General features: G+C 73.1%; 47 protein-coding genes and 3 pseudogenes (2 of these 50 only partly in view). 20 read left to right on the top strand and 30 right to left on the bottom strand.

Annotation, left to right across the window (positions count from 1 at the left end):
- Positions 1-319, top strand: the 3' portion of a protein-coding gene (locus RLT58_RS28870) for an acyl-CoA dehydrogenase family protein (RefSeq protein WP_311313291.1). 896 nt of this gene lie to the left of the window's left edge; only the last 319 of its 1,215 coding nucleotides appear in the window; its start codon lies off the left edge, out of view; the stop codon is at positions 317-319.
- Positions 320-390: 71 nt separating this feature from the next.
- On the opposite strand, the gene RLT58_RS28865 is transcribed toward RLT58_RS28870, so the two are convergent.
- The 4 genes from RLT58_RS28865 to RLT58_RS28850 all read right to left on the bottom strand — a co-directional run bounded on the left by RLT58_RS28865 (position 391) and on the right by RLT58_RS28850 (position 3,839).
- Entirely contained in the window at positions 391-555 is a 165-nt protein-coding gene (locus RLT58_RS28865; RefSeq protein ID WP_311313290.1) for a hypothetical protein, read from the bottom strand.
- 237 nt (positions 556-792) lie between these two features.
- Positions 793-1,386: a TetR/AcrR family transcriptional regulator gene (locus tag RLT58_RS28860; RefSeq protein ID WP_311313289.1), complete on the bottom strand. Its 594-nt coding sequence runs from the start codon at positions 1,384-1,386 to the stop codon at positions 793-795.
- Between the two features lie 33 nt (positions 1,387-1,419).
- Positions 1,420-3,078 carry an AMP-binding protein gene (locus RLT58_RS28855; protein ID WP_311313288.1) on the bottom strand — a complete coding sequence of 553 codons (1,659 nt, stop codon included), beginning with the start codon at positions 3,076-3,078 and terminating at the stop codon, positions 1,420-1,422.
- Positions 3,075-3,839 carry an SDR family oxidoreductase gene (locus RLT58_RS28850; protein ID WP_311313287.1) on the bottom strand — a complete coding sequence of 255 codons (765 nt, stop codon included), beginning with the start codon at positions 3,837-3,839 and terminating at the stop codon, positions 3,075-3,077. The genes RLT58_RS28855 and RLT58_RS28850 overlap by 4 nt, the downstream gene beginning before the upstream one ends.
- Positions 3,840-4,023: 184 nt before the next feature.
- On the opposite strand from RLT58_RS28850, the gene RLT58_RS28845 reads away from it, so the two are divergent.
- Positions 4,024-5,319: an exo-beta-N-acetylmuramidase NamZ family protein gene (locus RLT58_RS28845; protein ID WP_311313286.1), complete on the top strand. Its 1,296-nt coding sequence runs from the start codon at positions 4,024-4,026 to the stop codon at positions 5,317-5,319.
- 51 nt (positions 5,320-5,370) lie between these two features.
- Here RLT58_RS28845 and RLT58_RS28840 read toward each other — a convergent pair whose 3' ends face one another.
- A complete protein-coding gene (locus tag RLT58_RS28840) occupies positions 5,371-8,217 on the bottom strand; it encodes a penicillin acylase family protein (RefSeq protein WP_311313285.1) in 2,847 nt (948 codons plus the stop codon).
- A 244-nt stretch (positions 8,218-8,461) separates the two neighbouring features.
- Here RLT58_RS28840 and RLT58_RS28835 point away from each other — a divergent pair, with 244 nt between their 5' ends.
- Complete coding sequence (locus tag RLT58_RS28835) at positions 8,462-9,073, top strand: hypothetical protein (RefSeq protein WP_311313284.1); 612 nt, start codon at positions 8,462-8,464, stop codon at positions 9,071-9,073.
- Between the two features lie 13 nt (positions 9,074-9,086).
- On the opposite strand, the gene soxR is transcribed toward RLT58_RS28835, so the two are convergent.
- On the bottom strand, positions 9,087-9,572 hold the full coding sequence (gene soxR / locus RLT58_RS28830) for a redox-sensitive transcriptional activator SoxR (protein ID WP_311313283.1): 486 nt from the start codon (positions 9,570-9,572) through the stop codon (positions 9,087-9,089).
- Between the two features lie 132 nt (positions 9,573-9,704).
- Here soxR and RLT58_RS28825 point away from each other — a divergent pair, with 132 nt between their 5' ends.
- Positions 9,705-10,166 (top strand): MaoC family dehydratase, encoded by a 462-nt coding sequence (locus RLT58_RS28825; protein ID WP_311313282.1) that lies wholly within the window; start codon positions 9,705-9,707, stop codon positions 10,164-10,166.
- A gap of 55 nt (positions 10,167-10,221) precedes the next feature.
- Here the strand turns inward: RLT58_RS28825 and RLT58_RS28820 are convergent, their stop codons facing one another.
- The 3 genes from RLT58_RS28820 to RLT58_RS28810 all read right to left on the bottom strand — a co-directional run bounded on the left by RLT58_RS28820 (position 10,222) and on the right by RLT58_RS28810 (position 12,444).
- Positions 10,222-10,845, bottom strand: coding sequence for a TetR/AcrR family transcriptional regulator (locus RLT58_RS28820; protein ID WP_311313281.1), 624 nt, complete (start codon positions 10,843-10,845; stop codon positions 10,222-10,224).
- A 97-nt stretch (positions 10,846-10,942) separates the two neighbouring features.
- Positions 10,943-11,233 carry a YiaA/YiaB family inner membrane protein gene (locus RLT58_RS28815; RefSeq protein ID WP_311313280.1) on the bottom strand — a complete coding sequence of 97 codons (291 nt, stop codon included), beginning with the start codon at positions 11,231-11,233 and terminating at the stop codon, positions 10,943-10,945.
- Positions 11,234-11,292: 59 nt separating this feature from the next.
- Positions 11,293-12,444, bottom strand: coding sequence for an acyl-CoA dehydrogenase family protein (locus RLT58_RS28810; protein ID WP_311313279.1), 1,152 nt, complete (start codon positions 12,442-12,444; stop codon positions 11,293-11,295).
- Between the two features lie 65 nt (positions 12,445-12,509).
- Between RLT58_RS28810 and RLT58_RS28805 the strand changes: the two genes are divergently transcribed.
- The 3 genes from RLT58_RS28805 to ppk2 are packed head-to-tail and all read left to right on the top strand — an operon-like array spanning position 12,510 to position 15,068.
- A complete protein-coding gene (locus RLT58_RS28805; RefSeq protein WP_311313278.1) occupies positions 12,510-13,157 on the top strand; it encodes a TetR/AcrR family transcriptional regulator in 648 nt (215 codons plus the stop codon).
- A gap of 44 nt (positions 13,158-13,201) precedes the next feature.
- A complete protein-coding gene (locus RLT58_RS28800; protein WP_311313277.1) occupies positions 13,202-14,182 on the top strand; it encodes a DMT family transporter in 981 nt (326 codons plus the stop codon).
- Positions 14,148-15,068, top strand: coding sequence for a polyphosphate kinase 2 (gene ppk2, locus RLT58_RS28795; RefSeq protein ID WP_311313276.1), 921 nt, complete (start codon positions 14,148-14,150; stop codon positions 15,066-15,068). Before RLT58_RS28800 ends, ppk2 begins: the two co-directional genes overlap by 35 nt.
- Before the next feature lie 13 nt (positions 15,069-15,081).
- Here ppk2 and RLT58_RS28790 read toward each other — a convergent pair whose 3' ends face one another.
- Together RLT58_RS28790 and RLT58_RS28785 are read right to left on the bottom strand one after the other, a co-directional pair.
- Positions 15,082-16,161: a Zn-dependent alcohol dehydrogenase gene (locus RLT58_RS28790; protein ID WP_311313275.1), complete on the bottom strand. Its 1,080-nt coding sequence runs from the start codon at positions 16,159-16,161 to the stop codon at positions 15,082-15,084.
- A 54-nt stretch (positions 16,162-16,215) separates the two neighbouring features.
- Positions 16,216-17,610, bottom strand: a complete 1,395-nt coding sequence (locus tag RLT58_RS28785) for an aldehyde dehydrogenase family protein (protein ID WP_311313274.1) — start codon at positions 17,608-17,610, stop codon at positions 16,216-16,218.
- 174 nt (positions 17,611-17,784) lie between these two features.
- Between RLT58_RS28785 and RLT58_RS28780 the strand changes: the two genes are divergently transcribed.
- Together RLT58_RS28780 and RLT58_RS28775 are read left to right on the top strand one after the other, a co-directional pair.
- On the top strand, positions 17,785-19,890 hold the full coding sequence (locus tag RLT58_RS28780) for an ATP-binding protein (protein WP_311313273.1): 2,106 nt from the start codon (positions 17,785-17,787) through the stop codon (positions 19,888-19,890).
- Between the two features lie 71 nt (positions 19,891-19,961).
- Positions 19,962-21,143: a hypothetical protein gene (locus RLT58_RS28775; RefSeq protein WP_311313272.1), complete on the top strand. Its 1,182-nt coding sequence runs from the start codon at positions 19,962-19,964 to the stop codon at positions 21,141-21,143.
- 88 nt (positions 21,144-21,231) lie between these two features.
- Here the strand turns inward: RLT58_RS28775 and RLT58_RS28770 are convergent, their stop codons facing one another.
- From RLT58_RS28770 to RLT58_RS28745, 6 genes are all read right to left on the bottom strand, one after another.
- Positions 21,232-22,596, bottom strand: a complete 1,365-nt coding sequence (locus RLT58_RS28770; protein WP_311313271.1) for an ABC transporter ATP-binding protein — start codon at positions 22,594-22,596, stop codon at positions 21,232-21,234.
- 132 nt (positions 22,597-22,728) lie between these two features.
- The gene (locus tag RLT58_RS28765) at positions 22,729-25,008 is read right to left on the bottom strand and encodes a molybdopterin-dependent oxidoreductase (protein WP_311313270.1); all 2,280 of its coding nucleotides are present in this window, start codon (positions 25,006-25,008) and stop codon (positions 22,729-22,731) included.
- A 141-nt stretch (positions 25,009-25,149) separates the two neighbouring features.
- Entirely contained in the window at positions 25,150-25,770 is a 621-nt protein-coding gene (locus RLT58_RS28760) for a TetR/AcrR family transcriptional regulator (RefSeq protein WP_311313269.1), read from the bottom strand.
- A 41-nt stretch (positions 25,771-25,811) separates the two neighbouring features.
- On the bottom strand, positions 25,812-27,095 hold the full coding sequence (locus tag RLT58_RS28755) for a hypothetical protein (protein WP_311313268.1): 1,284 nt from the start codon (positions 27,093-27,095) through the stop codon (positions 25,812-25,814).
- Positions 27,096-27,118: 23 nt separating this feature from the next.
- Positions 27,119-27,883 carry a cupredoxin domain-containing protein gene (locus RLT58_RS28750; protein ID WP_311313267.1) on the bottom strand — a complete coding sequence of 255 codons (765 nt, stop codon included), beginning with the start codon at positions 27,881-27,883 and terminating at the stop codon, positions 27,119-27,121.
- A complete protein-coding gene (locus RLT58_RS28745; RefSeq protein ID WP_311313266.1) occupies positions 27,880-29,958 on the bottom strand; it encodes a right-handed parallel beta-helix repeat-containing protein in 2,079 nt (692 codons plus the stop codon). Before RLT58_RS28745 ends, RLT58_RS28750 begins: the two co-directional genes overlap by 4 nt.
- A 143-nt stretch (positions 29,959-30,101) precedes the next feature.
- On the opposite strand from RLT58_RS28745, the gene hmgA reads away from it, so the two are divergent.
- From hmgA to RLT58_RS28730, 3 genes are all read left to right on the top strand, one after another.
- A complete protein-coding gene (gene hmgA / locus RLT58_RS28740; protein ID WP_311313265.1) occupies positions 30,102-31,430 on the top strand; it encodes a homogentisate 1,2-dioxygenase in 1,329 nt (442 codons plus the stop codon).
- A 28-nt stretch (positions 31,431-31,458) separates the two neighbouring features.
- Entirely contained in the window at positions 31,459-32,259 is an 801-nt protein-coding gene (locus tag RLT58_RS28735; protein WP_399131693.1) for a GntR family transcriptional regulator, read from the top strand.
- A 98-nt stretch (positions 32,260-32,357) separates the two neighbouring features.
- Positions 32,358-33,575: a type ISP restriction/modification enzyme gene (locus tag RLT58_RS28730; protein ID WP_311313263.1), complete on the top strand. Its 1,218-nt coding sequence runs from the start codon at positions 32,358-32,360 to the stop codon at positions 33,573-33,575.
- A gap of 41 nt (positions 33,576-33,616) precedes the next feature.
- Here the strand turns inward: RLT58_RS28730 and RLT58_RS28725 are convergent, their stop codons facing one another.
- The 3 genes from RLT58_RS28725 to RLT58_RS28715 form a co-directional block, all read right to left on the bottom strand.
- Positions 33,617-34,225: a TetR/AcrR family transcriptional regulator gene (locus RLT58_RS28725; RefSeq protein WP_311313262.1), complete on the bottom strand. Its 609-nt coding sequence runs from the start codon at positions 34,223-34,225 to the stop codon at positions 33,617-33,619.
- Between the two features lie 174 nt (positions 34,226-34,399).
- Positions 34,400-34,663 carry a hypothetical protein gene (locus tag RLT58_RS28720; RefSeq protein WP_311313261.1) on the bottom strand — a complete coding sequence of 88 codons (264 nt, stop codon included), beginning with the start codon at positions 34,661-34,663 and terminating at the stop codon, positions 34,400-34,402.
- 277 nt (positions 34,664-34,940) lie between these two features.
- The gene (locus tag RLT58_RS28715; protein ID WP_311313260.1) at positions 34,941-35,750 is read right to left on the bottom strand and encodes an SGNH/GDSL hydrolase family protein; all 810 of its coding nucleotides are present in this window, start codon (positions 35,748-35,750) and stop codon (positions 34,941-34,943) included.
- 181 nt (positions 35,751-35,931) lie between these two features.
- On the opposite strand from RLT58_RS28715, the gene RLT58_RS28710 reads away from it, so the two are divergent.
- Positions 35,932-37,035, top strand: a complete 1,104-nt coding sequence (locus tag RLT58_RS28710; protein ID WP_311313259.1) for a DUF5925 domain-containing protein — start codon at positions 35,932-35,934, stop codon at positions 37,033-37,035.
- An 11-nt stretch (positions 37,036-37,046) separates the two neighbouring features.
- On the opposite strand, the gene RLT58_RS28705 is transcribed toward RLT58_RS28710, so the two are convergent.
- The gene (locus tag RLT58_RS28705) at positions 37,047-37,421 is read right to left on the bottom strand and encodes a GntR family transcriptional regulator (protein WP_311313258.1); all 375 of its coding nucleotides are present in this window, start codon (positions 37,419-37,421) and stop codon (positions 37,047-37,049) included.
- 81 nt (positions 37,422-37,502) lie between these two features.
- Here RLT58_RS28705 and RLT58_RS28700 point away from each other — a divergent pair, with 81 nt between their 5' ends.
- On the top strand, positions 37,503-38,423 hold the full coding sequence (locus RLT58_RS28700) for a GNAT family N-acetyltransferase (RefSeq protein WP_311313257.1): 921 nt from the start codon (positions 37,503-37,505) through the stop codon (positions 38,421-38,423).
- Positions 38,404-38,939: pseudogene (locus RLT58_RS28695) on the top strand (DUF402 domain-containing protein). Before RLT58_RS28700 ends, RLT58_RS28695 begins: the two are co-directional and overlap by 20 nt.
- 4 nt (positions 38,940-38,943) lie before the next feature.
- Here the strand turns inward: RLT58_RS28695 and RLT58_RS28690 are convergent.
- Positions 38,944-40,029 (bottom strand): annotated as a pseudogene (locus tag RLT58_RS28690) (methyltransferase domain-containing protein); the annotation flags it as partial.
- A 240-nt stretch (positions 40,030-40,269) separates the two neighbouring features.
- Between RLT58_RS28690 and RLT58_RS28685 the strand changes: the two are divergent.
- Positions 40,270-41,313 carry a lytic polysaccharide monooxygenase auxiliary activity family 9 protein gene (locus RLT58_RS28685; protein WP_311313256.1) on the top strand — a complete coding sequence of 348 codons (1,044 nt, stop codon included), beginning with the start codon at positions 40,270-40,272 and terminating at the stop codon, positions 41,311-41,313.
- Between the two features lie 31 nt (positions 41,314-41,344).
- Here RLT58_RS28685 and RLT58_RS28680 read toward each other — a convergent pair whose 3' ends face one another.
- On the bottom strand, positions 41,345-42,235 hold the full coding sequence (locus RLT58_RS28680; RefSeq protein ID WP_311313255.1) for an esterase/lipase family protein: 891 nt from the start codon (positions 42,233-42,235) through the stop codon (positions 41,345-41,347).
- Positions 42,236-42,570: 335 nt separating this feature from the next.
- Here RLT58_RS28680 and dnaE point away from each other — a divergent pair, with 335 nt between their 5' ends.
- The 4 genes from dnaE (at position 42,571) to RLT58_RS28660 (ending at position 48,875) form a co-directional block, all read left to right on the top strand.
- Complete coding sequence (dnaE, locus tag RLT58_RS28675; RefSeq protein ID WP_311313254.1) at positions 42,571-46,041, top strand: DNA polymerase III subunit alpha; 3,471 nt, start codon at positions 42,571-42,573, stop codon at positions 46,039-46,041.
- Positions 46,042-46,047: 6 nt separating this feature from the next.
- Entirely contained in the window at positions 46,048-47,022 is a 975-nt protein-coding gene (locus tag RLT58_RS28670) for a DNA polymerase Y family protein (RefSeq protein ID WP_311313253.1), read from the top strand.
- A 106-nt stretch (positions 47,023-47,128) separates the two neighbouring features.
- Positions 47,129-48,193 (top strand): DUF3533 domain-containing protein, encoded by a 1,065-nt coding sequence (locus RLT58_RS28665; RefSeq protein WP_311313252.1) that lies wholly within the window; start codon positions 47,129-47,131, stop codon positions 48,191-48,193.
- Between the two features lie 184 nt (positions 48,194-48,377).
- The gene (locus RLT58_RS28660; RefSeq protein WP_311313251.1) at positions 48,378-48,875 is read left to right on the top strand and encodes a phospholipase; all 498 of its coding nucleotides are present in this window, start codon (positions 48,378-48,380) and stop codon (positions 48,873-48,875) included.
- Positions 48,876-48,959: 84 nt separating this feature from the next.
- Here RLT58_RS28660 and RLT58_RS28655 read toward each other — a convergent pair whose 3' ends face one another.
- The 7 genes and pseudogenes from RLT58_RS28655 to RLT58_RS28625 all read right to left on the bottom strand — a co-directional run.
- Positions 48,960-50,045, bottom strand: coding sequence for a S1 family peptidase (locus RLT58_RS28655; RefSeq protein ID WP_311313250.1), 1,086 nt, complete (start codon positions 50,043-50,045; stop codon positions 48,960-48,962).
- Positions 50,046-50,306: 261 nt separating this feature from the next.
- A pseudogene (locus RLT58_RS28650) lies at positions 50,307-51,308 on the bottom strand (KGGVGR-motif variant AAA ATPase); the annotation flags it as partial.
- Entirely contained in the window at positions 51,292-52,620 is a 1,329-nt protein-coding gene (locus RLT58_RS28645; protein WP_311313249.1) for a TIR-like protein FxsC, read from the bottom strand. The pseudogene RLT58_RS28650 and the gene RLT58_RS28645, both read right to left, overlap by 17 nt.
- Positions 52,621-52,747: 127 nt before the next feature.
- A complete protein-coding gene (locus RLT58_RS28640) occupies positions 52,748-53,647 on the bottom strand; it encodes a S1 family peptidase (protein WP_311313248.1) in 900 nt (299 codons plus the stop codon).
- A gap of 243 nt (positions 53,648-53,890) precedes the next feature.
- Positions 53,891-54,691 carry a DUF1684 domain-containing protein gene (locus RLT58_RS28635; protein WP_311313247.1) on the bottom strand — a complete coding sequence of 267 codons (801 nt, stop codon included), beginning with the start codon at positions 54,689-54,691 and terminating at the stop codon, positions 53,891-53,893.
- Between the two features lie 4 nt (positions 54,692-54,695).
- Complete coding sequence (locus RLT58_RS28630) at positions 54,696-56,045, bottom strand: NtaA/DmoA family FMN-dependent monooxygenase (RefSeq protein WP_311313246.1); 1,350 nt, start codon at positions 56,043-56,045, stop codon at positions 54,696-54,698.
- Positions 56,042-56,418, bottom strand: the 3' end of a protein-coding gene (locus RLT58_RS28625) for an LLM class flavin-dependent oxidoreductase (RefSeq protein WP_311313245.1). 691 nt of this gene lie beyond the right edge of the window; 377 of the gene's 1,068 nt are visible here — the last part of the coding sequence; the start codon falls outside the window, past its right edge; it ends in the stop codon at positions 56,042-56,044. The genes RLT58_RS28630 and RLT58_RS28625 overlap by 4 nt, the downstream gene beginning before the upstream one ends.

Here is a 56,418-nt window from a genome sequence, read left to right as displayed (position 1 = left end):
CGTCGTGCAGAACTGGATCGCGGACGCCCGGGTCACGGTGGAGCAGCTGCGGCTGCTGGTGCTGAAGACGGCCTGGCTGATGGACACCGTGGGCAACCGGGGGGCGCACACCGAGATCCAGTCCATCAAGATCGCCACCCCGCGCGCGGTGGTGGACATCCTGGACCGGGCGGTGCAGCTGCACGGCGCCGGCGGCGTCGGCCAGGACTTCCCGCTGGCCGAGCTGTGGGCCTCGGCCCGCACCCTGCGCCTGGCGGACGGCCCGGACGAGGTCCACCAGCGCTCGCTGGCCCGGCGGGAGATCAAGAAGTACCTGTAGGACCGCTCCGGAGGCCGGGGAGGCCGCGCCGCACGCGCGCCTCCCCGGCCTCCGGGACGCGGTGGGGTCCTTCAGTAGCCACCGAACGGTACGTGGTCGGCGAGGGCCAGGTCGTGGGCGAAGGTTCTCGTCCGCAGCAGCCAGCGGGCCAGGAGCCGTACGGGGGCGGGGCGGCGGGAGGCGTAGGCCGTGCTCCACAGGGCGGGGACTCGCGTGGGCGTCTGGAGGGTCGCCATGTGTCCAGCGTCGGCCCGTCGCGCGGCCGGGGCCAGCGGGCGGGGGCGCCTGGACAGGGGTCCTAGGGCGTGTCGTCAAACTGGTGTCGTTGCCCGAAGGGCGGCCGGGCGGCGTCAGGTGCGTGCTCTCGGCGTGCCGGCCCCAGGCCCCTGTACTGGACGTACCGGGGTCTGGGGCCGGTGCGGCGAGAGTGCGTGCATGGCGTCGCCCGGCAGACGCCAGTTTGACGACACGCCCTAGGGGCGCAGCGCGCGGAGCAGCAGGTCGGCCAGGTGGTCGGCGACCTCCTGCTGGGTGAGCGGGCCGTCCGGCCGGTACCAGGTCGACAGGTGGTGGACCGAGCCGAAGTGGTAGTCGACGATCAGGTCGGCGGGGGTGGCCGTGGAGAAGACCCCGGCGCGCTGCCCCTCCTCGACCAGGGCGCGGAAGCGCTCGTGGTAGCGGCGGCGCTCCACCCGTACCTGCTTGTTCTTCTCCGGGCTCAGATGGTGCATGGAGCGGAAGAAGATCGAGGCGTCGTCGAGGTTCTCGATGGTGGTGACGACCACGTCGGCCGCGGCGTCGCGCAGCCGCTGCTCGATGGGGGCGTCCGCGTCCGCGAAGGCGTCGAGCCGCTCCTGTTGGAGCCGCAGCACCCGGGCGTAGACCTCCTGGAGGAGGTCCTCCTTGGAGCCGAAGTAGTGGTAGAGCGCCCCCTTGGTGACGCCGGCCGCCTCCACGATCTCCTGGACCGAGGTGCGGTCGTACCCCTGCTCGGCGAAGAGCCGGGTGGCGGCGGCCAGCAGCCGCTGGGGGACGGGGGTGCCGCTTCCGTCCGTCGCCTTGGCCATAGCCGCCACCTTCCTTCCGTGCGTATGTGTGTACTAGCGGGAGGAACGCAGTTCCCGCCTGAGGATCTTCCCACTTGCCGTCTTGGGGAGTTCGGTCAGGATCTCGACTTCGCGCGGGTACTTGTACGCGGCGAGCCGTTCCTTGCAGTACGCACCCAGTTCGCCGGGTTCGACCGAGCTGCCGGGGCGCAGGCTGACGTAGGCCCGGACGGTCTCGCCCCGGTAGGGGTCGGGCACGCCCACGACGGCGGCCTCGCGCACGGCCGGGTGCGTGTAGAGGACATCCTCCACCTCGCGGGGCCAGACCTTGAAGCCGGAGGCGTTGATCATGTCCTTCTTGCGGTCGACGACGTAGAGCCAGCCCTCACGGTCCATGAAGCCGATGTCGCCGGTGCGCAGCTCGCCGTCGGGGAAGGCGGCGGCCGTGGCCTCGGGCAGCCGCCAGTAGCCGGAGACGACCTGCGGGCCGCGCACGGCTATCTCGCCCTGCTCGCCGAAGGGCACCTCCGCGCCGTTCTCGTCGATGATCCGTACGACGGTGTCGGGGCCGGGCACGCCGACCGAGAGGGTGCCGGAGACCGGGTCGACCGGCGCCTCGCGCTCCGGCGGTACGGAGGCGCAGGGGGCGGTGCACTCGGTGAGTCCGTAGCCGTTGCGGATGTACGGGCCGAAGCCGGTCCGGAACTTCTCCACGAGCGCGGGCGGCAGCGGGGCGCCGCCGGAGGAGATCACCTGGAAGGAGGCGAAGTGCTCGGGCGTGACCCCGGGGGTGGCGGCGAGCGCCATGAAGGCGGTGGAGGGGCCGACGGTGTACGCGGGGCAGTGCTCGGCGAACGTGTCGAGGACGACCCCGGGGTGGAAGCGGTAGGCCAGGACCAGGGTGCCCGCGTTGGTGAGGCAGGCGGCCAGCTGGCAGACCATGCCGGTGATGTGGAAGAGCGGGGCGAGGGCGAAGTACGCGGCGCCCTCGGCTATGGGGTGGCCGGTGCGCTGGCGCTCGGCGTTGACCATGATGTTGCCGTGGGAGTTCATGGCGCCCTTGGGTGTGCCGCTGGTCCCCGAGGTGTAGCTGATCAGCGCCACGTCGGCGGCGGTGAGCTCCCGGCCGGCGGGGGCTCCGGTGCCCTGCCGGGCGACGGTCACCAGATCGTCCGCGTCGTCCGGGGCGGGCAGCCGCTCGAAGTTCAGCACCCGCTCGTCGTTCTCCGTCTGGAGGTCCAGCTCGCAGGCGGTGATCGCGATGCGGACGGACGGGGCACCGGCGGCGGTGTCCCGCAGATACGACTCCCACGCCCGGTCCGAGCAGACCAGGGCCGTGACCTCGGCATCCTTGAGGACGTGGCCGACCTCGGCGGACTTGTACATCGGGTTGAGCGGGACGACCGTCGCCCCCGCCTTCCAGGCGCCGAGCAGCGCGAGCACGAACTGCGGGGAGTTCTGCAGCATGATCGCGACCCGGTCGCCGCGCTCAAGCCCCCGGGCGGCCAGATGCCCGGCCACGGAGTCGGAGAGCTCGTCCGTCTCGCGGTAGGTGAGGCGCCCGTCGAAGTAGGCCAGCGCCGGGTGGTCCGGGGTGCGGCCCACCGAGTCGCGGAAGGCGTGCACCAGGGTCTCGGCGGGGTGGACGGCCGCCCGCTGGGCCTCGCTGAGCAGCGGGAGCCAGGGCTTCGCCGCGTAGATCGACTCGCTCATGCGCCGGTCTCCTCCCACTTGCGCTGAAGGTGGTTCATATTGCCGAGCCACTGGTCGGTGTCCTTGGACCTGGCCCGGTAGTAGCCGACGACCTCGGGGTGCGGCAGGACCAGGAAGCGGTCCTCGGCCATGGCGTCGAAGAGGGCGTCGGCGACGGCCCCGGGCTCGATGGCGCTGGGGGCGAGCACCAGTTCCCCGGCCGATCCGGCGGCGGTGAGCATGTCCGTGCGCACGCCCTGCGGACAGATCGCGTGGACCTTCACGCCGCGGTGGCGGTAGGTGAGGGAGAGCCATTCGGCGAAGGCGACCACCCCGTGCTTGGTGACGCTGTAGGGCGCCGCGCCGATCATCGTCAGCAGGCCGGCGGCGGACGCGGTGGAGACGAATCTGCCGCTGCCGCGCTCCAGCCAGTCCGGGAGCAGCGCCCTGGCCGCGCGGACGTGGGCCATCACGTTGACGTCCCAGGCAGCGGCCCAGACCTCCTCGTCGGCGAAGACGTCACCGGGCGAGGCCAGGCCAGCGTTGGCGCAGTAGACGTCCACGGTGCCGTCGAGGGCGTCCCGGGCGGCGTCGACGATCCCGGAGGCGTCACCGGCGACCGCGACACCGCCGATCTCCTCGGCCAGGGCCTTGATCCGGCTCTCGTCGAGGTCGTTGACGACGACCCGCGCGCCCTCCGCGGCGAATCTGCGGGCCAGGGCGGCTCCGATGCCGCCTCCGGCCCCCGTGACCACTACGCCCGCACCCTGCACCGTACTCATCGGTCCCGCCTCTCTCAGCCGACTGCCCCAGCAGACTAACCAGTCGGTATGTGGTCAGGGAAGGGCTGGGTCCCACCCGTCTGCCGCTCCCCCGGCGGCGACCGCGTCCGGCGCGTTCCCTGCGGCCCCGCCACGCGCTAGCGTGCGTGGCCATGACAGACGTCGCGATCATGGAGGTAGCCGAATGAGCCTGTCCAGGCGTGGTTTGCTGGCCGCCGGCGGTGCGATGGGGGCCCTCGCGGCGACGGCCGCGTCGGCCGCGCCCGCGGCCGCCGGTACGCCGCACGGCAAGGGACACCCGGGCGGCGGGCACGGCGGGGGCGGGCACGGCCGGCTGCTCACCGGCTTCGACCGGCTGGCGGCGAGCGGCTACGCGCTGCTGAAGGGGCAGCGGGTCGGTGTCGTCACCAACCCGACCGGGATCACCTCCGACGTACGCCACATCGTCGATGTGATGCACCCGGACGAGCGGGTGGACCTCGTCGCGGTCTTCGGGCCCGAGCACGGCTTCCGGGGCACCGCGCAGGCGGGTGGCTCGGAGGGGCGCTACGACGACCCGGCGACCGGACTGCCCGTCTACGACACCTACCTGAAGAGCGGTCAGGCGCTGGCCGATGTGTTCACCGCCTCCGGCGTGGACACGATCGTCTTCGACATCCAGGACGCGGGCGCCCGTTTCTACACGTACATCTGGACGCTGTACGACTGCATGGAGGCGGCGGCCCTCGCGGGCAAGAGGTTCGTCGTGCTGGACCGGCCGAACCCGGTGACCGGACGGGCGGCGCTCGGGCCGGTTCTCGATCCCGCGTTCTCCACTTTCGTGGGCCGCCGGGAGATCTCCCAGGCGCACGGGATGACGGTCACCGAACTGGCGCTGTTGTTCAACGGGGAGTTCCTGGCGGACCGTCCGGCCGACCTGGAGATTGTGAAGATGTCGGGGTGGTCGCGCTCCGACTTCTTCGACGCGACGGGCCTTCCGTGGGTCCCTCCGAGCCCCAACATGCCGACGCCCGACACCGCGCTGGTCTACTCGGGCACCTGCCTCTTCGAGGGCACGAACCTCTCCGAGGGGCGCGGCACGACGCGGCCGTTCGAGCTGCTGGGCGCGGAGGGCATCGACCACACCTGGGCCGCCGCCGCGAACGCGCTCGGCCTGCCCGGGGTGGCCTTCCGCGAGGCGTACTTCGCGCCGACGTTCTCCAAGTTCGAGGGCACGACGGTGGGCGGGGTCCAGCTGCACGTCCAGGACCGCGAGGTCTTCGACCCGGTGCGCACCGGGATCGCGCTGCTGGTGACGGCCAAGCGGACGTGGAGCGGGTTCGCCTGGCGTCCGGACAACTGGATCGACAAGCTCACCGGCAACACCCGGGTCCGCACGATGATCGATGCGGGGGCGGACACGGATGAGGTCGTGGGGGCGTGGGCGGAGGATCTCACGGCGTTCCGGGCGGTGCGGAAGCGGTACCTGCAGTATCGGTGAGCCCGGTTGCCGGGCGGGCCCGCTGGATGCGGGCCCGCCCGGCGCGCCGGTTCAGCGGTGGGCCGGGAATTCCACCACCTGCTGGTAGGTCGGGCGGTTCTGCCAGTGGATCGCCTTCTGGCTGATCCCGCCGAGTGCCCGGTGGATGATCGAGTCCGTGCACCACTGCTCGCCGGCCTTGCAGCTGTCGTCAGCCGGGTAGACCTCGGCCGCCGGCACCGCAGCCGCCTCCTTCAGCGAGGAGAGCAGCGCCGCGCGGCAGGCGCTCAGATCGCCGTTGCCGCAGTAGGACTTGGCCAGCGGGCCCTTGACCTGCCGGCCGAGCACCTGGCGCAGGTCCTTGTCGGCGAAGCCCCACCAGCCGTACTGGAACGCCGAGCCGCTGTGCGCCCCGCTCGGCCCGTGGCTGGCGGCCGGGGACTCGTCGGTGGCGAGGTTCGCGGTCAGCGCCCCGTACAGATCGTCACCGAGCCCCGGCTTGAACTCGGCCTCGATCAGCCTCGGCCACCACGCGTCCATGATCCGCACCGCGTCGGCGTGGGTGTAGGTGTGCGAGCCGGGGCTGCTCTCCTTGCGCTGGGCGCCCGACGCCCGCCAGGAGTCGAGCTGCTGGACCAACGCGTCGAGATCCGGGTCGGTGACCGGCTGGGAGCGGATCACCTTCAGCAGCTCGGGCAGCAGCTGCTCACCGCGCAGGTCGGTGAGCGCGGCGTCGGCCATGGCGCGGGTGAGCGAGGCGCGGGTCACCCCGCCCTCCTCGACCAGCTTCGCCACCCGCTCGTCGAGCAGATCGGCCCGGTGCACCGCGCTGAGCCCGAAGCCGGCGGCGGCGTACCCCTCGGCCTGCTTGTTGTTCCAGGAGACGTAGTAGTCCTGGCCGCTGGAGTGCGGGTGCTCGGCGAAGGGGGTGTAGGAGGCGGTGTTGGCCGCCGGGTCGTAGCCCTGCCACTCGTACGCCTTCTCGGCCTTGACGGGCAGCGCCGGGTCGACGCCCGCCGCGCGCACCGGGTTCATGCCGCTGTTGTAGTAGGCGGCGGTGCGCGAGTCGGCGTAGAACCAGTTGAAGGCGTAGTCGATGTTGCTCGCGGCCTGCTGGAAGGAGGCCGCGTCGGTCACGTACGACGGGTCGTTGAGCATCTGGAAGCCGATGATCGAGTCGGCCTCGTGCCGGTAGGTGGTGCGCAGGGAGGTGTACGCGACGGGCTTGCCGCCCACCGTGGCGCGGTGGGTGACGATGCCGTAGCCGGTGCGCCACACCTGCATCCGGTAGGAGCCCTTGGCCGTGGAGTCGGCGACGGTCGGCTTCCAGGAGTTGGACTTCTCCAGCTTCTCCATGGCGGTGCAGGCGCCCCGGTAGAGGTAGTGCGTGGAGTCCTTGGTGGGGGCGGAGCCGTCGGGCTCGCACAGGTCGACGGCGTAGGTGTCGGTGATGTCCTGGCCGGCCGATGTGGCGCTCCAGGCGTAGTCCTGGCCGCGGCCCATCTGGATGTACATCCCGACCCCGGCGAACGAGACGCCGCGGGCGCTGATGCCGGGGCCCTGGAGCTCCTGGAGCATCATCAGCTGCGGGGCGAAGTAGCCGGTCTGGGGGCCGAACACGGCGATCGGGTGTCCGCTCGCGGTGCTCCTGCCGGAGACCAGCAGGGCGTTGGACATCCCGCGCTTCTGGGCGCCGGAGCCGGAGCCGGGCAGCGAGCCCTCGGGGATGACCCCGTCGTCGTAGATGCCCTGGGCCTTCCTGAGGGCGGACGGGGCCTTCACGGGCGCCTTCGCGTTGGTGCCGGCGGAGCCGGTGCGGTCGTAAATCAGCGGCTCGGCGGTGACGGACCCGGGGTCCGGAAGAGCCGTGCCGACGGCCTGGTCGGGCTTGCCTGCGTACGGGAACGAGGTGCCGTCGTGCACGGTGAGCACGGCCTCGGGGTCGTTGCGCTGGCGGAAGGACTCCCAGACCTTCGTGCCCTCGGCGACGCCGTACTTCTGCTGGGCGGACAGCAGGGAGAGCGCCGCCTGTACCTCGCCGCCGCCACCGCCGCCGAACTGGCCGCCGACGACCGAGGCGATCGAGATCAGGTCGGTCAGTTTGAACGGCTGGATCTCGCCTATGTTGGTGATGGAGTCGATCTTGCCGGTGAGGACGTACTCGCCCGGGAAGTAGCGGCCCTTCTTCGACTTCTCGCGGTAGGAGTTGATGCCGTCCACATAGGCCTGGGCGTCCGCCATGGCCTGTTCGCCGCGGGGGCCCTCATGGGTCCTGATGTACTCGACCTGGGCCTCCAGATCGGCCTCGGTGTACGGGGCCTGCGGCCAGAACTGCTGCTCCAGGCCCTGGTTGGCCAGCGCCCCGCCGGCGAAGGAGGTCAGCTCCCCGCGCCCGATGTGCCGGAAGAGGTCCATCAGCCAGAGCCGGTCCTGCCCGGCGGCGAACCCGGCGCCGAACTCCGTCCCGTAGCGGGTGGTGCCCTTGATGTGCGGGACGCCGGAGGTCTTGTCGCGGGTGATGGTGACGTCGTCGCGCGGCGAGGTGACGGACTCCACCTGGTCCTTGGCGACGCCGAAGGAGGCGTCGTTGAAGAAGTCGGTCAGCTTCTGGTCGGTGAGGCCGGTGTGCCCGGCCACCAGGCCGTTGTAGCGGTCGAGCTGGTCGTCGCTGTGCGCGGGGTGGGTGCCGAACGCCTTGTTGCCGAGGATCTCGACGAGGGTGGCGTTGCCGTTCTCGCCGGGCGGCAGGATGTCGTCGCACTGCCCCTGGCAGTAGTCGGCGACGGTCGGGGGATCCGCCTCGGCGGCGCCCGCGTGGGGGACGGCGGCGAGCAGGGACGTACCGAGTGCGAGGGCGGCCGCGATCACGGCGGCCCTGGCGGTGCCGGTGCGTGCGTTCATACGGGTGCGTGGGGGCATGCATGCTCCTCGGAGAGGCCGATGCGCCGGAGGTTACCGACGGTATGAACGCCCGGTAAGGTGAACATCGGTCACCTTTTCCGAATCACCACATCCCGGCGCCTGACGGCCCGTCATCTCAATTAATGGACAACAGCACCCTTGGATGGAGCCGATCCGGGCAGTTGTACGTCCATTCCCTGACGCCGCATGACGGGCGCCGGGACAAGGGCGACGGAGTACGAGCGACGGAGGAGGCGGCGCGATGGCCGGTTTCCGGAGTCTTGCGAGACAGGTCCGCGATCCGCGGAGCGACCTGGCACTGCGGCGTTACTCGCTGCGCAAGTGCCTGGAGCGCTTCGCCCCGTACGGGCACCGGGCGACATGGGACCATCTGTGCGTCCGGCACGGGATCGGGCCCGAGGACCGGGCCCCCGACCCGGCGCGCCTGATGCGCGCGCTGGAGGAGCTGGAGACGGCCCGGGCGGTCTGGCTGCGCTACGAGGCGGGGTTCGCCGAGCGCCGCAGGCGGGAGAAGCACGAGGGACTGCGCCGGCCGGGGGCTTTCGACGACTGGCACCGGCGCACCTGGGGCGGCAACGGGGTGGCCCGCTGCGACGACCCGGCGGTCCACCCGGCGGCCCCGCTCGCCGAGGTGCTGGCCCGGCTGATCGCCGCCCTGGAGTCCGAGCCCGGCACCCGGTGCCCGGTGTGCACGGGGACCCGCATCGTCTGGCGGCAGGACCTGGACTCCGAGCCGTGGTCCGGGCCGGTCTGCACGGGGTGCGGCATCGTGGTGCCGCAGCCCGTGCTCACCCCGGCGACGCTGGCGCGGTCCCGGCTGCCCCGGGCCGGCGCCCTGGTCTCGGTCGCCTGAGGGCCCCGCCGGCTCAGCTCCTGCCCGGGGGGCGGTTGGCGCTCCTGCGCTCCGGCATCAGCCGCGAGCCGCTGATCCGCTCACCGTTGACGTCGTCCGGGTTGGACAGCACGCAGGTCTCCAGCGAGAGGCAGCCGCAGCCGATGCAGTCGGTGAGGTGGTCGCGCAGCCGGGCCAGCTGCGTGATGCGCTCGTCCAGTTCGGAGCGCCACGCCGCGGAGAGCCGCGCCCAGTCGTCGCGGTTGGGGGTGCGCTCCTCGGGGAGTTCGGCCAGCGCGTCGCGGATGGTGGCGAGCGGAATGCCGACCCGCTGGGCCGCGCGGACGAAGGCGACCCGGCGCAGCGCGTCCCTGCTGTAGCGGCGCTGGTTGCCGCTGGTGCGTCGGCTGCTGATCAGGCCCTTGGCCTCGTAGAAGTGCAGGGCCGAGACGGCGGCGCCGCTGCGTGCGGAGAGCTGACCGACCGTGAGTTCATGGAGTGTCTGTGGGATCTGGGGCACTCATCCCACCCTACGTGGCCCATCCCCGGCCGGTCCGTCGTTGACAGGAACGCACCCGCCAACCATGCTGAGCAAGCGCTTAGACAGCGCGTGACGGATGGACGGCAGAGCGGGAAGGCAGGAACCAGGGACATGGCAGAGCCGAGGATCTTCACGTCCGCGCAGGAGCTGCGTGACGGCGTGGGCGAGCAGCTGGGGCACAGCGACTGGCTGGAGATCGACCAGAAGCGGATCGACCTCTTCGCCGAGGCCACCGGCGACCACCAGTGGATCCATGTGGACCCCGAGCGCGCGGCGGCCGGACCGTTCGGCACGACGATCGCGCACGGCTACCTCACCCTCTCGCTGCTGCCGACGCTGGTCCCGCAGGTCATGGCGGTCGAGGGCGCGAAGATGGGCATCAACTACGGGACCAACAAGGTCCGCTTCCCCTCCACCGTGCCGGTGGGCTCGCGGCTGCGGGCGACGGCCGTCCTGAAGAGCGTCGAGGAGGCGGGCGGCGGCGTGCAGATCACCGCCGTCGTGACGGTGGAGCGCGAGGGCGGCGACAAGCCGGCCTGCGTCGCCGAGTCGGTGTCGCGCTACTACTTCTGAGCCCCGGGTACGCGGACGCCCCCGGCCCGTTCGAAGGGCCGGGGGCGCGGGTGCGTCACCGCTCGGCCGCGACCATCCGCAGCACCAGACCGGCGTAGAGCTCGCCGACCTCGTCGGGCGTCCGGCTGCCCTGGGCGTTGAACCAGCGGGCCACGTCGATGCAGAGCGAGAGCACCGCCAGCGTGGTGCCGGGCACGTCGGGGACGTCGAACTCCCCCGCCGCCACGCCCTCGCCGATGATCCGGCGCACCACCGCGTCGCTCCGGCGGCGCAGCCCGACGATCTCGGTGCGGTGCTCCTCACCGAGGGCGTCGAGCTCGTACTGGACCACCCGGGCGGTGGTGTGCCGCTCGGCGTGCCAGCGGACGAAGCACCGTACGGCGTCGGCGAGCCGCTCGGCGGCCGTGCCCTCACCGTCGGCGGCGGACTCCAGGAGCGCCAGGGCCCGGTCGTGACCGATCCGGCTGATCCGGTGGAGCAGCTCTTCCTTCGTCTTGTAGTGGATGTAGAGCGCGGCGGGGCTCATGCCGGCGCGGCCGGCGATGTCCCGGGTGGTGGTCGCGTGGTACCCGCGCTCGGCGAAGGCGTCGACGGCCGCCACGAGGAGCCGCCGGGCCGCCTCGGGCGTCACTTCGGCCCACGGCGTGTTCTCGCCGTCGGTCTCCTCCGCCGTGCTCATCGTCAGTGGCCCCTCTCGGTCAGCAGGACGAACACCATACCCCGATCCTGAGCAAGCGCTTAGGGCCGGTGCCCGAGGGGTCCGGCAGGTGAGACCGTCAGAGCTTCTGGAAGGGGTCGTGCTCGGCGAGGATCTTCTCCAGCCGGGCCTGGTCGACCCGGCTGACCAGCTGTCCCGCCTCCTGCCTGTCCCTGATGACCTTGGCCAGGGTGAAGCAGGACGTGACGAGGTAGAGGACGCCGATGGCGAGGAATCCGCGCACCCAGGCGTCCGCGTCGAGGGAGTAGATCCCGAGGGCCACCGCACCCATCGCGACCCCGAAGGAGGCGACCGCCTGGCCGTAGAAGGCCGCGGTGTTCTGCTGCTTGACCGATGTCGTGTCACTCATGGGGCCCAGCATCCGGCGGCGTGGCCCACGCCACATCCGTCCGGGTACTCAGGCGGTACTCAGAAGGCGGAGACCCCGGTCAGCGCGCGGCCGATGATCAGCTTCTGGATCTGGCTGGTGCCCTCGTAGAGCGTCATCACACGGGCGTCCCGCAGCAGCTTGCCGACCGGGTACTCGTCGATGTAGCCGTAGCCGCCGTACACCTGGAGCGCGTTGTTGGCGGCGCGGACGGCGGCCTCGGACGCGAACAGCTTCGCCTGGGAGGCGGCGGTGGCGAAGGGCTCGCCCCGGTCGATCAGGTCGGCGACGCGCCAGGTCAGCAGGCGGGCGGCGTCGGTGTCCACGGAGATGTCGCTGATGAGTTCCTGGACGAGCTGGTGGCTCGCGATGGACTTGCCGAACTGCTCGCGCTCGCCCGCGTACCCCACGGCCGCGTCCAGCGCCGCCTGCGCGATGCCGACACAGCCCGCCGCCACCGACATCCGCCCCTTGGCCAGGGCGGACATGGCGATCGAGAAGCCCTTGCCCTCGGGGCCCAGCAGGGCGGAGGCGGGGACGCGGACGTCCTCCAGCGCCAGTTCGGCCGTCGCCTGGCCGCGCAGACCGAGCTTGCCGTGGATGGTGCGGCGGGTGAGGCCGGGGGCGTCGGCGGGGACCAGGAAAGCGGAGATGCCCCTGTGGCCGGGGGTGTCGTTGGTGCGGGCGAACAGGAGCACCACATCGGCCCAGGTGCCGTTGGTGATGAACATCTTGCCGCCGTTGATGACGTAGTCCCCGCCGTCCCGGACCGCCCGCGTCGTCAGGTTGCCGGCGTCCGAGCCGGTGCCGGGTTCGGTCAGCCCGAAGCAGCCGACCGCGTCGCCCGCCGTGAGCCGGGGCAGCCACCGGCGCTTCTGCTCCTCGTCGCCCCACGCGGCAATGGTCTTGGCGACCAGGCCGAGGGAGACCGAGACGATGCCGCGCACCGAGGAGTCGCCGCGCCCCAGCTCCTCGGTCACCAGGCAGTACGCGAGGTGGTCGCCGCCCGAGCCGCCGTACTCCTCCGGGACGGTCAGGCCGAGGAAGCCGAGGGAGCCCAGCTTCTTCACGATCGACCGGTCGACGCTCTCGGCCCGGTCCCACTCCACGACGTGCGGGGCGATGTCGCGGGTGACGAAGTCCCTGGCGAGCTGCCGGACGGCTGCCTGCTCCTCGCTGAGTTCCAGGTTCATCCTCCCGCCCCTTCCTCTAAATTAGCACTGCTAGTTTTATGGCCGCAGGCCCTACTATGTGCCGCATGGCCCGCCCGCGCAAGCCCCTCCTGAGCAGAGACCGCATCGTCGAGACGGCGAGCGCCCTCGTGGACGCCGAGGGGCTCGACGCCGTCTCCACCCGCCGCCTCGCGGCCGAACTCGGGGTCAGCGGGCCCTCGCTCTACAACCACTTCCGCAACAAGGACGAGATCCTGGACGCGGTCGCCGACGCCGTCTCGGCCCAGGTCGATCTGTCGATGTTCGAGGAGTCCGACCCCCGCGACTGGCGCGCCGCCCTGCACGACTGGGCGCTCTCCTACCGCGCGGCACTCACCGAGCACCCGCACATCGTCCCGGTGCTCGCCCAGGGCCCCGGCCGCCGCCCGGCCGGACTGCGGGTCGCCGACGCCGTCTTCGGCGCCATGGTCCGCGCGGGCTGGCCGCCCGCCCAGGCCACGTACATCGGCGCCCTGATGCGCTACTTCATCACCGGCTCCGCGCTCGGCTCCTTCGCCCGGGGCTTCGTGGACGACGAGACGGCGTACGACCCCGCCGACTACCCGCACCTGGGCCAGGCGCACCTGCTGGCCGAGCGCCGCCAGAAGGTCGACGAGGGGGCGTTCGAGACCGGGCTGCGGGCGCTGCTCGACGGGCTCGCGCTTCAGTACGCCCCGCCCGCGCCGGGCCGGTGACTATTCGGTGGGCGCCGAACCTTCCCGGCCGTACGGTCGGGGCCATGACGACGCTCCCCTCCCCTTCCGCCGCCCCGGTCCACCGTGACTGGCGGGCCACCGCCGCCGCCTGCACCACCGTGGTCCTGTGGGCCTCGGCCTTCGTCTCCATCCGCAGCGCGGGCGACGCCTACTCCCCCGGCGCCCTGGCGCTCGGCCGGCTGCTGGCCGGCTCCCTGGCGCTGGGCGCGCTGCTGCTCGTGCGCCGCGAGGGGCTGCCGTCCCGGGCCGCCCGGCCGGGGATCATCTGGTCCGGGCTGCTGTGGTTCGGCCTGTACATGGTGGTGCTGAACTGGGGCGAGCAGCAGGTGGACGCGGGGACGGCCGCGATGGTCGTGAACATCGGGCCCCTGCTGATCGCCCTGCTCGGCGCCCGGCTGCTCGGCGAGGGGCTGCCGCGCCGCCTGGTGCTGGGCATGGCGGTGTCCTTCGCGGGCGCGGCTGTGGTGGGGCTATCCATGTCGGGGCACGGAGGTTCCTCGGTCCTGGGCGTGCTGCTGTGCCTGCTGGCGGCGGTGGCGTACGCGGGCGGGGTGGTCGGCCAGAAGCCGGCGCTGCGGCACGGGTCGGCGCTCCAGATCACCACGTTCGGCTGCCTGGTCGGGACGGTGGCGTGCCTGCCGTTCGCCGGGGCGCTGGTCTCGGACGCCGCCGACGCCCCGCTGTCCGCGACCCTGAACATGGTCTACCTCGGGGTCTTCCCGACCGCGCTGGCCTTCACCACCTGGGCGTACGCCCTCGCCCGCACCACCGCCGGGCGGATGGGCGCCACCACCTACGCGGTCCCGGCGCTCGTGGTGCTGATGTCGTGGCTGCTGCTGGACGAGGTGCCCGCGCTGCTCACCGTCGGCGGCGGGCTGCTTTGCCTGGCCGGGGTGGCGGTCTCCCGGATGCATCCGCAGACTGGTGCGACGCCGAGGAATCCGGCCCCGCCGGTGGAAGGACCCCGTCATGACGCGGAAGACCCGGCAGCGGACCGGAGCTGAGAAGCGCAGGGCCGCGAAGCCCGCCACCCAGGAGCTGGTCAAGCCCGACGGCCGGCCGCGCGACGCCTGGCGCGAGGGCTATCCGTACGACCACAAGCTGAGCCGCAAGGAGTACGACCGGTCCGAGCGGGCGCTCCAGATCGAGCTGCTGAAGCTCCAGCACTGGGTCAAGGAGCACGACGAGCGGCTCGTCATCCTCTTCGAGGGGCGCGACGCCGCCGGCAAGGGCGGCACCATCAAGCGGTTCACCGAGCACCTCAATCCGCGCGGCGCGCGGGTGGTGGCGCTGGAGAAGCCCACCGAGCGCGAACGCACGCAGTGGTACTTCCAGCGGTACGTGGCGCATCTGCCGGCCGCCGGGGAGATCGTGCTCTTCGACCGGTCCTGGTACAACCGGGCCGGGGTGGAGCGGGTCATGGGCTTCTGCTCGACCCGTGAGTACCTGGAGTTCATGCACCAGGCCCCGGGGTTCGAGCGGATGCTCGCCCGGGACGGCATCCATCTGGTGAAGTTCTGGTTCTCCGTCTCGCGCAACGAGCAGCTCAACCGGTTCAGGACCCGGCAGACCGATCCGGTGCGGCAGTGGAAGATCAGCCCCGTCGACCTGGCCTCGCTGGACAAGTGGGACGCGTACACCGAGGCCAAGGAGCTGATGCTCTTCCACACGGACACGGCGGACGCGCCGTGGACCGTGGTGAAGAGCAACGACAAGAAGCGGGCCCGGCTGGAGGCGATCCGGCATGTGCTGCACCGCTTCGACTACCCGGACAAGGACACGTCGGTGGCCGGGGAGCCGGACCCGCTGATCGTGGGCCCGGCCTCCCGGCTCTTCGAGCGGGGCGAGACGGAGGCCCGGCTGCTCACCACCGGCGTCCCCAAGCGCTAGCGGACCACCGGCTCTAGAAGACCACCAGCGCCCGGCCGCCCTTGCCGGCGATCATGTTGTCGAAGGCGGCCGGGATGCCGTCCAGGGCGATCCGTTCGGTGACCATCATGGAGAGGTCGAAGCGGCCCGCCCCGATGTGGCCGGCCAGCACCGGCAGATCGCGGGCCGGGTCGCTGTTGCCGTACACACAGCCCGTCAGGGACCGGCCCCAGTGGAAGAGTTCCAGGGCGTTGAAGGTCACCTGCTGGTCCTTGCCGCCGATGCCGACGACCGTGGTTCGCCCGCCCCGGCGGGTGGACTCCCAGGCGGTACGGATGGTGGCCGCCCGGCCGACGCACTCGACGGCCACGTCCGCGCCCTGGCCGCCGGTGAGCGCCCGGATCTCGCGGGGTGTGGTGGCGGAGGCGACGACGTAGTCGGTGGCCCCGGCCCGGCGGGCCAGCTCCTCCTTCTCCGGGGAGATGTCGACCGCGATGATCTGCGCGGCCCCCGCGATCCGGGCGGCCTGGAGCACGGCGAGGCCGACGCCGCCGATACCGAACACCACGACGGACTCGCCCTCGCGGACCCGGGCGCTGTGGTGGACCGCGCCGTACCCGGTCAGCACCGCGCAGCCGAGCAGGGCCGCGTCGGTGAGCGGGATGCCGTCGGGGGCGGGCAGCACGCAGTTCGCGGCGACCACGGTCTCCTGCGCGAAGGCCGCGACGTTCAGCCCGGGGTGCAGGTCGACGCCGTCGGCGGTGCGGGCGTGGAGGTCGGCCGCGCCGGCCAGGGCGCGGGCGCAGAGCCAGACCTCGCCGATCCCGCAGTGGTGGCAGTTCCCGCAGGACGGCGCCCAGTTGAGCACCACCCCGTCGCCGGGGACGACATGCGTGACGCCCTCGCCGACCGCGACGACGGTACCGGCGCCCTCGTGGCCGAGGACGGCCGGCACGGGCACCCGCATCGTGCCGTTGGACAGCGAGAGGTCGGAGTGGCAGACCCCGGCGGCGGCGAGACGGACGCGCACCCGGCCGGGGCCGGGCTCCGGCAGGGTGATGTCGGTGATCTCCAGCGGAGCTCCGACGGCGGACAGTACGGCGGCGCGGACCACGGACTGGCTCCTTGCTGATCGGGGGTGCGGGCTCGGGAACGGAGGGGAACGGGCTCAGAACTGGAGGGACTTGGTCTGGAGGTACTCGGCCAGGCCGTGCGAGCCGAGTTCGCGCCCGACGCCGGACTGCTTGTAGCCGCCGAACGGGGCGAGCGGGTTGAAGCGGCCGCCGTTGATGTCGACCTGGCCGGTGTCCATCCGGCGGGCGAACGCGACGGCCTGTGCGTCGTCGGCGGCCCAGACGGCGCCCGCGAGTCCGTACACCGTGCCGTTGGCGATGCGCAGCGCGTCCGCCTCGTCCTCGTACTTCAGGACCGAGACGACGGGGCCGAAGATCTCCTCCTGGGCGATGGCCATCTCCGGGGTGACATCGGCGAAGACCGTGGGACTGACGTAGTACCCGGTCGGGAGCGGTGCCTCGGGGCCGCCGGCCACGATCCGGGCGCCCTCCTCGACGCCCTTCTCGATGTAACCGCGCACCCGGTCCCGCTGCTTGGCGTTGACGAGCGGGCCGACCCGCTCGCCGGGTACGTACTTGGCGACGGCGGCGGCCGCGAGGGCGACGGCCTCCTCGTACCGTTCGGCGTCGACCAGCATCCGGGTCCAGGCGCTGCACGTCTGGCCGGAGTTGGACATCACGTTGGCGATGCCGACGTTGACCGCCTTGGCCAGATCGGCGCCCGGCAGGATGACGTTGGCGGACTTGCCGCCGAGTTCCAGGGCCACGCGCTTGACCGCGCCGCCCGCGGCGGCGCCGATCCGCTTGCCGACGGCGGTGGAACCGGTGAAGGAGACCAGGTCGACGTCCTCGTGCTCGGCGAGGGCCTGCCCGGCGACCGGGCCGAGGCCGGTGACCAGGTTGAAGACGCCGGCGGGCAGCCCGGCCTCCTCGGTGGCCTCGGCGAAGAGCTGCGCGGTGAGCGGGGTGTCCTCGGCGGGCTTGAGGACGACCGTGCAGCCGGCGGCGAGCGCGGGGGCGACCTTGGCGACGATCTGGTGCAGCGGGTAGTTCCACGGGGTGATCGCGCCGACCACGCCGACCGGCTCCAGGAACACGGTGGAGTTGCCGTGCCGCTCCTCGAAGGCGTAGGAGGCGGCGAGTTCGGCGTAGGAGCCGGCGACCAGGACCGGGACGCCCGCGTGCACGGCCTGCGACAGCGGCAGCGGTGAGCCCAGCTCGGCGGTGACCGTCTCGGCGATCTCGTCCTTGCGGGCGGCCAGCACGTCGCGCAGCGCGCCGATCAGGGCGGCGCGCCCGGCGGGCGGGGTGGCGGCCCAGCCGGGGAAGGCGGCGCGCGCGGCCCGTACCGCGGCGTCGACGTCCTGCGCCGTACCGGCCGGGACCCTGGCGATGACCTGCTCGTCCGCCGGGTTCACCACCGCGATCGTGTCCGCTGCGGCGGCGGGCCGCCATGCGCCGCCGATGTACATCCCGTCATGGGCCTTCATGGCTGTTCCTCCCGGACGCGGTGACGGACGGTGTCGTCCGCACCCCAAACTAGCGCTGTTAGTTTTCGGACGCCAGAGACGCCGGTCACGCCGGAGACCGCCGTCCCGCCCGGTGCCGTCATCCGTTCGGGAGCCTGCCACTTGTCCGAATCCGCGCGTTAAAGTGACGCCCTGATGGGCACAGGCGCGACGGACCACGGCACGCACACCGGGCCGCCGCTGCTGCGGCTGCACCTTTTCGGCGGGTTCCGGGTGACCCGTGACGGGGGCCCGGCCCTGGCCGAGCGGTGGCCGCGCCCCAGCGCCCGGGCCCTGGTCAAGCTGCTCGCCGTCTCCCCCGGCCACAGCCTCCACCGCGAACAGGCGATGGAGATCTGCTGGCCCGGCGCCGACCCGCAGGCCGCACTCGGCAGCCTCCGGGTCGCCCTGCACGCCGCCCGTCGCGCCATCGAGCCCGAGCTCGCACCCCGCGCCTCCTCGTCCTATCTGACCGGCGAGGGCACCCTGCTGCGGCTCGACCCGGCGACCGTCGTGATCGACGCGGACGAGGCGGAGGAGCTGGCCACGCGTGCGCTGGCCGAGGGCGGCACCGCGCCGCTGGCCGCAGCGCTTGCCGCGTTCACCGGCGAACTGCTGCCCGAGGACCGCTACGCCGCCTGGGCCGAGACCCGGCGCGCCCAGCTGGCCGCCCTGCACGACCGGGTGCGGCTCGCCCTGGCCGAGGCCCATCTCGCGGAGGGCGGGAACGAAAGCGCCACCGAGGTGGCGCTGCACGCGCTGACCAGCGCCCCGGCGGAGGAGCGGGCCCACCGGGTGGTCATCGAGGCCTGTCTGCGCCAGGGGCTGCGGCGGCAGGCCGTGCGCCAGTACCACCTGTGCCGCGAGGCCCTCGACGCCGAACTCGGCGTACGGCCCGGCCCGGAGACCGAGCGGCTGCACCTGCTGGCGCTCGACGCCGCCGCAGCGGTGCTGCCCGCCTCCGCCTCCCCCGTGCTGCCCGCCGCGATCCGCGCACCGGCGGGCTCCCCGCTGCGCGGCCGGGACGAGGCGCTGCGGGCCCTGCTCGCGGAGGGCGGCCCGCCGGTGCGGCTGGTCGGCGGCGAGGCGGGGGTGGGCAAGACCCGGCTGACGACCGAGGCGGCGCGCAGGGCCGCCTCGGCGGGCACCACCGTGCTGTGGGGCGCGGGTCATGACGCGGAGGGGCACACCCCGTACGGCGTGTTCGTGGAGGCGCTGGACGCCTGGCTGGCCGACCGGCCGCCGGCGGAGCGGGCCCGGATCGGCGGCGAGTACCCCGAACTCGCCGCGCTGCTGCCGTCGCTGGGGCAGATCGGGGCCGGCCGGGAGCGCAGCCCGGAGGAGGAGCGCGACCGGTTCTTCCGGGGCACGGCCGGGCTGCTCGGCGATCTCGCGGCCTCCTCCCCGGTCCTGCTGGTCCTGGACGACCTGCACGCGGCGGACACCGGGTCGTACCAGCTGCTCAGCCATCTGGCCCGGCGGGCGGCGGCCGGCGCTACGGGGTGGCGTTTCCTGGTCACCTACCGGGCGGAGGAGTTCGACGCGGGCGACCCGCGCCGCGCCGCGCTGGAGGCCCTGGTGCACGGGAGGCTCGCCGAGCCCGTCGAGCTGGGACGGCTGGACCGGGACCAGTGCCTGGCCGTCGCGCGGGACGCCGGGGCGCTCACCGGGCTCGACCGGGTGTGGGAACTGTCCCTGGGCAACCCGCTGTTCGCCCTGGAGCTGGCGCGTACGGTCCACGAGGGGGCGGACCCCGGGGCCCCGGGCGCGCCGGAGGGGGTGCGTCAGCTGGTGGCGGCGCGGCTGGCCCGGCTGGGTCCGGCGGCCCGGCGGGTGGTCGAGGCGATCTCGGTGACCGGGGGCAGCGCGGCGCTCACGGAGATCCTGGACGTGGCCGGGCAGGGCCTGCATCCGCCGCTCTCACCGGCCGAGGCGGCCGACGCCGTGGACGCGGCGGTGACGGCGTCCCTGGTGACCGAGCGGCCGGTGGTGGCGGGCGGCCGCTCGCTGCCCGGGCTCGCCTTCCGCCATCCGCTGGTGCGGCTGACCTGCTACGACGGCCTGTCCACGGCCCGGCGCCGGCAGCTGCACTCGGCGTACGCGGAGGCGGTGCTGCGCCACCGGCCCGACGCGGTCGACACCCTGGCCACCCAGCTGGCCCGGGCCGACGACCCCGGGCGACCGGCTATCTGCGCCGGGCGGCCGAGCGCGCCGCCGCCCTCTGCGCCAACGACACGGCGGACCGCTACTACGCCGAGCTGACGGCGCGGCTGGACGCGTCCGCCGCCGAGGCGGCCCGGGCCAGGATCGACCGGGGCGCGGTGCTGCGCCGGATGGCCCGCTACGAGGACGCCGCCACCGTGCTGCGCGAGGCGCTGGACGACATGGTGCGGCGGGGCGACGCGGACGGCCAGGTGCTGGCGGCGGCCCGGCTGAGCGACGTGCTGATGAAGTACTGCGGGACCGAGGAGGGCGAGGCGCTGCTGCGGGCCCATCCGCCGGGTCCTGACACCCCGGCACTGGCCGTGGCGACCCACCATCTGGCGGCCGGGAGCCTGCGGTTCGTGACCGGGCGCTACGAGGAGGCGCACGCCTCGGCCCGGATCGCGCAGGAGGCCGCGGACACTGTCCCGGGCGGCGAGCGCAGGGGGCTGCTCGCCCGCTCGCTGGGGATGCGGGCGACCTCGCTGGCCCTGGCCGGCCGGTTCGACCTGGCCCGGCCCGCCGCCGAGCGGGCACTGCCGCACGCGGAGGCGTACGGGGACCAGGAGCTGCTGGTGACCACGCTGTCCGTGCTGCGCGAGCACGCCCGCAGGTCGGGGCGGCTCGCCGAAGCGGTCTCCACCGGGCGGCGGGCGCTCAGGCTCGCCGAGCACACCGGCGATCCGACGGCCGTCGCCTTCGAGCGTGCCAATCTCGCCGAACTGCATCTGCTGCTCCGGGAGTTCGCCGAGGCGCGGGAGCACGCCGAGGCCGCCGCGCGGGAGGGCGGGTCGCAGCGCAGCTGGTGCACCCCCTACGCGCTCGCGGCGCTCGCCCGGGTCCGCGTCCGCACCGGCGAGGCGGGCGCCGGCGAGCTGCTGGACCGGGCCGGACGGGCCGCCGAGGCGCAGGCGGACCGGCAGGCGCTGCACGAGGTACGCACCGCACAGGCCGAACTGCTGGTCCGCGAGGGCAGGCCGGCCGGGGCCCTGGACCTGCTGGGCCGGGACAGCGGCCCGGGCACGGCCCATCTGGTGGCCTGGGCGGAGCTGCACGCGGGCCGTCCGGAGGCCGCCGTGCGCCGCGCGGCCGAGGAGATCCGGCGCGCCGGGCAGGTCGGCGAACGGCTCGCCGAGACCGAGGCGCGCACGGTGCTCGGGGCCGCGCTCGCGGCGTGCGGGCGACGGCAGGCGGCCGACGAGGAGTTCGGCCGGGCGGCGGCACTGGCGGCCGAACTCCCATATCCGGCCGGGTCGTTCCGCGTGGAGCAGGCGCGCGCACAGGCGGGCCCGGTCCTGCCCGGCGCGCCCTAGGCCCCCGGAAGGGCGCGCCCAGGGCGTGTCGTCGAACTGGCGTCGCTGCCCGAAGGGCGGCCGGGCGGCGTCAGTTCGACGACACGCCCTACACGTCCAGACCCGGCACGTCCTTGGGCAGCGGGCAGATCCGGCGGCCCTGGTGGTCGAAGACGTACAGATGCGCCAGGTCGACCAGGAGCGGGACCTGCCCTCCGGTGCGCAGCCGCATGTCGGGGCCGGTGCGGACGACGAGGTCGCTGGAGGTGACGGCGGGGCGGTCGGGGCTGCGCACGCCCGGCGGCAGCGCCTCGGGGCCCGGTTCGTCCAGGACGACGACATGGCCGGATCCCGGGGCATGGCCGATGGCGCGCTCCTTGATGCGCTCCAGCACTCCGACCCCGCCCTGGGCGGCGCGGCGTCTGCGGACGGTGCCGCGTTCGGTGCGGGCCGACTCCAGCTCCGGCACCACGGCGGGCTGCGAGCCGGTGTTGAGGTGGACCAGCGCCTCGTGGCCCTGGTACTCGACGTGCTCGACGATGCCGCTGAGGGCGACCTCGCCGGGGCGTGCCTGGCTGGGCGGGGCGATGCGGACCGCCTCGGAGCGCAGTCCCACGATGATCCGGCGGCCCTGCTGGATGCGGAGCAACTGGTGGTCGGGGCTGAGGGGTTCGGGCAGCGGGAGCCGCTGACGGCCGAGGTCGATGGACATCCGCCCCTCCAGCGGGGCGTGCACGACGGCCTGGAGCAGATTGATCCTGGGGGTGCCGATGAACGCGGCGACGAATACGTTCTCCGGCAGGGCGTAGACCTCGCGCGGCGGGCTGACCTGCTGGAGCACTCCGCCGCGCATCACGGCGACCCGGTGGCCCAGCGACATCGCCTCGGCCTGGTCGTGGGTCACATAGACCGTGGTGACGCCGAGTTCCTTGGTGAGCTGGGATATCTCGGCGCGCAGATGGTTGCGGAGCTTGGCGTCGAGGTTGGAGAGCGGCTCGTCCATCAGGAAGGCGGACGGCCGGCGGGAGATGGCCCGGCCCATCGCGACCCGCTGGCGCTCGCCGCCGGAGAGCTGGCCGGGCAGCCGGTCGAGGACGCTCTCGATGCCGAGCATCCTGGCCGTGCTCTCGATGCGCTCGGTGTGGTCCTGGCGCGGGTTCTCCAGCTTCAGCGGGAAGCCGATGTTGGCCCGGTTGGTCATGGTCGGGTAGAGCGCGAAGTTCTGGAAGACCATGGCCATCCCGCGTTCGCGGGGCGTCAGGTGGTTGGCCGGTTCACCGTCGAGCAGGATCTCGCCGTCGGTGACGTCCTCCAGTCCGGCGATCATGCGCAGCACGGTCGACTTGCCGCAGCCGGAGGGGCCCAGCAGGACGACGAACTCGCCCGGGTCGATGGAGAGCGAGAGACGGTCGACGGCGCGCGAGGACCGCCCGTACGCCTTGCTGACATTGTGCAGAGTGATGGCGCGAGTCATGTGGTTCCGCCCGGAATGATGGTGGTGGAGCGGTGGGGAGCGGCTGCAGTGGCCTGAAATTAACCCACTGCGCGGGGTGTGGGAATGACTCGCGCAAAGGTTGCGCGCCCTGAGGTTGCCGGGCCGGAAGTGTCAGGTGTGGTTCCGGTCCGTTCCGGCGCGTGCGGGGACGGTCACGGTGACGGGGACGCCGTTGAGCACGGCGGTGCCGGAGAGCGGGTCGAGGCGGCTGCCGTCGAGGAGCTGGTTGACGTTGACGCCGGGCCGGGCGGCGGCGACGGCCATCCGGGTCCCGGGGCGGTCGTGCCCCCAGCCGTGCGGGAGGCTCACCACTCCGGTCCGTACCCCGTCGGTGATCTCGACCGGGACGGTCAGCGCGCCGCCGTCTGCCGTGACGGTCGCGTCGGCGCCGTCGGCGAGGCCGATGCGGGCCGCGTCCTCCGGGTGCATCTGGAGGGTGCAGATGTTGGAACCCCCTGCGAGCGAGGCGACGTTGTGCATCCAGCTGTTGTTGGAGCGCAGATGGCGGCGGCCGATGAGCACGAGCGCGTCGGGCTCCCGGCGGGTGTCGAGGGCGCGGCGCAGGCGCGGCAGGTCGGCGGCGATCGGCGCGGGGAACAGCTCGACGCGCCCGCTGCGGGTGGTGAGGACCTCCGGGACGCGCGGGGCAAGGGGGCCGAGGTCGGTGCCGTGCGGGTGGTCCAGCAGCCGGTCCAGGGTGAGGCCTTCGGGGTCGGTGCCGAAGCCTTCGCCGTACGGGCCGAGCCTGAGCATCAGGTCGAGACGGCGTTCCGGTCCGGTGCGGCCGGTGAGGGCCGCGGCGAGGGCGGCGGGGTCGCGGCCGTGCACGGGCGAGAGCGGATCGGCGACGGCCTTGCCGAGGGCCCTTTCGATGATCATGCCGTCCACGGCTTCCGGCTCCGCGCCGTGCATCCCGGAGACGGCGAGGACGAGCCGGGCGAGGATCTCGCTCTCGTCCATCCGGCCGGGCTCCAGCGGGACGGCGGGGCGGGTGTAGCGGACCTGGTTGCGGACGGCGAGGGCGTTGAACGCGAAGTCGAAGTGGGCGCTCTGCGAGGGCGGCGGCGGGGGCAGCACGACATCGGCATGGCGCGAGGTCTCGTTGAGGTACGGGTCGACGCTGACCATGAAGTCGAGCCCGTCGGCCAGGGCCCGGTCGAGCCGGTCGCCGTCGGGCGCGGAGAGCACGGGGTTGGCGGCCAGCACGATCAGGGCGCGGATCCGGTCCTGTCCCGGGGTCGCTATCTCCTCGGCCAGTGCGGAGATGGGCAGTTCGCCCTTGGCCTCGGGGTGCCCGGAGACGCGGCTCGTCCAGCGCCCGAGGGCGAAGCCCCTGCCGGGGGCGGCGGGGCGGGGCGCGCGGGCGGTCGCGGAGAGCGGGAAGAGGGCGCCGCCGGGCCGGTCGAGGTTGCCGGTGAGGATGTTGAGGACGTCGACGAGCCAGCTGGCGAGGGTGCCGTGCTCGACGGTGCAGCTGCCGATGCGGCCGTAGACGGCGGCGGTGGGGGCGGCCGCGAGTTCCCGGGCGAGGGTGCGGATGGTCGCGGCGTCCACGTCACAGGCGGCGGCCACCGCCTCGGGCGTGAAGTCCCGTACGGCTTCGGCGACTTCGTCGGTTCCCTGGAGGTGTTCCGTGAGCGTCCCGGGGTCGGCGAGTTTCTCCTCGAACAGGACGTGCGTCATCGCGGCGAGCAGCAGGGCGTCGGTCCCGGGCCGGATGGCGAGGTGCCGGTCGGCGAGGCGGGCGGTGCGGGTGCGGCGGGGGTCGACGACGGTGAGGGTGCCGCCGCGCCGGCGCAGCGCTCTGAGCCGGCCGGGGAAGTCGGGGGCGGTGCAGAGGCTGCCGTTGGAGTCGAGCGGGTTCGCGCCGAGCAGCAGGAGGTGGTCGGTGCGGTCGAGGTCAGGTACGGGGATGGTGTTGGGGTCGCCGAAGAGCAGCCCGCTGGAGACGTGCTTGGGCATCTGGTCGAGGGTGCTGGCGGTGAACAGGGCCCGGGTCCGCAGGGCCCCGAGCAGGGCGGACGGGTAGAGCGCCCCGGCCATGGTGTGGACGTTGGGGTTGCCGAGCACGACGCCGGCGGCGTGCGGTCCGTGCTCGCTCAGTACGGCCGGCAGGGTGCGGGCGATCGCGTCGAACGCCTCGTCCCAGCTCGCCTCCGTCAGCACGCCGTTCTTGCGGACGAGTGGGGTGCGCAGCCGGTCGGGGTCCTCGTCGAGCCCGCCGAAGGACGCGCCCTTGGGGCAGATGAAGCCCTTGCTGAACACGTCGTCCCGGTCGCCGCGCGCACCGGTGACCCTGGTCCCCTCGATGGTGAGGACGAGCCCGCAGGTGGCCTCGCAGAGGGGGCAGATGCGCGGGGCGGTGCGGGAACTGCTGGAGTCGTGCGGCATGGGCCCTCCCCGGGGCGGCAGCGGCGGCGCGCGTACGCCGGCGAGCGGCGCGCGACAGGCACGGCCGAGCATACCGACCGGTACGCATGGTGGGGAGGTGTCGTGGGCGGTACGTTGCCGGGCCGGTACCCCCCCCCGCAGTCAGTCCAGCACCCTCGCGAGATAGGCCTGGATCAGGATCCGGGTCTCGGCCACGAGCGCGTCGTCGCCGGCCGGGTCGCTGCGGAAGGCGAGTTTGAGCAGGGCGTCGGCGGCCTCCACGCAGACCAGGATGGTGCGGGGGAGATCCGCGTCGGCTGCGTGGCCCAGATGGCCGGAGAGCAGTTCGGTGAGGCGGCCCGCGACCCGCTGGTTGGCGTCGTCGGCCGGGTCCTCGTCGGGGGCGGGGGCCCCGAAGTCGACCAGGGCGAAGCCCGGGACGGTGCGCTTCATCGCCAGGTACTCGTCGAGCACGGCGTCGATCGCCGCACGCCAGTCGGCGGTCTCGATGGCGGCCAGGCGGCCCGTGATGCGTTCGGCGTAGCTGTCCAGGTTGCGGCGGGCGAGGGCGTCGGCCAGGGCCCGCTTGTTGGAGAAGAACCGGTAGACGGAGCCGATGGGGACCTCGGCGCGCAGCGCCACGGCGCGGGTGGAGAGCTGTTCGTAGCCGGTCTCGTCGAGGAGTTCGGCGCAGGCGTCGAGTATCCGGGCGAGGCGTTCGGCGCTGCGCTGCTGCACCGGGGTGCGGCGGAGATTCGTGTTCGCATGGGGCACGGGTTCCATGATGCCGTGGGCCTCCTCTGCGGGGCGCGGGGCGCTCGCGGTCAGGCGATGAGCAGGGACAGCCCGCCGACGGTGTACGCGATCATCAGCGTCAGCAGCGGGAGCTGGCCGGCGACGGCGCGTCCGGGCGGCAGGAGCCGGACGGAGCGGTCGTGCGCGGCGACGACCCCGAGGACGTGTCCGAGGACGATCGCGGTGACCTGGAGGGTGGCGATGCCGCCCGGCCCCAGGGGCGGTCCGGGCGCGGCGGGGCGGTCGGCGCCGAGCGCCAGGGCGAGTGTGCGCGGGCCCTCGGTGGCCAGGAGCGTGAAGTAGTGGGCGACGAGGTAGCCGAGCGCGATCGGGACGAGCGAGTGCGCGAAGGCGGTCAGCGGGTGCGGCAGCCGGCCGGCGAAGAGCCGGGTGGCCGCGGCGCAGAGCGCGTAGAGGCCGGCGACGAGGGCGACGGCGCCGAGGAGTCCGAGGGTGGCGGTGGTGGTGCGGCCCAGGGACGAGGTCTGGACGGTGGTGATCCAGGAGGGGGCGTCGGAGAAGCCGTCGTACGCGGTGGAGCCGAGCATCACGCAGACGGTGGCGACGAGTCCGGGGAGCTGGGGCGTGGCGTCGAGCCCGTTGAACGGGGAGCGCAGGACGAGCCGGCGGTCGGCCGGGCGGCGGCCGAGCGGGGAGAGCCGGGCGAGGAGGCCCGAGTACACCTCGAAGGCGTCGGCGTGGTCGAACCAGCGGGCCCCGTACCGGGCTGCGCCGGTGAGGTGGACGAGGGCGTACGGGCCGAGGAAGAGCAGCAGGGCGGTGGGCGACGCGGGGTCGGGGGCGACGAGTTCGAGCCAGGTGAAGGCGAGCAGCCCGGCCGCCGCCGGCCACATTCCCGGGCGCGGGGGCAGGGGCCGGCCGGCCCGGGGGTCGCGCCGCAGCACCCGGCAGCCGAGCAGGTGCAGGGTGCGCAGGGGGTTGAGCAGCCGCCAGACCGGCCCGAACAGCAGCGAGGCCGGGACGAGGCCGACCCACAGCAGTACGTAGACCGCGCCCGGAGCCGGATTGCGCTCGGGACCGGCCGGGCCCAGCAGCAGGCTCCCCACGACGAGGAGCGCGGCGGCCAGGCCGAGCGCGCGGGCGCAGACGCGGGTGGCCCGGGCGTCGGCCAGGCGCTGGACGGCCGCGGGCAGCGCCCGGCCCGCCCGGTCGCCCCGGAAGCGGGAGGCGGACCAGAGCAGGCCGAGCGCGAGGAAGGAGACGAAGAGCGCGGCGAAGGCCCCCGCGAAGGCGTAGAACGGCGAGAGCGGCAGATCGTGCCGGGCCCCGATGCCGTGCGCGAGGACGCTCATGGGCCCGGGTGCGGCAACGGGCGTCACCGTACGACGAGTTGGGTCAGGAGCAGGTCGGACCCGTGGGTCTCGACCTCGAAGAGCCCGGTGCGGTCGGCGGTGAAGGTGAGGGTGACGGTCCGCCCCGCGGGCAGGTGCGCCTCCTTGTCGTAGCCGTGGACGTGCAGGGTGTCGTCGCGGTCGCTGCGGACGAGGAGACGCACGGTGCTCCCCCTGTCGACCTCGGTGCGTCCCGGCGCCGGGCTCACCTTTCCGTCCCGGACGGCGATCTCCACGGTGGTGCCGCCGGTGAGCGCGGTGGTGGCCTGGACCGGGGCGGAGCCGACGGCCCAGGCGGTGTGGTCGTCGGCGTAGAGGCGGGCGGTGAGGCGGGTGCCGCCCCCGGCGCCGCGGACGAGCGCTTCGGGGAGGTGGAACCAGGCGCCGTAGACACGGGCGAGGGGGTGGCCGTCGAGCAGGAGCCGGGCGTGGCCGCGCCCGAGGAGGGCGGCGCCGCCCACGCTGTCCGGGGTGAACCGGAAGTTGCGTACCGAGAGATGGACGTTCCAGCCGTCCTGCGAGTCGGCCCGGACCTCGAGGGACACCTCGGGGGCGCCCTCGGCGGCGACCCGGCGCAGCCGGTGGCCGTCCCCGTCGTCGGCGGCCAGCAGCCGGCCGTTGTCGCCGGTGGCCTGCTCATGGCCGGTGCCGGGCTTGTGGTGGGTGGTGGCGCGCCCGCCGCAGCCGCCCGCGCCGAGCGCGAGGGCGGCTGCGGTGAGCAGGGCGAGCGCGGTACGGGCGGGGTTCATGAGGTCTCCCCTTCCTGGGCGGCGGCCGGTTCGGGGGCCCGGTCAGGTCCGGGTACGGGCTCCGCTTCCGTATCCCGTTCCGCTTCCGCGTGGCGGGCGGCGGCCACCACGGCCCACACCACCCAGACCAGGCCGAGCAGTCCCCGCGCCCAGGCCGGGCCGAGCGGGATCCACGGGATCATGAACACGCCCTTGTCCAGCGCGTCGAGCAGGGTCAGCGCGCCCAGCGCCACCGTGGTCCAGCCCAGCACCGGCCGCTGCCGCCGCAGCGCCACACCGGTCCCGGTCCACCAGAGCCCGGTCAGCAGCAGGGCGACGGCGGGCACATAGGTGGCGGCCAGCCCCATGGTCGACCCGGCGACGTCCAGGGCGAGACCGGCGGCCCCGAGGACGGCGGCCGCCGCGGCGAGCCTGCTGGTGCGCAGGGTCCGCCACCACAGCACCCCGCCGACGAGCACCAGCACCACCGCGATGCCGAGGGCCAGCTGCACCTCGATGCGCTCGATGCCCCGGACCCCGTACCAGTCGCAGCCGGCCGGCAGCCGGCGCGCCTGCACGTTGTAGTCGGCGCAGACCAGCAGCTGGGCGAGCTTGACGGGTTCGCCGGCCAGCCGGTCGGTGCCGCCGGTGACCTCGCCCCGCTGCGCGCCGCAGACGGGCAGGGAGCGGGGGGTGGACGGGCCGGTGTCCGACTGCCAGCAGTTGCCGTCGCCCTGGCCGTCCCACCACACGTCGGTGCGGTTGGGCCGGGACCGGCCCTCCTTGTCGGTGCCGAGGTGGTTGCCCGCGTACCGGTTGTGGTGGGAGGTGTCGGTCTGCTTGCCGAGGGCGTTCTCGCCCCGGATGAAGGCGGGGACGGCGCTCAGGAAGAAGGCGGCGCGCCGCTGGGCGTAGATCCAGTTGTCCTCGTAGATGTTCCAGTTGCCGCCCGCGGTGATGATGCCGGAGCCCGGCGGCATGGAGATCTGCGGGCAGACCACGCCGTCCTCGTAGCCGCGCTCGACGGGCGGCTTGGCGCAGGTGCCGTCGGCGACGTACGGGTAGTAGTCGGCGTTGTTGTCGTGGATCAGGTTGCGTGCGAAGCGGGCGTGGTTCTGCGGGAGGCCGGGGTGGCCGGGGAAGGCGCTGTCCATCGAGGCGCCGCCCATGTTGTGGTCGAACTCGTTGTCGTGGACGTAGACGCTGTCGCCGGCCGTGCCGGAGTAGCCGACCATGTTGTGGTGGCTGCGGCAGCCGGTGATCTCGATCGAGTAGCGCGGGACGTCGTAGCCGTAGCCGTCGTTGATGTCGGAGGCGCTGCCGGGGTAGATGCCGGAGTCGCCGTTGCCGTACGACTCGCAGTTCTTGTACAGGCCGTGGTCACTGGCGAAGGTCAGGAAGCCGTACTCGTCGTTCCACCGGGTCAGCACGTCGTCGATGACGAAGCCGTCCTGCGCCAGGATGTAGAGCGAGTTGAAAGTGGTGCGCTGGGCGGTGAAGTTCTTGAAGTAGACGCCGTCGGAGCCGTCCGCCCGGATCGCGTTGAGCTTCTGGTACTTGGCGTCGATGACGACGTCCGTGCGCGCGGCTCCGGTGCCCTCGATCTGGAGGTCTTTCTTGCCGAGGATCGCCACCAGGTTCTGGTTGTGCGGGCACTTCGCCTGCTGGGCGTAGCTCAGGATCTGGTAGCCGAGCTGCGAGTCGGGAGCCTTCAGCCGGGCGCACTCCCCCGCCGGCGCCGGCAGCGAGGGCTCCTCCTCGTAGAGGCCGGGCAGGACCGCGATGTTCTTCCCGGGTCCGTCGACCGCGTCGACGGCCTGCTGGAGATGGCGGTAGCCGGACGTCCGGCACCGGTCGAACAGCTTCAGGTTCCTGGTGCGCAGGGCGTCCGGGAAGCCGGATATCCGGCGTTCGAAGTCGGCCCGGTCGGTCTTGCAGACCAGCAGATCGGGCTCGCCCGCGCGGTACTCGGGGACGCTGCCCTTCCCGTCGGGCAGGGTGACGGGCCGTTCCTCGTGCGCCCGGGCGGCCGGGGCCGCGAGCAGGGCGGCCGCGAGCGCCGCCAGGACCACCAGAACTCTTCGTGTCCACGACATGTGGCGGAGAGTAGAGCATTGTTCAGCTTTTTGAACCCCCCGTGCGGCACGAATGCCGTTGACTCTCCCTGCTTCCATTCCTACGGTTGTCCATAGGATTTCTTCTGGATCTCTTCAGGGTTTCTTCGGCACCGGGAGCGCACATGAGCGGCATCGAGCAGGCGAGGAAGACGGCCGAAGGGCTGGAGTACTCCGCCGGTTTCGGCAATCAGCACAGCTCGGAGGCGGTGCCGGGCGCGCTGCCGCACGGCCGCAACTCACCGCAGCGCGCCCCCCTGGGGCTCTACGCGGAACAGCTGAGCGGCTCGGCGTTCACCGAGCCCCGCGCCCGCAACCACCGCTCCTGGCTCTACCGGATCCGCCCCTCGGCGGCTCATCCGCCGTTCGTGCGCGTCGACAACGGCGCCCTGCGCACCGCCCCGTTCACCGAGACCGTCCCCGACCCCAACCGGCTGCGCTGGGACCCGCTCCCGGTACCCGCGCCCGGTACGGACTTCCTCGCCGGTCTGTGGACCCTCGGCGGCAACGGCGACGCCGCGCAGCGCACGGGCATGGCCGTGCACCTCTACCACGCCAACGCCGCCATGACGGACCGGGTGTTCAGCGACAGCGACGGCGAGCTGCTGATCGTTCCTCAGCACGGCGGCCTGCTGCTGCGCACCGAACTGGGCCTGCTGCGCGCCGAACCGGGCCATGTCGCGCTGATCCCGCGCGGCGTCCGCTTCCGGGTCGAGCTGCTCGACGACACCGCGAGCGGATACGTCTGCGAGAACTACGGGCAGCCCTTCACCCTCCCGGACCTGGGCCCGATCGGCGCCAACGGCCTGGCCAACGCCCGGGACTTCCTGGCACCGCTCGCGGCGTACGAGGACGTGGAGCGCCCGGTCGAGGTGGTCAACAAGTACTGCGGCAACCTCTGGTCGGCGACGTACGACCACTCCCCGCTCGATGTGGTCGCCTGGCACGGCAACCACACGCCGTACGTCTACGACCTGCACCGCTTCAATGTCATCGGCTCGATCAGCTACGACCACCCGGACCCGTCGATCTTCACGGTGCTGACCTCCCCGTCCGACACCCCCGGCCTGGCCGGGGTCGACTTCGTGGTGTTCGCGCCGCGCTGGCTGGTCGGCGAGGACACCTTCCGGCCGCCGTACTTCCACCGCAATGTGATGAGCGAGTACATGGGCCTGATCGAGGGCGCGTACGACGCGAAGACGGCCGGCAAGGGCGGTTTCGTGCCCGGCGGCGGCTCGCTGCACAACATGATGTCGGCGCACGGCCCGGACCGGGAGACCTTCGAGCGGGCGAGCGCCGCCGAGCTGAAGCCGCAGAAGATCGACGACGGCCTCGCCTTCATGTTCGAGACCCGCTGGCCGGTCACCGCGACCGGGCAGGCGGCGACGGCCGGCCATCTCCAGCACGGCTACGACGACGTGTGGCAGGGTCTGACCCGCAACTTCCGGCCGTGACGGGCGCCGCGCGAGCCGGCGACGACGAATGCAGGTGACCCCCGTGTCGCAGACCCCTCTGAAGCCCCCCGCGTCCCGGGGGACCGCCTTCGCGCCCGACTCGCTGGTCCTGAACCGCAAGCTGCCGCTGTGGTACCAGGTCTCGCAGTCGCTGCGGGCCTCCATACTGGGCCGGTCGCCGGACGCCACGCTGCGGCTGCCGACCGAGGAGCAGCTCGCCGCCCACTACGGCGTCAGCGTCCTGACCATGCGCCAGGCGCTCAAGGAGCTGGAGACGGAGGGGCTGATCAGCCGGCACCGGCGGCGCGGCACGTTCATCGAGCCGCGCGCCCGCCGGGTCTCGCCGGTGCGGCTGCTCGGTTCGATCGACGCGATCGTCGCCCAGCAGTCGGGCGAGCGCACCACCCTGCTCGACCACGGTCCGGTGCCCGTGCCCGGTGATGTCGCGGAGTACTTCCCCGGCTGCGACCGGGTCACCGGCTACCGCAGGCTCCGGTGCGACGAGGCGGACGGCGAGCCGACCAACTGGGCGCAGAACTGGGTCCGTCCGGAGGTCGCCGCCGATCTCGACGTGGCCGACCTCGACCGCTGGCCGATGACCAAGGTGCTGCGCGACCGCGTCGGCGTCCCGATCGCCCGGATCACCGACACGGTCGAGGCCCGCCTCGCGGACCCGGCCACCGCCGAGCTGCTCCGGGTCCCGCTGCTCAGCCCGATCCTGTACTACACGGGCGTGACGTACGACGAGAGCGGCCGGGTGGTCGACGTGGCGCAGATCCGCTACCGGGGCGACCGGTTCTCCTTCTCGGTCACCGTGGAGGCGCACTGACCGGGGCGGGCTCCCGGCAGGCGCCCTGACGCGGCGCCCGGCGGCGCCGTTACGATGCCGGGGAAGGCGGCGGACGTGGCGACGGGGAGGACGACACGGTGGCAGCACCGGCAGCGGCCGGCTCCGGCGGGAGCCCGCGCAGCCCGCTCCTCGACGACCTCATGCCCTGGTCGGTACGGCCGCTGAGGACCGGCCGCCCCTGGGTGACCGCCCCGGACGCGGCGTCGCTCAGGGCCCGCTGGGAGCGGCTGGTCGGGGCCTCGGGCGAGGAGCGCGAGCAACTGTTCGCCCCGACCCGCGCCCGGACGCAGCAGACCCCGGTGGCCGCCCTGCCGGGGCAGCACGGCGCCACCGGCCGGTTCGCCCGCGAGACGGGGCCCTGCCCGGAGCCGGTTCGGATCCTGCACGGCCCGTTCGACGAGCAGTGGCTGCTCCCCGACCACCGGCTGATCGACGTGGCCCGGCCGGAGCTGTGGCGGGTCGCCGACGGGCACCAGCTCTTCGCCGTCGAGCACGGCCCGGTCCCCCGGGATCCGGGCCCCGCCGTCTCGGTGACCGCGCTGCTCCCCGACGGCCACTCCCCCGCGGGCCGCCCCGGCCGCGTCCGGCCGCTGTACCGGCGGCCCGGCGGCCTCGAACCCAATCTCTCCCCCGGGCTGCTCGCCCTGCTGCGTGCCCGGCACGGCGAATCGGTCGGCGCCGAGTCCGTGCTCGCGTGGATCCTCGCGGCGGGCCGCCCCTCGCCCGCCGGCTGTGAGGTGCCGCTGCCGGCGGACACCGCGCGCTGGTCGGCGGGGGTGGAGCTGGGGCGGGAGCTGCTGCGGCTCCAGCTGCGCGGGGCGCGCGGCGGGGAGCGCCCCCGGCTGCCGGGCGGGCGGCGCCCCTATGTGCGGGCCGCCGTGCCCCCGGCTCCGGCCTCCCTGGCGTACGACCCCGAGGAGCGGGCGCTGACCCTCGGCTCGGGGCGCATCTCGCCCGTGCCGGAGGGGGCGTGGGAGTTCCGGGTGAGCGGGGTGCGGATGCTGGAGCTGTGGTTCGAGCGCCGCACGGCGGTGCCCGGGACGGACGGCCTGGAGTCCGTGCGCCCGCGCGTCTGGCCGCAGGAGTGGACCTCGGAGCTGCTGGAGCTGATCACGCTGCTGGCCCTGCTCGCCGAGCTGCGGCCCGCGCAGGACGCGCTGGCGGACGGCCCGGAGATCGGCGCGGACGAGCTGCGGGCGGCGGGCGTGCTGCCGGTGGCGGACGCGGCGCGGCGGCCCGCGTCCGTGCTCGACCACCAGGAGGAGGGCCCGGACGGGCAGTTCGCCCTGCTGTGACGGGCGCGCCGGGGCGTGCCCGGGAGCGGGTACGGCGGGGCTCAGCCGGGCAGGGCGGCGGGGCGGTCCAGGGCGCCCAGCAGGGAGACGAAGCTCGACTCCAGGAAGGCGCCGAGTTCACCGAGGGCGTCCGGTCCCTCCGTGGGCCAGCTGGTGACGGCCTCCTCGGCGAAGGCCATCCAGGCCCGGGCGGCGACGAGCAGCCGGGGCGAGTCCGGCATCCCGAGCCGCCGCTGCCCCTCCTCCACGCGCCGGGCCAGGGTGTGGCGGGTCGCCTCGACGATGTCCTCGACGACGGGGTGGCTGCCGGCGGCGCCCCGGACGAGGGCGAGGTAGACCTTGCGGTGCTCCGTGACGTACGCCGCGAATCCGGCGATGAAGGCGCGCAGCCAGGCGACGGGCTCCAGGGAGGCGTCCGGCTCGGTCGCGTCGGCGAAGTCGTCGCACTCCTGCTGCACCACGGAGCGGTAGAAGTCGCGCTTGGAGTCGAAGTAGTGGAAGAGCAGGCCCCGGGAGATGCCGGCGCGGCGCGCCACGTCATCGGTGGACAGCTCGTCCAGGGACCGCTCGGCGAGCATGTCCACGCCAATAGCGACCAGCTGCGCCCTCCGCTCGTCGGGGCTCAGGCGCGCGGCTCGCTTCTCGGGCATGCGGACAGTGTAGAAGTACTTCGGAGCCGAATTACCTCGGCACCCATATCGGCGCACATACTCACGAGATCATCACCGCACCCGACGGGCGCGGACATGGCGACGCGCCGCTGCCGGCTCCGGGGATGACGGAAGAGCGGGCAGCAGCGCGGTGCCGGGACCGGGGTCGTCGGGTCAGCGGCGGCTGCCGAAGAGCGAGCGTCGCAGCCGACGCAGCGGCGCGAAGAGCGAGACCCGCGCACTCTTGCTGCGGCGGGTGTGCGCGGCGTCGCGCGAGGTCAGCTCGCGCATCAGCAGCGTCGCTTCCGCGGACTCGCGCTGCGGGACGACAGGGCCGCCCAGCACCGCCAGATGGCGGTCGAGGCGCGTACTGGTCGCACCGCTCCCGCATGTAATGGCAGGCACACGCGGCCTGCTGCGCACCGTTATCTGTTCCATGTCACTCCCCACCCGTACGAGGGCACCCGGCCCGGGCAGGTTAACCCTATCCCCCCGCGAGGACATGCGTGTATCCCGGGAGCGGGATTGAGCACACACATACGGAGGTTGACGACAGGTACCCGAAGATGCCCGATTCCAGGGCGAGTTGGACACAACGCCCGAGGTCGCGCCGGCCCCGCGCGGACAGGGGCCGTCCACCGGAAGGAGGCCCCGGCCTGCGGGACCTCCCCCGTGACGGGCATTGCGACGGAGTGCCGGGCCGGATCGGCGCCGGTCAGTCGAGCGCGTCGAGCACCGGCAGATAGCCACCGGACTGGCCGGCGGCGAAGGGGTGGTACGACTCGCCGATGTTGAGCAGATTGAGGCTGTGCAGCCAAGCGCTTCCCGAGCAGATCTCGTGCCCGGTGAACTTCCCGGCCACATCACCGAACGTGAAGCCGTGGTCGGCCGCCCGCTTGGCGGTGGCCGCGTTGAGGTAGTCGGAGGCGCCGTTGATGGCGGTGCGCACCTTGTCGCTCAGACCGACGACACAGCTGCCGCCGATCTTGTAGAAGCGGGGGTAGCCGAGGACGACGACATGGGCGGACGGGGCCTTGGCGTGGATCGCCGAGTACACCGAGTCGAGCTTGCCGGGCAGGGTGGTGTCGACATAACTGCGGGCGGTGGCGATGCGGTTGAGGCAGGTGGCCTCCGACTGGAGGACACAGGTGGTCATGACGTCGGCGAACCCGGCGTCGTTGCCGCCGATGGAGATCGAGACGAGGTCGGTCGAGGAGTTCAGCGGGCCGAGCTGATTGGCGGTCACATCGCCGGTGCGCGCGCCCGAGCAGGCGGTGAAGGCGAACGAGGCGGGCGAGTGGGCGGCGGCCCAGAGCGAGGGGTAGGCCAGGGTGCTGCGCTTGCAGTCCCCGCTGGAGCTGATGTAACTGCCGGAGCCGACACCCGAGGAGTAGGAGTCCCCGAGGGCGACGTAGTCGACGGCCTGGACGGACGATGCGGCGTTCGCGGTGGCTGCCCCGGTCAGGGCGATGACGGCGCCGAGCAGGAGCGAGGACGAGAACGCCACGAGTCTGGACATTTTCATAGAACCTCCCATGGACCGACCGACAGGATCTCTGCCACGTCCGTGGTAGCAGCAACGACAGCACTTCCGGAAGTGTCCATGCCAAGTCCATCGGATGAGCTTTTACCGCCGTCACCCTGACGGCGGGTCATGTGACGAAACCTGGGTGCGCCGGATGTCCTCGTGCCGGATCATGGGCGCCATGTCTGCCAACCCCGAGTCCGCGCTGCCGATCCGGCTCACCGTCGACGACAGCGATTCGCCGTCGGACGTCGTCGACGCGCTGTTCCTCGGCCGTTTCGCGACGGGCGAGCAGCCGTACTCGCACAGCTCCTCCCTCGACCGGGTCAGGGCGGGGGCCAGCCTGCTGCCGCCGGCCGCGACGGTGCTGCGCGCCGCGCGCGACGACGACCGCAGCGCCACGCTCGCCGAGGGCGAGGGCTGGACCCTGCTCGTCTCCCGCTGGAACCGGGGCGCCGATGTCACGGTCACCGCGACCAGCTCCGAACTGGCCGAAAAGGTCCTCAAGGAGGCCACGGACGGCGCCCAGGACGAACCGGAGCCGCAGCCGGACAACGTGACGATGGGCTTCTGGTACGTCTCACCGCGCCGCGGTCCGTACCGCACGACGCGTCAGATCGCGGCCGGTACGTGGGACGAGGTGCGCGCCAACTACACCGCGCCGGTGGCCGATGCCATGGACCGGCTGATGAAGGTCACCCCGGACGACATCGCCGGCCGGCTGCTCCTGCTGCACGGCCCGCCCGGCACGGGCAAGACCTCGGCGCTGCGCACACTGGCCCGGTCCTGGCGGGACTGGTGCCAGGTGGACTGCGTGCTCGACCCCGAGCGGCTGTTCAACGACGTCGGCTATCTGATGGACATCGCGATCGGCGAGGACGACGGCAGCGCGAAGGGCCGCTGGCGGCTGCTGCTCCTGGAGGACTGCGACGAGCTGATCCGCGGCGAGGCCAGGCACACGGCGGGCCAGGCGCTGTCCCGGCTGCTGAACCTCACGGACGGGCTGCTCGGACAGGGCCGCAATGTGCTGGTCGGGGTGACCACCAACGAGGACCTGGAGCGGCTGCACCCGGCGGTCGTCCGGCCCGGCCGCTGTCTGGCCCGCATCGAGGTGGGCCCGCTGACCCGCAAGGAGTCGGTGTCCTGGCTGGGCACGGACGAGGGCCTGGGCCGGGACACCACCCAGGGCACGACCCTGGCCGAACTCTTCGCCCTCCGCCGGGGCACGACCCCGGCCTCGGTCCCCAAACAGGACACGGGCACGGACGCGGGCCTGTACCTCTGAGCCCGGCGCCCCTACCCCCCGTACACCGCCCGCACCGCGTCCTCGGCCAGCGCCACCGCCCGCCCCCGCGACACCCCGAGCCTCCGCACCTGCTCCGCGTACTCCCGCGCCGCGACCCCCGCGTGCCGCTCCGCCGCGTCCCCGGCCGCCGCGACGAACGTCCCGTTGCGTCCGCGCGTCTCGATCACCCCGTCCGCCTCCAGCGCCCGGTACGCCTTGGCGACCGTGTTCGCGGCGAGCCCCAGCTCCTCGGCGAGGCCGCGTACGGTCGGAAGTCTGTAGCCGACCGGCAGCACGCCGGATCGGGCCTGTTCGGAGATCTGCGTGCGCAGCTGCTCGTACGGGGCGGTGCCGGCATCCGGGTCCACAGCGATCTTCAGAGTCACCGCCCGATTGTCCCCCACCGCCGGCTCCGGCGGAGAAAAACCGGGAGCGGCCCGGCCGGATCCACGGGTACGGTCCGGCGCATGACTGTCATCGTGCGCGAATTCCGGCCCGCCGACGCCGAGGGGTGGGTGCGGGTGCGCCGTGCGGCGCTGCCGTACATGGTCACCACTCCGGAGCGGGTGCTCTTCGACGTGGCCGCCGCCCCCGAGGGCCGGCGCTACCGGCCGCTGGTCGCGGAGGTGGACGGCGAGATCATCGCGACGGCCCAGGTCGGGCTGGCCCATGACAGCCCCGAGCCCGTCCAGGGGTTCTGCAACGTGTACACCCACCCGGAGCGGACCGGCCGGGGCGCGGGGGCCCTGCTGCTGCGCACGGCCGAGGAGTATCTGGGCCTGGCGGGCGCGACCTCGGTCTACACCTGGGTGCTGGACACCCCCGGCAACCGGGCGTTCGCCGCGAAGCACGGCTACGAGGCGAGCCGGCCCGCCCACTTCCTCCACCTCGGCCTGGCGGACGGCACGCTGCCGCCCCGTCAGGAGCCCCCGGCCGGAGTCGAGCTGCGTACGGCCGCCGACTTCGCCGACGACCCCCGGCCGCTGTTCGAGGCGGACGTCGAGACCACCGCCGACGAGCCCAGCGACACCCCGGCCCAGCTGTCGCACTACGAGGAGTGGCTCGCCGAGACCTGGCGCAACCCCGGCCTCGACCACCGGCTCACCTCGGTGGTGGTGGCCGACGGCGAGGTCGCGGCGTTCAGCGCGGCGGAGACGGACGGCGTGAGCTCCTACTGGTCGGGGATGACGGGTACCCGCCGCGCGTACCGCAACCGGGGCCTCGCCAAGCTCGCCAAGAACGACTCGCTGCACCGGGCGCGCGCCGCCGGATACACCGACGCCTACACCGGCAACGACGCCGACAACGGTCCGATGCTGGCGGTCAACCGCTGGTTCGGCTACGAGATCTGTGCCACGGAGGTACGCCATGTCCGCAGGATCGGCTGAGGCCGGCCTGACGGTCGTCCTGGTCAAGGCCGGGAAGACCAAGATCCTTCCCCAAGCTCTCAGCTTCGTTCGAGCAGGGGAGACCCCACTCCGGCCGCGCTGGTCGCCGACAACGGCACCCGGCTGACCGTACGGGCACCGTGGGCCGCGCCCGGGGTGCGCGACTTCGGCTTCGTCCGGTTCGAGCCGGGCGACGTCTTCACCGAGCACTTCTGGCGCGACGTCTGGTTCGCGGTGAAGGAGGTCCGCACCGGCGCGGGCGAACTCAAGGGCTGGTACTGCGATGTGACCCGCCCGGCCGTCCTGCGGGACGGCGAGCTGACCGTCGAGGACCTGGGCCTCCACCTGTGGGTGTCGGCGGACCGCTCGCGGATCCTGCGCCTGGACGAGGACGAGTTCGAGCAGAGCGGTCTGGCCGCGCGCGGCCCGGAGGCGGCGGATGCCGCCCTGCGCGCCCTGGACGAGCTGGAAGCGCTGGCCCGCTCGGACGAGGGCCTCACCGCCCTGCTGTCCTGACCGGCCCGCTGACCGGCAGCGGCACCGCGCGGCTCGGCCCCGCCGGGGCGTACGCGACCGGGTCGGTGTCCTGATGCCAGTGGATCAGGAAGCGCTCGCCCGTGCGGTAGCCGTCGAGGCCGGCGCGGCAGTAGGCGACCAGGTCGTCCGGGAGGCGGTCCAGAGGGAACCACTCCAGCTCGGAGCACTTGTCCGGTTCGCGGTTGTACGGCGGGCGGGCCGGGTCGTACGTCGCCTCGAAGAACCAGCCGGTCCTGGGGTTGCCGGCCGGGCCCCGGTGCTGCATGACGAGGGCCACGCGCAACTCCTCCGGGGCGAGGGCGATTCCGGTCTCCTCGGCCGCCTCGCGGATCATCGCCTCCCGGACGTCCTCGCCGTCCTCGACATGGCCGGACGGGGCGTGCAGCAGGCCGTCCGCGTATCCCGTGCCGGACCGGCGGGCGAGCAGGACGTCGGGGCCCCGGCGCAGAAGCAGGTGCACGTCGACGACCTCGGTGTGGCGGCGCGGCGGTGCGATGCGGGCCACCAGGGCGTACCGCTCGTCGTCGACCTCCTTGCCCCAGAGGTCGCGGTCGCCGGAGAGCCGCTCGTGGTGGACGCGCTCGGTGTGCGGGGCGAGCAGCGCGGTGAGGTGCTCGGCGGACAGGCCCGTCCCGTTCCACACCCCCTCGATCAGCACCAGTCTGCCGCCGGGCCTCAGCAGACCGGCCCAGTGGCGCAGGACCGCCGCCGGGTCGGGCAGCAGCCACACCACATGGCGGGCCAGGACCACATCGAACCGCCGGCCGTCGACGGGCGGCCGGGCCGCGTCCCCCACCAGCACATCGGCCCCCGTCCCGGCCAGCTTGGCGCGGGCCCGCTCCACCATGCGCGGTGCGCTGTCCACGGCGGTGACCCGGTGCCCCTGCCCGGCCGCGACCAGCGACAGGCTGCCGGTGCCGCATCCCAGATCGAGCACATCGGAAGGCGCGGAGGGCAGCCAGTGGGCCAGCCGCCGCTCCCAGGCGCGGCGGACCACGGGGTCGAGCAGGCCGTGGTCGGCCTCCTGGTCGAAGGAGTCGGCGGCGAAGTCCCAGTCGGTCGTCGTCATGATCCGATCGTGCCAGGCGCCACTGACAACGGCCCCGGCGTGCTCCCGAACGGGCTCCGCAGCCCCCGGTCTTAAGCGTCTGTGAGCCGCTCCTTAAGCCCGTCATAACGATCGCCGCCCCTCCTCTTCCGGGCCTGTTCCGGGGCCGGACGGCGGCTAGCTTGCTGTTCCCGGGCCGCCCGCGCAGGGCCCCGCGCAGAGCTCCGTACAGACGTGGACCACCGAAGGAGTACCGCCACCATGGCCGCCAACACCCCTGCCCGCCGCCGGACCGCCACCCTCGCCGCGCTCGGTGCGCTGCCGCTCGCGCTGACCGCTCTGGCCGCGGTCCCCGCCGCCGCGCACGGCTCGCTGACGGATCCGGTCAGCCGGGTGTCGGCCTGCTTCGCCGAGGGGCCGGAGAACCCCCGGTCCGCCGCGTGCGTGGCCGCGGTCGCGGCGGGCGGCACCCAGGCGCTGTACGACTGGAACGGGGTCAACATCGCCAACGCGGCGGGCAACCACCGCCGGCTGATCCCGGACGGCAAGCTCTGCAGCGCGGGCAACGACAAGTTCAAGGGACTCGATCTGCCGCGCGCGGACTGGCCGGCGACGAAGATGGCGCCGGGCCGGCACACCTTCCGCTTCCGGGCGACCGCCCCGCACAAGGGCTCCTTCGCGCTGTACCTCACGACGTCCTCGTACGACCCGGCGAAGCCGCTGAAGTGGTCGGACCTGGAGGAGAAGCCGTTCGCGGAGGCCACCGACCCGCAACTGGTGGACGGGTCGTACGTGTTCGACGGCACCGTGCCCGACCGTGCGGGCCGGCAGCTGATCTACACCGTCTGGCAGCGCTCGGACTCGCCGGAGGCGTTCTACGCCTGCTCCGACGTGGTCTTCGACGGCGCGGGACAGAGCGGCGAGAAGCAGAGCGGTACGAGCGGCAGCGGGTCGGTCGCCGCGGTTCCGCAGCCGTCCGCGTCCGCCCCTACCGAGCAGGAGATCACGAAGGGGGAGGCCAAGTCGTCCGTCGAGCACGGCGGCCACGGTGACGACGACGCCCGCACCGGCGCGAAGGTCACCGAGGCGGCCGGCACGCCCGGCGCCCCCGCGGTCAACGCGCCCGAGCCGGACAGCGCGTCCGCCGCCCCCGCCCCGGCGGGCGAGGAGCTCGCCGAGACGGGGGGCGACGGCAGTACGGCGTTCCTGACGATCGGCGGGGCGGCCGCGCTCGCCGTCGGCGCGGGCGTCCTGTTCCTGTCGGTGCGCCGCCGGGCCGTCTCCACCGCCCGGCACGGACGCTGAGCGGCGGAGGGACCCGGCGGGGACCGTCGTCCTAGCCGATGACCGACGCGCAGGTGGTCGGGGTGGCGTGCGCCGGATCCAGGGCGTTCGCCACCTCGTGGTAGGCGACCCGGTCGATCGTGCCGATCGCCACGTGCTCGGACAGGTCGACCGGGCACAGGTCCTGGAGCAGGACGTTGCGTACGTCCGGCCCGTCCAGGAACTGGGTCCGGTACGGGGTCACGACCTCGTCGTACCGGGTCGCGATGACGGTGTAGTGGACTCCGGGCACGGTGTCGGGCACGGAATTGAGCTTCTTGATGAAGGGTGACCCGGCCACCTGGTCGGCGAGGCCGGGTGTACCGGCATTGAGCAGGTCCCCGACGCCGGGGAAGTACGGCAGGAGTTTGGTCAGGCCGAGCAGGGTGGTGCCGTGGTTGTCGGGCGCGAGCCCGACCAGGGCGTTCACCTTGGCCGCTCCGCCGAGGAACTTCAGGTAGTAGTTGGGCATCATCCCGCCCTGCGAGTGACCGACGAGGTCGGCCTTGGGCGCGCCGGTGGAGGCGAGCACCTTGTCGACGAAGGCGGCCAGCTGGCCGGCCGACTTGTCGATCGGGCCGAGGCCGTTGAAGACCGGCACTCCGGGGAGCTGCCCGTAGTCGAGCGAGTAGACGCAGTAGCCCCGGTTGACCAGGTAGGGGGCGAGGACGAGCCAGTTGTCGACCGAGTTCCCGAAGGTTCCGTGGACCAGGACGACGGGGCGGGGATGGGCGGCGGAGGGCTTGCAGGAGTAGTTGTTCCAGCCGCTCGACGTGGCGGTCGCGGCGGCGGGGGCCGCTGCGGCGGTGGCCGTGGGGGTGGCGACTGCGGCGACGGCGAGTAGCAGTGCGGCGAGTGTCCGGCGCGCGCGTGGGGAACGCGGCGCACGGATCCAGGGCAGCATCGTGTGGTCTCCTTGCGGCTCAAGGGATTTGCGATGTCTGTGCACCCTGCGGCCCGGACCACAAGTTCTGATGACGTTCTACGTGCTCATGCCAAATTACGCACGAGTAAGGTTGCCTGGGAAGTTACGCGTCAGTAAAAAGTGACGCGATCACCCGGAGCCCCCGGCGCACCACGCGGCAGGCCGCCCACATCCCGGATCGAGACAAACGCGACCTTCGCCGATTATAGAATCGAACGAATATGCGAACATTGAGTTAGAGTACTTGTCTCGATCGGGATGAATCGTGATGACACGGACGAAGCAAGGGGGAGCATGAGCAGCAGGAGGTGTGTATGTCGTTTACGCACCTCCATGCAGCAAGCGGCTACTCGCTGCGGTACGGGGCCAGCCACCCGTACGCACTGGCCGAGCGGGCCGCCGAGCGCGGCCTCGATGCTCTGGCGCTGACCGACCGGGACTCCCTGGCGGGCTCGGTGCGCTTCGCCAAGGCGTGCGCGGAGGCCGGGGTCCGGCCGCTGTTCGGCGTCGATCTGGCGGTGCCCGGCGTGCCGGCGTCCGGGCCGGTGCCGGCGAAACGGCAGCGGACCCCTTCCCGGGGCGGCGCCTTCGTCACGGAGGCACCGCAGCGCGCGGTGTTCCTGGCCCGGACCGCACGCGGCTGGGCCGAGCTGTGCCGTCTGGTGTCGGCGGCGTCGGACCAGGGCGTCACCTGGGAGGACCTGTCCTGCCCGGACGGCGAGCTGTTCGTCCTCCTCGGGGCGGACTCCGAGGTGGGGCAGGCACTGGCGTCGGGGCGGCCGGACCGGGCCGCGACCCTGCTGGGCCCTTGGCGCGAACGGTTCGGCCGGTCGTTGCGCATCGAGACGTCCTGGCACGGGCGCTCCGGCACCGGTCCGGGATCGCTGCGGCTGGCCGCGCGCATGGCGGGCTTCGCCGCCGATCAGCAGGTGGTCCCCGTGCTGACCAACGCCGTGCGCTACGCCGACCCGGACCGGGGCGAGGTCGCCGACATCCTGGACTCCGCCCGCCTCCTGGTGCCGATCGACGCCCGTGACGCTTCCCGGCTCGACAGCGGGCAGCGATGGCTGAAGGACACCGGGGAGATGGAGCGGATCGCCGGGCGGATCACGGAGGCCGCGGGCGGCCGGAGCGGGGACGCGCGGCGGCTGCTCGCGGCGACCGAGGAAACGGCCGAGGCGTGCGTGGTCGATCCGGGCGACGCGTTCGGGCTCGGCCGGCTGAACCTTCCGGAGCCCGAACTGGTGGGCGCGAGCACCGAGTCGGCGGACCGGGTGCTCGCGGACCGCTGCGCGGCGGGCATGCTCAGCCGCGCCTACCACCGGAAGGCGGAGCGCTGGGACCGGCTGGAGAACGAGTTGCGGATCATCGCCGGGCACGGTTTCGCCGGGTACTTCCTGACCGTCGCCGAGGTCGCGGCGCAGGCCCAGCGGCTCGGCGTCCGCGTGGCCGCGCGCGGCTCGGGCGTGGGCTCGCTGGTCACGCATCTGCTGGGAATCAGCCCGGTCGACCCGGTGGCACACGGCCTGGTGATGGAGCGCTTCCTGTCCGAGCACCGCTCGGCCCTGCCCGACATCGACCTGGACGTCGAGTCGGCCCGCCGCCTGGAGGTCTACCAGGCGGTACGGGAGCGGTTCGGGGCCGACCGGGTGGCGACGCTCGCCGTCTACAAGACCTACCGGGCACGCGGGGCGATCGAGGTCGTGGCCCGCGCCCGCGGCATGGCCCCGGACCAGGCGGCCCGGCTGGGCAAGGCGTTCCCGCACATCCGGGCCAAGGACGTGCGGGCCGCGCTCGACGAGCTGCCGGAGCTGCGCGAGGTCGCCGCCGAGGACCACGGCCGGCTCTGGGAGCTGGTGGAGGCGCTCGACGAGCTGCCGTTCGAGGCTGCGATGCACCCGTGCGGGCTGCTCGTCTCCGACGCGGCCCTGGTACGGCGCACCCCGACGGCACCGACCACCGTCGAGAACATCGCCATGTCCCAGTTCGACAAGGAGGACATCGAGGACACCGGTCACCCGAAGATCGACGTCATCGGCGTACGGATGCAGTCGGCGCTCGCGCACGCGGCCGCCGAGATCGAACGCGTCACCGGTGAACCCCTCGACCTGAACGACCCCGCACAGGTGCCGCCGGACGACCCCGCCACGTACGACCTGATCTGCTCAGGGGACACCCTGGGCACCTTCCAGCTGGAGAGTCCGGGCCAGCGGGAACTGGTACGGAACCTGCGGCCGCGGTCCTTCGGCGACCTGGCGCTCGACATCAGCCTGTTCCGGCCCGGACCGGTCGCGGCGAACATGGTGGATCCACTGATCAAGGCCCGGGACAGCCGGAACGGGACCCGTTACGCGCACCGCGACCTGAAGCCGATCCTGGCGGAGACCGAGGGGCAGGTGGTCTACCACGAGCAGGTGATCGAGATCATGAGGGTGATGACCGGCTGCGACCGGGGTACGGCGGACGAGGCCCGCCGCGCCCTGTCCGTCCCCGAGCGGCAGGGCCGGGTCCGGGCCTGGTTCGCCGATCAGGCCCGTCGGCGCGACTACCCGGTACAGGTCGTACGGGATGTGTGGAAGACCCTGGAGAACTTCGGCAGCTTCGGCTTCGCCAAGGCGCACGCCGCGGCCTTCGCGCAGCCCGCCTACCAGTCGAGCTGGCTCAAGGCCCACCGGATGGCGGCCCTGCTCGCGGGGCTGCTCACGCACGACCCGGGGATGTACCACAAACGCGTCCTGGCCGCCGACGCCCGGCGTCACGGGGTGCCGCTGCTGCTGCCCGACGTCAACCGCTCCCAGGCCGCACACATAATCGAACTAGTGTCCGGTAAGTGGGGGGTGCGGATCGGCCTCTCGCAGGTCCGCGGCATCAGCGAGGCCGAGAGCAAACGCATCACGGACGGGCAGCCGTACGCCTCGGTCGAAGACTTCTGGGAGCGCGCCCGGCCCAGCCGCCCGCTGGCCGAACGCCTCGCCCAGGTAGGCGCGTTGAGCCCGTTCGGGTCCCGCCGCGAGCTGCTGCTGAAGGTCTCCGAGCTGCACCGCTCGGGGCGCGGCACGGGTGGCTCCGCCACCGGTCAGCTCCCCATCGAACACTCGGAGAGCGTCGGCGCCGAGCCGGACGACGACACCGCGGCCACCCTCACGGGCCTGCCGGTCATGAACGCCTCCGAACAGCTCGCCGCCGAACTCGACGTGCTCGGCATGGATGTCTCCCACCACCTCCTCGACGAGCACCGCTCCCTGCTCGCCGACATCGGTGCGACCCCCGCCGCCGATCTGGCGGGCCTCCGGCACGGCTCCACCGTGCTCGTCGCCGGCGTCAAGGTCGCCACCCAGACCCCGCCGATCCGCTCGGGCAAGCGCGTCATCTTCGCCACCCTGGACGACCCCACCGGCCTGTCCGACCTGGCGTTCTTCGAGGACAGCCACGCACGCTGCGCCCACACGGTGTTCCACAGCAGCCTGCTGCTCGTGCGCGGCACCCTGGCCCGCCGTCCGCCGCGCGCCTTCAGCATCACCGGCACCGCGGCCTGGAACCTGGCCGAGCTGATCGACCTGTACCGCGAGGGCGGTCCCGCCGCCGTCGCCGACCGCCTCACCCGCACCGGGCCCACCCCGCGCCGGGCCGCGCCGCACCGCACCCTCACCCAGCCGAACGGATACGCCCTGCACCCCTGGGCCGACCTCCAGCCGCCCGGCACACCCGCCTCCGCCGGCCTGCCCGCGCTCGACGCGCTCGACGCGCGGTCCTTTCACCACGCGAGCCCCGGAAGCGCGGGGTGACCGGCGATGATCCTCTACCTCCACTTCGGCGCCCCGCAGCCGGACCCCGTATACCGCCGACTCCTCGACATGGTCGGCGAGTTCACCCCCGTCGCCCAGGCCCTCCCCCCGGACGCGGCACTCGCCGACGTATCCGGAAGCACCCGCTACTTCGACCGCGACGCCGCCGGGCTCGCGGCCCTGATCCGGATGCGCGCGGCCGCGCTCCACGGCCTCGACATGACGGTCGGCATCGGCCCCAACCCGCTCCTCGCCCGGCTCGCCGCCCACCGCGGGGAGCCCGGCGCCATCCGCACCGTCCCGGACGACCCCGAGGCCGTCACCCGGTTCCTCACCGGGCTCCCCGCCACCGCGCTGCCCGGCGTCGGCCCGGCCACCGCCCGCACCCTGGCCTCGTACGGCCTGCGCACCGCCGACCGGATCGCGGCCACCCCGCTGCTCACCCTCCAGCGCATCCTGGGCACAGCGACCGGGCGTGAGCTGCGCGAACGCGCGGCCGGCATCGACCCCACCCGCGTCACCACCGGCGCCCCGCCCCGCACGATCGACGCCGAGCACCGCTTCGACCACGACGAGTCCGACGCCGCCCGCCAGCGGGCGGCCCTGACCCACCTGACCGAACAGCTCGGCGCCCGCCTCCGCGACGAGCGGCAGACCTGCCGGGCACTGACCCTGACCGTCCTGTACGCCGACCGGTCGACGACCACCCGCAACCGCACTCTGCCCGAGGCCACCGCACACACCCCCCGGCTCCGCATCGCGGCCCACGCACTGCTCGGTGCTCTGGGGCTCCAGCGGGCCCGGGTCCGCTCCCTCGCCCTGCGCGCGGGCGAACTCGGCGACGCGGACTCCGCCTCCCGGCAGCTGGCCTTCGGCCCGGACGACGACCGGGCCCGCCGCATCGAGGCCGCGGCCGACCGCGCCCGCGCCCGCTTCGGACCGGGCGCGGTACGCCCCGCCAGCACCGCAGGGATGCGATGAGCGCCCGACGGCCGGGGGCAGAGATACGGGCCGCCTCCGGCCGCCCGCTCAGCCATTCGGCCCGGCCCCGACTGCGTGGAGGACGGGCACCCCGGAGCGTGGGGGCATGACTTTCGCTGACGAGGTGAAGAACGCCGTCACACCACGGGCCGCACTGCTCGTCATCGGCGTACTGGCGCTGCAACTGCTGTTCATCGCGTCCTACGTCGGAGCGCTCCACAAGCCGAAGCCGACGGACGTCCCCTTCGCCGTCGTCGCGCCCCAGCAGGTGTCCGCCCGCCTCGTCACGCAGCTGGACCACCTGCCCGGCGGCCCCCTGGACCCCCGCGCCGTCGCCGACGCGGCGACCGCCCGCCGGCAGATCCTCAACCGTGACATCGACGGTGCCCTGATCGTCGACCCCCGGGGCAGCACCGACACCGTGCTGGTCGCCTCCGGCGGCGGCACCGTGCTGGCCACATCGCTGACGCAGATCATCAAGAAGGTGGAGTTCACCCAGAAGCGCACGGTGCGCGCCGTGGACGTCGCCCCGGCCTCCGGCCAGGACTTCGACGGGCTCTCCTCGTTCTACCTGGTCGTCGGCTGGTGCGTCGGCGGCTACCTCTGCGCCTCGATCCTGGCCATCAGCGCGGGCACCCGCCCGGCCAACCGTCAGCGCGCGGTGATCCGGACCGGGGTCATGGCGCTGTACTCGATCGCGGGCGGCATCGGCGGCGCGATCATCATCGGCCCGATCCTCGGCGCCCTGCCCGGCAGCTTCTGGGGCCTCGCGGGCCTGGGCGCACTGACCGTCTTCGCGGTCGGCATGGTCACCCTCGCCCTGGAGGCGCTCACCGGCATCGTCGGCATCGGCCTGGCCGTCCTGCTCGTGGTGATCGCGGGCAACCCGAGCGCGGGCGGCGCCTTCCCGCTGCCGATGCTGCCGGACTTCTGGCGGGCGATCGGCCCCGCCCTGCCGCCGGGGGCCGGAACCTGGGTGGCGCGCTCGATCGCGTACTTCAGGGGCAACGCGGTGACCGGTCCCCTGCTGGTGCTGTCCGCCTGGGCGGTGGCGGGCACGGTGGTCACCCTGCTGCTGGCGATGCGCCGGAAGCCGGATGCGGCGGAGGCCGCGGAGACGGCCGGGGCGCCGCACGCGCCGGCCGCGGGCGGCGGTTCGACCGCGGCATAAGGGCGGCTCCGCGTCCGCGTCGGGCCGCCGACGCGGACGCGGCCCGACGCGGACGCCAACCTTGGGCGTCCAGTTGACGAAACACCTAGGCATGACAGGTGCATGACGGCATTCTGGTGCGACCTCGTGCGACCCACGAGGCGCACAGACGCCACAACCCCCTTACATCTTCCGGAGGTTGCTCATGCATCGCCGCATCGCCACCCTGCTCGTCACGGCCACCCTGTCGCTCCCGCTCGCCCTGCTGCCTGCCGCATCCGCCTCGGCCGCCCCCGCGGACAAGCCCCAGGTCCTCAGCTCCTGGACCCAGACGAGCGCCTCCAGCTACAACGCCTGGAACGCCGCCCGCAACAACCAGGGCGCCTGGGGCACGTACGGCTTCGACTGGTCGACGGACTACTGCAGCACCTCCCCCGACAACCCGTTCGGGTTCCCCTTCCAGACCGCCTGCGCCCGCCACGACTTCGGCTACCGCAACTACAAGGCGGCCGGCACCTTCCCGGCCAACAAGGCCCGCCTCGACTCCGCGCTCTACGCGGACCTCAAGCGCGTGTGCTCCGCCTACTCGGGCGCCAAGCTGACGTCCTGCAACGCCACCGCCTGGACGTACTACCACGCGGTGGACATCTTCGGCGTCGCCCCCGCCCGCCAGGACACCGCCAGACTCGCCCCGGCCGCCTGACGGGAGCGCCCTTCCCGAGGCCGGCCCGGACACGGGAGTGGCCCCCGGCGGTGCCGGGGGCCACTCACCTTCGTACGCGGACCGTCAGCCGATCTCGGCCCCGAACGCCGACAGCGCCTCCGGCACCGGCTGGAAGAACGTCTCGCCGCCCGATGAGCAGTCGCCGCTGCCGCCCGAGGTCAGGCCGATCGCCGTGTCACCGGCGAAGAGCGAGCCGCCGCTGTCGCCGGGCTCGGCGCAGACCGTCGTCTGGATGAGCCCGTTGACGATGTCGCCGTTGCCGTAGTTGACCGTGGCGTCGAGCCCCGTCACCTCGCCGTCGTGCACCTGGGTGGTGGAGCCGCTGCGCGTCACCGTCATCCCGACGGTGGCCTCGCCCGCCTTGGTGATCGGCTGGGTGGAGCCGTTGTAGAGGTCGACCTCGCTCGGGTGCGCCGTGTCCGAGGTGTACTTCACCAGGCCGAAGTCGTTGTCCGGGAACTCCGAGCCGGCGTTCGTGCCGATCTCCGCGCCGCTCTGGGAGTCCGACCAGCTGGAGATCGCCTCGGTGCAGTGCCCGGCGGTCAGGAAGTACGGCTCGCCGTCCTTGACCACGTTGAAGCCGAGCGAGCAGCGCCCGCCGTTGCCCCAGATCGCGTCGCCGCCGGCGATGAACGGCTTGAACTCCCCGGCGGACTTCTTGAGCTCGGCCTTGGAGCCCAGCCCCTCGACCACCGAGCTGAGCTTCTGCCAGGCCGCGCCCTTGACCGTACGGTCGGCCGTGACGACCACCTTGTTGCTGACCGGGTCGACGGCCCACGAGGTGCCCGGGATCGTGGCCTTGCCGGCCAGGGTCTGCCGGGCGGACTTCAGGTCGGCGAGCGAGTTCTGGACGATTCTGGCCTTGCCGCCCGCCTGGCGGACCTGCTCGGCCGCGGCCTCGTCGACCACGTTCATCACCAGGTGCTTCGACGTGGCGTCGTAGTACGCGCCGGCCGCGTCGGAGCCCAGGTCCTTGCCCAGCCCGGTGGCGAGCTTTCCGGCCACGTCGGCGCTCAGCGTCCGCGCGGTGAACTGCGGTACGTCGTCACTGGCGTTCGCACTCTGGAACGTCGCTCCCGCTGCGACCAGGGCCACGACCGCCGAACCGGCGAGCACTGCGCGCTTCCTGGATATGCGTCGATGCTTCAACTTCGACCTCCTGTGGGGGCCGCGCACGGATGATGTGGGGTCGTCCGTACACGGAGGATGGGGCGCCCACTATTCCGACCGGGCAGATAGCACACAAGGCCGACTTCAGGACGCACACACGACAACACCCGTTCGACCCCGGCATGTTCACTTACCGGAGGTCACCCCTCGTCGATCCCTTCTGCGAACACCCGGTGCGATCACCGCGTCGGCAGCGGGTGAGGACTAGTCCTGTCCGGTATTCGCCCCGGCCTGCGGCACCGGCCTGCGCCGGGTGAACGCATCCCGGATGCGCAGCCGCACCTCGTCGCCGACCGGCGGCATCGCGGTGACCCGCCGGCCGGTGATGACGGAGGTGAGCCGTTCGAAGGCCGAGAGCAGCGAGCCGCTCAGCCCCGCCTCGTCCCCGAAGGTGGCCAGCGTCTCCTCGTACGCGTAGTAGGGGCGGTACGGGATCTCCACCGCACCCCAGTAGGCGGCGAGCTCGTCGTCGGACAGACCGGGCGGCAGCCGGTCGAACTTCAGCCGGGCCAGCGCGCGGCCGGCGTCCGCCTTCTCCTTCTCGCCGTCGTCGATCCGCATCGGCACGGGAAAGATGGCGATGGAGCGGCCGGAGTACCGCTCGGAGATCTGCCGGGCGACCGAGGCGGCGCCGTCGATGGACTGGTCGCTGAGGGTGAAGCAGTCGACGAGGACATCGGGCAGATGGACGGTGCAGATGTCGGCGATGTCGCTGAGGCCGGTACGGCTGTCGACGAGAACGTAGTCGTAGTTGGCCTTCATGTCGTCGCGCAGGGCGTCGAAGAAGTGGCCGCCGCCCAGCCGGTCGTAGAAGTTGTCCCAGTCGAAGGTGGAGACGGTCGCGGAGTACTCGCGGTTCTGCCGCCCGGCGGAGACGAAGTCGAGTGTGCCGCCCAGGGGGAACTCCCAGCCGAGTGTCTCGGGGGTGAGCGAGACCGCGTGCGGCTGGATGCGGGCGTAGTCCCGGTGCCAGTCGTCGGCCCGCTCCGCCGGGCTGGTCGCGGCCCAGGCGAACTCGGTGATCAGGTCGATGACACCGGTGGTCGCGCCGAGGGTGGAGGGATCGAGGAACGGGTGGAAGAACCGGTGGAGCCCCGGCGCCTCCAGGTCCCAGTCGACCGCCAGGACCCGGTGGCCGTTGGCCGCGAGGATCCAGGCGGTGTTGGCCAGCGCCATGGTGCGCCCCGTACCGCCCTTGTACGAGTAGAAGGTGACGATGCGTCCGTCACGACTGGCCGTCATCCGTGTCCTCCGCGTGGCTCGCGACGTCATAGGTGCCGGGAATGTGCGGCGCGGGCGCCATCGGGCCCACCAGCCGGGGCCGCTCGACGTGCCCGCCGCCGTACGGGGCGGGCGGATAGGCGACCGCGTGCCTCAGATACCGCTGGGCGGCCACCTCGACCACCTCCGGCAGGATCTGGCCGAAGGCCTCCATGCTCGGCACCCCCCCGGCGGCAGCCCGGGACAGGGCCCTCCCCTGGCCCGTCTTGGCCGGCATGGTCTCTTCGAGCCGCGCGGCGAGCCCGGCCTCGGCGGCCCCGCTCTCCCGGTCCGCGCGGTTCCACGGAACGATCATCGTCACCCAGGGGCGGCCCGAGGCGTCCAGGGCGGCGAGCCGGCCGCGCCGCTCCTCGTCCAGGAGCGCCCAGCGGTCCAGGAGCAGGATCTCCGGTGTCTCCGGGGACCCGCCGGATTTCGGGTGGGCGGACTCCTCGTCGAAGGAGACGACGGTCGTCCGGTAGTTGAGCGCGCGCACCAGGTCCTCGGCGACCGAGGCCAACGGCCGTGCGGAGTCCGGGTGGTAGGGGTTCCAGTCCTGCGGGCTGTCGCCGTAGTAGCCGGCGCTGCGCCCCTCGGGCAGGTCGTGGCGGGTGCCGGCGGCGACGGTGATCCGCAGCGCGCGGGAGGCGCCGGCCGCGCCGCCCCAGGAACCGAAGGCGCTGGGCGCCCGCCGGTGGTCCACGGGCCCGCCGGGGGCGAGCCCGGCGGTGTCGGCGACCTGGACGATGCGCTTGGCGAGCTCGTGCACCGCCCGCTCGTACTCCTCGGCGAAGAGCCTGAGCTTGATCAGCCCGTACAGTCCGTCGGTGACGTAACGCTCACCGAAGTCGCGGTGGTTGAACTGCAGGCTCTCGGCCGGGCCGGGCAGCTGGCTCGGCGGGACCGGCACCCACAGGGCCGGGACGATCGCCTCGGAGCGGTGCCCGGAGCGGGCGCTGTGGTGGATGGCGCGCCGGGAGAAGGCGTACCACTCCTTGCCGCACATCTCGCTGGCGAAGTAGCGCGGCGAGAACAGGGGGACGAACACCCGGCAGGTCGCGAGGTTCTCGCCCAGCCGCTCCGGCCCGTCCTCGCCGGACGGTGTCGCCCGGTCCATGAAGCCGGCCGGGGTGCCCGCCGGAAGGCCGGTCAGGGCCGTCACATGACCGCACAGGTCCCGGAACAGCCGCTCGACCCACATGTCGGGGTGCGCGCCTTGGCCGTGTCCCGGTGTACGGGCGTAGCTCAGGTAGAAGTACGGCCGCTGGTCCGCCGACCGCGTCGTCGCGCGCACACGACCCCCTCCCTGTGTGGGCACCCGCACCGAGGGCTCAAGGGTATGCGACGGACGGCGCCGGCCCCCGGGCGGATTCGCCGCCCGGGGGCCGGTTCGCACCGATCGGCCGGTACAGGCCTCGGCCTCAGTACAGGCTGACGCCGTACGCGCTGAGCGCCTCGGTGACCGGCTGGAAGAACGTCGTGCCGCCCGAGCTGCAGTTGCCACTGCCGCCCGAGGTCAGGCCGATCGCCTTGGAACCGGAGTAGAGCGGGCCGCCCGAGTCGCCGGGCTCCGCGCACACGTTGGTCTTGATCATGCCGTAGACGACGTCGCCGCCGCCGTAGTTGACCGTGGCGTTGAGCGCGGAGACGGTGCCGCTGTGGATGCCGGTGGTGGAGCCCCGGCGGGTGACGGACATCCCGACCGTGGCGTTGGCCGCGCCGGTGATGTCGACGCTGCCCACGGTGCCCTCGTGGGAGACGGCGGCGTTGTCGTAGCGCACCAGCCCGTAGTCGTTGGTCGGGAAGCTGGAGCCGACCGTCGGACCGATGTAGGTGGTGTTCGAGGAGTTGGTGTACCAGGGGGGGTTGCCGTCGGTGCAGTGTCCGGCGGTCAGGAAGTAGTACGTGCTGCCGCTGCGGACGTTGAATCCGAGGGAGCAGCGCCATCCGGGTGCGTAGATGGCGTCGCCGCCGGAGAGCAGCTTGCTGAACTTCCCGGGGGTGTGCTCGATGCGCAGGGCGCCCGCGTTGGCGCCCGCGGAGTCCTTGATCTGCTGGATCTCCGACGCGGAGACCGTGCTGTCCACCGTGACCACGACCTTCTTGGTCGCGGGGTCCACGGTCCAGGCGGTGCCGGCGATGTCGGCGCCGAGGACGGCGTCACTGGCGGCGGAGAGCTGGTTGGCGCTGTACGTTCCGGTGGAGCTGGCCTGCGCCGTGGGGACGGCGAGCGCGGCGACGGCCACGAGACCTGCGGCGATGGCGACGGCCCTGCTGCGTCTCGCAGTGCCGCTGAGGGGGGTGGTGCGCTTGATCCTCACTTGTCATTCCTCCCGAGGGGAGTCGGGGGTCCGCCTGTGGGGTGGTCGGACCCGTGAGGCGCAGTCAGGCGCGCGGACGGCTGTCCGCAATGCGAACATGCCGTGCCCCTGACAAGCGCTGCTCGGGAGTATTCAAGGCGTCAACTTCCGGCGCAAGGGCGCCTTTTGGCCTGAGGCCGGGCGGGCGCACCGAGCCCGGCCCCGGCGGGTGACTCCCCGCCGGGGCCGGTCGTATACGGCGCCTCAGCCGTCGGTGCGGCTGCGCTCCCCCGCCTCGACGGCGACCGGCAGGGTGTTGCCGGGCGGCGGGAAGGGGCAGATGAAGTGGTCCGCGAAGGCGCACGGCGGCAGCGTCGCGCGGTTGAGGTCGACCGTCACCGTGCCGTCGGCCGCCGGGGCGGCGGGCCGCAGGAACCGGAAGCGGTAGCTCGTGTTACCGCTGGTGGCATCGGCGAAGACCGCCCACAGCGAGCCGTCCGCCTCCACCGCGACCTGAAGCGTGCGCTCGGCGCCGTCCAGCTCGAAGGCGATCTCCCCCGCGAGCCCGAGCCCGCGCTCCACACCGTCGGCGTTCTCGACCCGCACGGTGCGGGAGGTCTCGTACGGACGGAAGGTGCCCGGCAGCGCCCAGCGCGGGTCGTACGGCGTCGCCTCGATGGCCCGGAAGGCGCGCCGGGCCGGGGAGGACGGATCGAAGTCCCGGACCGCCCACAGTCCCTCGCGGCTCAGCACGACCAGCCTCCGCTCGCCGTGCGCGACGCGGGACCCGTCGATCGGGCCCCGGTCGGCGCCGAGCGCGACCCGGCCGGTGAAGGGCTTGCCGTCGACGGTCAGCCCGTCCTCGGGGACGGCGGTGAGCACCAGCTCGCCGTCCTCCTCCCGCCACTGGCCCGGGACGGCCGGAATTCGACCGTCCGGGTAATCGGAGAGCCAGTGGGTGCCGGTGAGGGAGAGCGGCCCGTACGGTGCCGAGACCGTGGCGGTCCGCTCCTCGTGCCACCGCTGCCAGTCCTGCGCTGCCTGCTGCTGTGCTTCCGTGCTCATGCGGTCAACCTTTCCATACCGGCTCACCGAGGCCGAGGTGCGACCGCAGAGTGGAACCGGTGTAGGCGGAGCGGAACACTCCGCGTTCCTGGAGGAGCGGGACGACCCGGTCGACGAACTCGTCGAGGCCGCCGGGGGTCAGATGGGGGACGAGGACGAAGCCGTCGGCGGCGCCCGTGGCGACGTACTCGGTCAGCTGCGCGGCGACGGTGTCCGGGCTGCCGATGAACGGCTGCCGGCCAGTCGCCTCGATGACGGTCTGCCGGATGGAGAGCCCCTTCGCGCGGGACAGTTCGCGCCAGCGGGCCGCGACCGCGAACGGGTCGCCGGTCCGGCCCCGGACCGGACCGGAGTCGGGGACCGGGTCGCTCTCGGGGAGCGGCCCGTCGGGATCGTACGAGGAGAGGTCGCGGCCCCAGACCTGCTCCAGGGCCAGCAGCGCGTTCTGCGGCGAGACCTGCTGGAGGCGGATCGCGGCCGCGCGCTCCTGCGCCTCGGCGTCGCTGTCGCCGAGCACGACGCTGACCCCGGGCATGATCTTCAGCTCGTCGGGCTCCCGGCCGTACGCGGCGAGGCGCCCCTTCAGATCCGCGCAGAAGGCGCGGCCCGCCTCCAGGGTCCCGTGCCGGGTGAAGACGATGTCGGCGGCGGACGCGGCGAACTCGCGGCCTTCCGGGGAGTCGCCGGCCTGGATGACGACGGGGTGGCCCTGCGGGGAGCGCGGCACGGTGAACTCGCCCTCGACCGAGAAGTGCGTCCCGTGGTGGGCGAAGGGGCGCGGGGTCCCCTCGGGCGTCCAGGAGTCCCACAGCTCCCGGGCGGTGGCGAGGAACTCGGCGGCGCGGGTGAGGGGGGTCCCCCCTGCCCGGGCGGAGCCGAGAGCTTGGGGGAGGCCGGCCCGGTCGAGAGGGCCGCCGCGCCGGAAGTTCTCACCGGTGGAGGCGTCGGACGAGGTCACGACGTGCCACGCGGCCCGGCCCGCGCTGAGGTGGTCGAGGGTGGCGAACCGCCGGGCCACCTCGTACGGCTCGTTGAAGGTGGCGTTGACGGCGGCGGCGAGCCCCAGCCGGTCGGTGACGCCGGCCAGCGCGGCCAGCAGGGTGAGGGACTCGGGCCGGCCGACCACGTCGAGGTCGTGGATCAGCCCGTTGTGCTCGCGCAGCCGCAGCCCCTCGGCGAGGAAGAAGAAGTCGAACAGCCCGCGCTCCGCCGTGCGCGCGAGGTGCTCGAAGGAGGCGAACTCGATCTGGCTGCGGGAGCGCGGATCGGCCCACACGGTGGTGTTGTCCACCCCCGGGAAGTGCGCCGCGAGATGCATCTGCTTCGGGGCGCTGGGCGGGGCGGCGCTGGTCATACTCGTTCTCCTCGCGGGGCGTAACGGTTGGCCGGGCGGGCCAGACCGAGGTGCTCGCGCAGGGTGCCGCCCGGGTGGAAGGTGCGGAACAGGCTGCGGTGCTGGAGCAGGGCGACGGTGCCGTTGACGATCCGTTCGAGGTCGCGTCCGGGGGTGATCGGGGTGAGGTGGAAGCCGTCGACCGCGCCGGCCCGGTGCCACTGGGTGATCAGATCGGCGAGGTCGACCGGGCCGCCCCGGTAGTACGTGCCCTGCGCGGCGAGCGGCGGCCCGCTCTCCAGCCCTGGTTCCGGGGCGGACTCGGCGTCGCCGAGGTCGACGGTGAGCGCGGCGAGCACCCGCAGGGCGGCGGGGTCCCGGCCGTGGGCGGCGG

It is taken from the genome of Streptomyces sp. ITFR-16 (assembly GCF_031844705.1).
Taxonomy (GTDB): Bacteria; Actinomycetota; Actinomycetes; order Streptomycetales; family Streptomycetaceae; genus Streptomyces.
Note: the sequence above shows the minus strand (reverse complement) of the source record. Positions and strands in the feature narration are given on the sequence as shown.

Coding starts and splice junctions, on each gene's coding strand:
- RLT58_RS28865 (WP_311313290.1), bottom strand. CDS start 555: ATGGCGACCCTCCAGACGCCCACGCGAGTCCCCGCCCTGTGGAGCACG.
- RLT58_RS28860 (WP_311313289.1), bottom strand. CDS start 1,386: ATGGCCAAGGCGACGGACGGAAGCGGCACCCCCGTCCCCCAGCGGCTG.
- RLT58_RS28855 (WP_311313288.1), bottom strand. CDS start 3,078: ATGAGCGAGTCGATCTACGCGGCGAAGCCCTGGCTCCCGCTGCTCAGC.
- RLT58_RS28850 (WP_311313287.1), bottom strand. CDS start 3,839: ATGAGTACGGTGCAGGGTGCGGGCGTAGTGGTCACGGGGGCCGGAGGC.
- RLT58_RS28845 (WP_311313286.1), top strand. CDS start 4,024: ATGAGCCTGTCCAGGCGTGGTTTGCTGGCCGCCGGCGGTGCGATGGGG.
- RLT58_RS28840 (WP_311313285.1), bottom strand. CDS start 8,217: ATGCCCCCACGCACCCGTATGAACGCACGCACCGGCACCGCCAGGGCC.
- RLT58_RS28835 (WP_311313284.1), top strand. CDS start 8,462: ATGGCCGGTTTCCGGAGTCTTGCGAGACAGGTCCGCGATCCGCGGAGC.
- RLT58_RS28825 (WP_311313282.1), top strand. CDS start 9,705: ATGGCAGAGCCGAGGATCTTCACGTCCGCGCAGGAGCTGCGTGACGGC.
- RLT58_RS28820 (WP_311313281.1), bottom strand. CDS start 10,845: ATGAGCACGGCGGAGGAGACCGACGGCGAGAACACGCCGTGGGCCGAA.
- RLT58_RS28815 (WP_311313280.1), bottom strand. CDS start 11,233: ATGAGTGACACGACATCGGTCAAGCAGCAGAACACCGCGGCCTTCTAC.
- RLT58_RS28810 (WP_311313279.1), bottom strand. CDS start 12,444: ATGAACCTGGAACTCAGCGAGGAGCAGGCAGCCGTCCGGCAGCTCGCC.
- RLT58_RS28805 (WP_311313278.1), top strand. CDS start 12,510: ATGGCCCGCCCGCGCAAGCCCCTCCTGAGCAGAGACCGCATCGTCGAG.
- RLT58_RS28800 (WP_311313277.1), top strand. CDS start 13,202: ATGACGACGCTCCCCTCCCCTTCCGCCGCCCCGGTCCACCGTGACTGG.
- ppk2 (WP_311313276.1), top strand. CDS start 14,148: ATGACGCGGAAGACCCGGCAGCGGACCGGAGCTGAGAAGCGCAGGGCC.
- RLT58_RS28785 (WP_311313274.1), bottom strand. CDS start 17,610: ATGAAGGCCCATGACGGGATGTACATCGGCGGCGCATGGCGGCCCGCC.
- RLT58_RS28780 (WP_311313273.1), top strand. CDS start 17,785: ATGGGCACAGGCGCGACGGACCACGGCACGCACACCGGGCCGCCGCTG.
- RLT58_RS28775 (WP_311313272.1), top strand. CDS start 19,962: ATGGCCCGCTACGAGGACGCCGCCACCGTGCTGCGCGAGGCGCTGGAC.
- RLT58_RS28770 (WP_311313271.1), bottom strand. CDS start 22,596: ATGACTCGCGCCATCACTCTGCACAATGTCAGCAAGGCGTACGGGCGG.
- RLT58_RS28765 (WP_311313270.1), bottom strand. CDS start 25,008: ATGCCGCACGACTCCAGCAGTTCCCGCACCGCCCCGCGCATCTGCCCC.
- RLT58_RS28760 (WP_311313269.1), bottom strand. CDS start 25,770: ATGGAACCCGTGCCCCATGCGAACACGAATCTCCGCCGCACCCCGGTG.
- RLT58_RS28755 (WP_311313268.1), bottom strand. CDS start 27,095: ATGAGCGTCCTCGCGCACGGCATCGGGGCCCGGCACGATCTGCCGCTC.
- RLT58_RS28750 (WP_311313267.1), bottom strand. CDS start 27,883: ATGAACCCCGCCCGTACCGCGCTCGCCCTGCTCACCGCAGCCGCCCTC.
- RLT58_RS28745 (WP_311313266.1), bottom strand. CDS start 29,958: ATGTCGTGGACACGAAGAGTTCTGGTGGTCCTGGCGGCGCTCGCGGCC.
- hmgA (WP_311313265.1), top strand. CDS start 30,102: ATGAGCGGCATCGAGCAGGCGAGGAAGACGGCCGAAGGGCTGGAGTAC.
- RLT58_RS28735 (WP_399131693.1), top strand. CDS start 31,459: ATGCAGGTGACCCCCGTGTCGCAGACCCCTCTGAAGCCCCCCGCGTCC.
- RLT58_RS28725 (WP_311313262.1), bottom strand. CDS start 34,225: ATGCCCGAGAAGCGAGCCGCGCGCCTGAGCCCCGACGAGCGGAGGGCG.
- RLT58_RS28720 (WP_311313261.1), bottom strand. CDS start 34,663: ATGGAACAGATAACGGTGCGCAGCAGGCCGCGTGTGCCTGCCATTACA.
- RLT58_RS28715 (WP_311313260.1), bottom strand. CDS start 35,750: ATGAAAATGTCCAGACTCGTGGCGTTCTCGTCCTCGCTCCTGCTCGGC.
- RLT58_RS28710 (WP_311313259.1), top strand. CDS start 35,932: ATGTCTGCCAACCCCGAGTCCGCGCTGCCGATCCGGCTCACCGTCGAC.
- RLT58_RS28700 (WP_311313257.1), top strand. CDS start 37,503: ATGACTGTCATCGTGCGCGAATTCCGGCCCGCCGACGCCGAGGGGTGG.
- RLT58_RS28685 (WP_311313256.1), top strand. CDS start 40,270: ATGGCCGCCAACACCCCTGCCCGCCGCCGGACCGCCACCCTCGCCGCG.
- RLT58_RS28680 (WP_311313255.1), bottom strand. CDS start 42,235: ATGCTGCCCTGGATCCGTGCGCCGCGTTCCCCACGCGCGCGCCGGACA.
- dnaE (WP_311313254.1), top strand. CDS start 42,571: ATGTCGTTTACGCACCTCCATGCAGCAAGCGGCTACTCGCTGCGGTAC.
- RLT58_RS28670 (WP_311313253.1), top strand. CDS start 46,048: ATGATCCTCTACCTCCACTTCGGCGCCCCGCAGCCGGACCCCGTATAC.
- RLT58_RS28665 (WP_311313252.1), top strand. CDS start 47,129: ATGACTTTCGCTGACGAGGTGAAGAACGCCGTCACACCACGGGCCGCA.
- RLT58_RS28660 (WP_311313251.1), top strand. CDS start 48,378: ATGCATCGCCGCATCGCCACCCTGCTCGTCACGGCCACCCTGTCGCTC.
- RLT58_RS28635 (WP_311313247.1), bottom strand. CDS start 54,691: ATGAGCACGGAAGCACAGCAGCAGGCAGCGCAGGACTGGCAGCGGTGG.
- RLT58_RS28630 (WP_311313246.1), bottom strand. CDS start 56,045: ATGACCAGCGCCGCCCCGCCCAGCGCCCCGAAGCAGATGCATCTCGCG.